This is a genomic window from Natrarchaeobius oligotrophus (assembly GCF_003841465.1).
In the GTDB taxonomy this organism is placed as follows: domain Archaea; phylum Halobacteriota; class Halobacteria; order Halobacteriales; family Natrialbaceae; genus Natrarchaeobius; species Natrarchaeobius oligotrophus.
The window spans coordinates 1-53,075 of record NZ_REFZ01000069.1 but is presented as its reverse complement, the minus strand read 5'-3'; the positions used below and the strand labels follow the sequence as shown (position 1 = coordinate 53,075).

General features: G+C 62.9%; 76 protein-coding genes and 2 tRNA genes (1 of these 78 running past the window's edge). 59 read left to right on the top strand and 19 right to left on the bottom strand.

Going from position 1 to position 53,075, the window contains the following annotated elements:
- The 41 genes from EA472_RS22245 to EA472_RS22055 form a co-directional block, all read left to right on the top strand.
- Positions 1-293: the 3' portion of a hypothetical protein gene (locus EA472_RS22245; protein WP_124193621.1), read on the top strand. The gene continues 55 nt to the left of window position 1, outside the view; the window shows 293 of its 348 coding nt (coding positions 56-348); its start codon lies beyond the left edge, outside the window; it ends in the stop codon at positions 291-293.
- Positions 293-694, top strand: coding sequence for a hypothetical protein (locus EA472_RS22240; RefSeq protein WP_124193620.1), 402 nt, complete (start codon positions 293-295; stop codon positions 692-694). Before EA472_RS22245 ends, EA472_RS22240 begins: the two co-directional genes overlap by 1 nt.
- Positions 691-1,575 (top strand): hypothetical protein, encoded by an 885-nt coding sequence (locus EA472_RS23200; RefSeq protein ID WP_243637939.1) that lies wholly within the window; start codon positions 691-693, stop codon positions 1,573-1,575. The genes EA472_RS22240 and EA472_RS23200 overlap by 4 nt, the downstream gene beginning before the upstream one ends.
- Positions 1,572-2,897: a hypothetical protein gene (locus EA472_RS22840; protein ID WP_207891212.1), complete on the top strand. Its 1,326-nt coding sequence runs from the start codon at positions 1,572-1,574 to the stop codon at positions 2,895-2,897. Before EA472_RS23200 ends, EA472_RS22840 begins: the two co-directional genes overlap by 4 nt.
- On the top strand, positions 2,897-3,595 hold the full coding sequence (locus EA472_RS22225) for a hypothetical protein (RefSeq protein WP_124193619.1): 699 nt from the start codon (positions 2,897-2,899) through the stop codon (positions 3,593-3,595). The genes EA472_RS22840 and EA472_RS22225 overlap by 1 nt, the downstream gene beginning before the upstream one ends.
- Positions 3,592-4,935: a DNA-methyltransferase gene (locus EA472_RS22220; protein ID WP_124193618.1), complete on the top strand. Its 1,344-nt coding sequence runs from the start codon at positions 3,592-3,594 to the stop codon at positions 4,933-4,935. Before EA472_RS22225 ends, EA472_RS22220 begins: the two co-directional genes overlap by 4 nt.
- Positions 4,928-5,068 carry a hypothetical protein gene (locus tag EA472_RS22735; protein WP_165874972.1) on the top strand — a complete coding sequence of 47 codons (141 nt, stop codon included), beginning with the start codon at positions 4,928-4,930 and terminating at the stop codon, positions 5,066-5,068. The genes EA472_RS22220 and EA472_RS22735 overlap by 8 nt, the downstream gene beginning before the upstream one ends.
- 1 nt (position 5,069) lies before the next feature.
- The gene (locus tag EA472_RS22215; protein ID WP_124193617.1) at positions 5,070-5,588 is read left to right on the top strand and encodes a hypothetical protein; all 519 of its coding nucleotides are present in this window, start codon (positions 5,070-5,072) and stop codon (positions 5,586-5,588) included.
- A 423-nt stretch (positions 5,589-6,011) separates the two neighbouring features.
- Complete coding sequence (locus EA472_RS22210; protein ID WP_124193616.1) at positions 6,012-8,549, top strand: helix-turn-helix domain-containing protein; 2,538 nt, start codon at positions 6,012-6,014, stop codon at positions 8,547-8,549.
- Positions 8,550-8,750: a hypothetical protein gene (locus EA472_RS22205; RefSeq protein WP_124193615.1), complete on the top strand. Its 201-nt coding sequence runs from the start codon at positions 8,550-8,552 to the stop codon at positions 8,748-8,750.
- Complete coding sequence (locus EA472_RS22200) at positions 8,750-8,977, top strand: hypothetical protein (protein WP_124193614.1); 228 nt, start codon at positions 8,750-8,752, stop codon at positions 8,975-8,977. Before EA472_RS22205 ends, EA472_RS22200 begins: the two co-directional genes overlap by 1 nt.
- Positions 8,978-9,204: 227 nt before the next feature.
- On the top strand, positions 9,205-9,432 hold the full coding sequence (locus EA472_RS22195; protein WP_124193613.1) for a hypothetical protein: 228 nt from the start codon (positions 9,205-9,207) through the stop codon (positions 9,430-9,432).
- On the top strand, positions 9,429-9,710 hold the full coding sequence (locus tag EA472_RS22190; RefSeq protein ID WP_124193612.1) for a hypothetical protein: 282 nt from the start codon (positions 9,429-9,431) through the stop codon (positions 9,708-9,710). Before EA472_RS22195 ends, EA472_RS22190 begins: the two co-directional genes overlap by 4 nt.
- Positions 9,703-9,939: an ArsR family transcriptional regulator gene (locus tag EA472_RS22185; protein WP_124193611.1), complete on the top strand. Its 237-nt coding sequence runs from the start codon at positions 9,703-9,705 to the stop codon at positions 9,937-9,939. Before EA472_RS22190 ends, EA472_RS22185 begins: the two co-directional genes overlap by 8 nt.
- Before the next feature lie 145 nt (positions 9,940-10,084).
- Entirely contained in the window at positions 10,085-10,657 is a 573-nt protein-coding gene (locus EA472_RS22180) for a hypothetical protein (protein WP_243637938.1), read from the top strand.
- A 4-nt stretch (positions 10,658-10,661) separates the two neighbouring features.
- Positions 10,662-11,024, top strand: a complete 363-nt coding sequence (locus tag EA472_RS22175) for a hypothetical protein (protein ID WP_124193610.1) — start codon at positions 10,662-10,664, stop codon at positions 11,022-11,024.
- A 538-nt stretch (positions 11,025-11,562) separates the two neighbouring features.
- Positions 11,563-11,635 (top strand) — tRNA-Phe (locus EA472_RS22170).
- Between the two features lie 124 nt (positions 11,636-11,759).
- Positions 11,760-11,832: transfer RNA gene (locus tag EA472_RS22165), tRNA-Tyr, on the top strand.
- Positions 11,833-11,852: 20 nt separating this feature from the next.
- Positions 11,853-12,446: a hypothetical protein gene (locus EA472_RS22160; protein ID WP_124193609.1), complete on the top strand. Its 594-nt coding sequence runs from the start codon at positions 11,853-11,855 to the stop codon at positions 12,444-12,446.
- Between the two features lie 59 nt (positions 12,447-12,505).
- Positions 12,506-12,748, top strand: coding sequence for a hypothetical protein (locus EA472_RS22155; protein WP_124193608.1), 243 nt, complete (start codon positions 12,506-12,508; stop codon positions 12,746-12,748).
- Between the two features lie 4 nt (positions 12,749-12,752).
- On the top strand, positions 12,753-12,926 hold the full coding sequence (locus EA472_RS22730) for a hypothetical protein (protein ID WP_165874971.1): 174 nt from the start codon (positions 12,753-12,755) through the stop codon (positions 12,924-12,926).
- Positions 12,927-13,178: 252 nt separating this feature from the next.
- Positions 13,179-13,409 carry a hypothetical protein gene (locus EA472_RS22150; protein ID WP_124193607.1) on the top strand — a complete coding sequence of 77 codons (231 nt, stop codon included), beginning with the start codon at positions 13,179-13,181 and terminating at the stop codon, positions 13,407-13,409.
- A 12-nt stretch (positions 13,410-13,421) separates the two neighbouring features.
- The gene (locus EA472_RS22145; RefSeq protein ID WP_124193606.1) at positions 13,422-13,844 is read left to right on the top strand and encodes a hypothetical protein; all 423 of its coding nucleotides are present in this window, start codon (positions 13,422-13,424) and stop codon (positions 13,842-13,844) included.
- A 25-nt stretch (positions 13,845-13,869) separates the two neighbouring features.
- Positions 13,870-14,592 (top strand): hypothetical protein, encoded by a 723-nt coding sequence (locus EA472_RS22140; RefSeq protein ID WP_124193605.1) that lies wholly within the window; start codon positions 13,870-13,872, stop codon positions 14,590-14,592.
- Positions 14,589-15,200, top strand: a complete 612-nt coding sequence (locus EA472_RS22135) for a hypothetical protein (protein ID WP_207891211.1) — start codon at positions 14,589-14,591, stop codon at positions 15,198-15,200. The genes EA472_RS22140 and EA472_RS22135 overlap by 4 nt, the downstream gene beginning before the upstream one ends.
- A 4-nt stretch (positions 15,201-15,204) precedes the next feature.
- Positions 15,205-16,830 carry a hypothetical protein gene (locus tag EA472_RS22130; protein ID WP_124193604.1) on the top strand — a complete coding sequence of 542 codons (1,626 nt, stop codon included), beginning with the start codon at positions 15,205-15,207 and terminating at the stop codon, positions 16,828-16,830.
- Between the two features lie 3 nt (positions 16,831-16,833).
- Positions 16,834-18,486: a zinc ribbon domain-containing protein gene (locus EA472_RS22125; RefSeq protein ID WP_124193603.1), complete on the top strand. Its 1,653-nt coding sequence runs from the start codon at positions 16,834-16,836 to the stop codon at positions 18,484-18,486.
- Positions 18,483-18,869, top strand: coding sequence for a hypothetical protein (locus EA472_RS22120; protein ID WP_124193602.1), 387 nt, complete (start codon positions 18,483-18,485; stop codon positions 18,867-18,869). Before EA472_RS22125 ends, EA472_RS22120 begins: the two co-directional genes overlap by 4 nt.
- A 2-nt stretch (positions 18,870-18,871) precedes the next feature.
- Positions 18,872-19,735: a hypothetical protein gene (locus tag EA472_RS22115; protein WP_207891210.1), complete on the top strand. Its 864-nt coding sequence runs from the start codon at positions 18,872-18,874 to the stop codon at positions 19,733-19,735.
- A 68-nt stretch (positions 19,736-19,803) separates the two neighbouring features.
- Complete coding sequence (locus tag EA472_RS22110) at positions 19,804-20,856, top strand: hypothetical protein (protein WP_124193601.1); 1,053 nt, start codon at positions 19,804-19,806, stop codon at positions 20,854-20,856.
- The gene (locus tag EA472_RS22105) at positions 20,853-22,076 is read left to right on the top strand and encodes a hypothetical protein (RefSeq protein WP_124193600.1); all 1,224 of its coding nucleotides are present in this window, start codon (positions 20,853-20,855) and stop codon (positions 22,074-22,076) included. The genes EA472_RS22110 and EA472_RS22105 overlap by 4 nt, the downstream gene beginning before the upstream one ends.
- Before the next feature lie 6 nt (positions 22,077-22,082).
- Complete coding sequence (locus EA472_RS22100; protein ID WP_124193599.1) at positions 22,083-22,295, top strand: hypothetical protein; 213 nt, start codon at positions 22,083-22,085, stop codon at positions 22,293-22,295.
- A 2-nt stretch (positions 22,296-22,297) separates the two neighbouring features.
- Positions 22,298-23,179, top strand: a complete 882-nt coding sequence (locus EA472_RS22095) for a hypothetical protein (RefSeq protein ID WP_124193598.1) — start codon at positions 22,298-22,300, stop codon at positions 23,177-23,179.
- Positions 23,172-23,873 (top strand): hypothetical protein, encoded by a 702-nt coding sequence (locus EA472_RS22090; RefSeq protein ID WP_124193597.1) that lies wholly within the window; start codon positions 23,172-23,174, stop codon positions 23,871-23,873. Before EA472_RS22095 ends, EA472_RS22090 begins: the two co-directional genes overlap by 8 nt.
- A 2-nt stretch (positions 23,874-23,875) precedes the next feature.
- Positions 23,876-24,325 carry a hypothetical protein gene (locus EA472_RS22085; protein WP_124193596.1) on the top strand — a complete coding sequence of 150 codons (450 nt, stop codon included), beginning with the start codon at positions 23,876-23,878 and terminating at the stop codon, positions 24,323-24,325.
- Complete coding sequence (locus EA472_RS22080; protein ID WP_124193595.1) at positions 24,325-24,831, top strand: hypothetical protein; 507 nt, start codon at positions 24,325-24,327, stop codon at positions 24,829-24,831. Before EA472_RS22085 ends, EA472_RS22080 begins: the two co-directional genes overlap by 1 nt.
- Positions 24,828-25,019, top strand: coding sequence for a hypothetical protein (locus EA472_RS22075; protein ID WP_124193594.1), 192 nt, complete (start codon positions 24,828-24,830; stop codon positions 25,017-25,019). The genes EA472_RS22080 and EA472_RS22075 overlap by 4 nt, the downstream gene beginning before the upstream one ends.
- Positions 24,962-25,366, top strand: a complete 405-nt coding sequence (locus EA472_RS22070) for a hypothetical protein (RefSeq protein ID WP_165874970.1) — start codon at positions 24,962-24,964, stop codon at positions 25,364-25,366. The genes EA472_RS22075 and EA472_RS22070 overlap by 58 nt, the downstream gene beginning before the upstream one ends.
- On the top strand, positions 25,363-26,268 hold the full coding sequence (locus tag EA472_RS22065; protein WP_124193592.1) for a phage tail tube protein: 906 nt from the start codon (positions 25,363-25,365) through the stop codon (positions 26,266-26,268). Before EA472_RS22070 ends, EA472_RS22065 begins: the two co-directional genes overlap by 4 nt.
- Before the next feature lies 1 nt (position 26,269).
- Complete coding sequence (locus EA472_RS22060) at positions 26,270-26,770, top strand: hypothetical protein (RefSeq protein WP_124193591.1); 501 nt, start codon at positions 26,270-26,272, stop codon at positions 26,768-26,770.
- A gap of 76 nt (positions 26,771-26,846) precedes the next feature.
- Complete coding sequence (locus tag EA472_RS22055) at positions 26,847-28,004, top strand: hypothetical protein (protein ID WP_124193590.1); 1,158 nt, start codon at positions 26,847-26,849, stop codon at positions 28,002-28,004.
- A gap of 2 nt (positions 28,005-28,006) precedes the next feature.
- Here the strand turns inward: EA472_RS22055 and EA472_RS22050 are convergent, their stop codons facing one another.
- Positions 28,007-28,642, bottom strand: coding sequence for a rhomboid family intramembrane serine protease (locus EA472_RS22050; protein ID WP_124193589.1), 636 nt, complete (start codon positions 28,640-28,642; stop codon positions 28,007-28,009).
- A gap of 71 nt (positions 28,643-28,713) precedes the next feature.
- Here EA472_RS22050 and EA472_RS22045 point away from each other — a divergent pair, with 71 nt between their 5' ends.
- The 4 genes from EA472_RS22045 to EA472_RS22025 all read left to right on the top strand — a co-directional run bounded on the left by EA472_RS22045 (position 28,714) and on the right by EA472_RS22025 (position 32,934).
- Entirely contained in the window at positions 28,714-29,382 is a 669-nt protein-coding gene (locus EA472_RS22045; RefSeq protein WP_124193588.1) for a hypothetical protein, read from the top strand.
- A 6-nt stretch (positions 29,383-29,388) separates the two neighbouring features.
- Positions 29,389-30,621 (top strand): hypothetical protein, encoded by a 1,233-nt coding sequence (locus EA472_RS22040; RefSeq protein ID WP_124193587.1) that lies wholly within the window; start codon positions 29,389-29,391, stop codon positions 30,619-30,621.
- Between the two features lie 65 nt (positions 30,622-30,686).
- Positions 30,687-31,505 carry a CARDB domain-containing protein gene (locus EA472_RS22030; protein WP_165874965.1) on the top strand — a complete coding sequence of 273 codons (819 nt, stop codon included), beginning with the start codon at positions 30,687-30,689 and terminating at the stop codon, positions 31,503-31,505.
- On the top strand, positions 31,498-32,934 hold the full coding sequence (locus EA472_RS22025) for a hypothetical protein (protein WP_124193585.1): 1,437 nt from the start codon (positions 31,498-31,500) through the stop codon (positions 32,932-32,934). Before EA472_RS22030 ends, EA472_RS22025 begins: the two co-directional genes overlap by 8 nt.
- 44 nt (positions 32,935-32,978) lie before the next feature.
- Here EA472_RS22025 and EA472_RS22020 read toward each other — a convergent pair whose 3' ends face one another.
- Entirely contained in the window at positions 32,979-33,509 is a 531-nt protein-coding gene (locus EA472_RS22020; protein ID WP_124193584.1) for a GNAT family N-acetyltransferase, read from the bottom strand.
- Positions 33,510-33,652: 143 nt separating this feature from the next.
- Here EA472_RS22020 and EA472_RS22015 point away from each other — a divergent pair, with 143 nt between their 5' ends.
- Positions 33,653-37,300, top strand: a complete 3,648-nt coding sequence (locus tag EA472_RS22015; protein WP_124193583.1) for a fibronectin type III domain-containing protein — start codon at positions 33,653-33,655, stop codon at positions 37,298-37,300.
- Between the two features lie 58 nt (positions 37,301-37,358).
- On the opposite strand, the gene EA472_RS22725 is transcribed toward EA472_RS22015, so the two are convergent.
- The 5 genes from EA472_RS22725 to EA472_RS21995 all read right to left on the bottom strand — a co-directional run bounded on the left by EA472_RS22725 (position 37,359) and on the right by EA472_RS21995 (position 40,135).
- A complete protein-coding gene (locus EA472_RS22725) occupies positions 37,359-37,535 on the bottom strand; it encodes a hypothetical protein (protein ID WP_165874969.1) in 177 nt (58 codons plus the stop codon).
- A 349-nt stretch (positions 37,536-37,884) separates the two neighbouring features.
- Positions 37,885-38,472 carry a hypothetical protein gene (locus EA472_RS22010; protein WP_124193582.1) on the bottom strand — a complete coding sequence of 196 codons (588 nt, stop codon included), beginning with the start codon at positions 38,470-38,472 and terminating at the stop codon, positions 37,885-37,887.
- Between the two features lie 2 nt (positions 38,473-38,474).
- Complete coding sequence (locus EA472_RS22005) at positions 38,475-38,696, bottom strand: hypothetical protein (protein ID WP_124193581.1); 222 nt, start codon at positions 38,694-38,696, stop codon at positions 38,475-38,477.
- A 129-nt stretch (positions 38,697-38,825) separates the two neighbouring features.
- Positions 38,826-39,263 carry a hypothetical protein gene (locus EA472_RS22000; protein WP_124193580.1) on the bottom strand — a complete coding sequence of 146 codons (438 nt, stop codon included), beginning with the start codon at positions 39,261-39,263 and terminating at the stop codon, positions 38,826-38,828.
- The gene (locus tag EA472_RS21995) at positions 39,260-40,135 is read right to left on the bottom strand and encodes a ParA family protein (protein WP_124193579.1); all 876 of its coding nucleotides are present in this window, start codon (positions 40,133-40,135) and stop codon (positions 39,260-39,262) included. Before EA472_RS21995 ends, EA472_RS22000 begins: the two co-directional genes overlap by 4 nt.
- Positions 40,136-40,317: 182 nt before the next feature.
- Between EA472_RS21995 and EA472_RS21990 the strand changes: the two genes are divergently transcribed.
- A complete protein-coding gene (locus EA472_RS21990; protein WP_124193578.1) occupies positions 40,318-40,656 on the top strand; it encodes a hypothetical protein in 339 nt (112 codons plus the stop codon).
- 19 nt (positions 40,657-40,675) lie between these two features.
- On the opposite strand, the gene EA472_RS21985 is transcribed toward EA472_RS21990, so the two are convergent.
- On the bottom strand, positions 40,676-40,963 hold the full coding sequence (locus EA472_RS21985) for a hypothetical protein (protein ID WP_124193577.1): 288 nt from the start codon (positions 40,961-40,963) through the stop codon (positions 40,676-40,678).
- 2 nt (positions 40,964-40,965) lie between these two features.
- Complete coding sequence (locus EA472_RS21980; RefSeq protein WP_124193576.1) at positions 40,966-41,280, bottom strand: hypothetical protein; 315 nt, start codon at positions 41,278-41,280, stop codon at positions 40,966-40,968.
- Between the two features lie 132 nt (positions 41,281-41,412).
- Here EA472_RS21980 and EA472_RS22720 point away from each other — a divergent pair, with 132 nt between their 5' ends.
- Positions 41,413-41,589, top strand: coding sequence for a hypothetical protein (locus EA472_RS22720; protein ID WP_165874968.1), 177 nt, complete (start codon positions 41,413-41,415; stop codon positions 41,587-41,589).
- A 60-nt stretch (positions 41,590-41,649) separates the two neighbouring features.
- On the opposite strand, the gene EA472_RS21975 is transcribed toward EA472_RS22720, so the two are convergent.
- The 9 genes from EA472_RS21975 to EA472_RS22835 all read right to left on the bottom strand — a co-directional run bounded on the left by EA472_RS21975 (position 41,650) and on the right by EA472_RS22835 (position 47,733).
- Positions 41,650-42,219: a hypothetical protein gene (locus EA472_RS21975; RefSeq protein WP_124193575.1), complete on the bottom strand. Its 570-nt coding sequence runs from the start codon at positions 42,217-42,219 to the stop codon at positions 41,650-41,652.
- Positions 42,212-42,409 carry a hypothetical protein gene (locus tag EA472_RS21970; RefSeq protein ID WP_124193574.1) on the bottom strand — a complete coding sequence of 66 codons (198 nt, stop codon included), beginning with the start codon at positions 42,407-42,409 and terminating at the stop codon, positions 42,212-42,214. The genes EA472_RS21975 and EA472_RS21970 overlap by 8 nt, the downstream gene beginning before the upstream one ends.
- A 27-nt stretch (positions 42,410-42,436) precedes the next feature.
- A complete protein-coding gene (locus tag EA472_RS21965) occupies positions 42,437-43,021 on the bottom strand; it encodes a hypothetical protein (protein ID WP_124193573.1) in 585 nt (194 codons plus the stop codon).
- Positions 43,014-44,597 carry a DNA cytosine methyltransferase gene (locus EA472_RS21960; protein WP_124193572.1) on the bottom strand — a complete coding sequence of 528 codons (1,584 nt, stop codon included), beginning with the start codon at positions 44,595-44,597 and terminating at the stop codon, positions 43,014-43,016. Before EA472_RS21960 ends, EA472_RS21965 begins: the two co-directional genes overlap by 8 nt.
- A complete protein-coding gene (locus tag EA472_RS21955; RefSeq protein ID WP_124193571.1) occupies positions 44,594-44,905 on the bottom strand; it encodes a hypothetical protein in 312 nt (103 codons plus the stop codon). Before EA472_RS21955 ends, EA472_RS21960 begins: the two co-directional genes overlap by 4 nt.
- A gap of 230 nt (positions 44,906-45,135) precedes the next feature.
- Positions 45,136-45,954 carry a hypothetical protein gene (locus EA472_RS21950; protein WP_124193570.1) on the bottom strand — a complete coding sequence of 273 codons (819 nt, stop codon included), beginning with the start codon at positions 45,952-45,954 and terminating at the stop codon, positions 45,136-45,138.
- On the bottom strand, positions 45,947-47,098 hold the full coding sequence (locus EA472_RS21945) for a DHH family phosphoesterase (protein WP_124193569.1): 1,152 nt from the start codon (positions 47,096-47,098) through the stop codon (positions 45,947-45,949). The genes EA472_RS21950 and EA472_RS21945 overlap by 8 nt, the downstream gene beginning before the upstream one ends.
- Positions 47,091-47,387, bottom strand: coding sequence for a hypothetical protein (locus EA472_RS21940; RefSeq protein WP_124193568.1), 297 nt, complete (start codon positions 47,385-47,387; stop codon positions 47,091-47,093). The genes EA472_RS21945 and EA472_RS21940 overlap by 8 nt, the downstream gene beginning before the upstream one ends.
- Positions 47,365-47,733, bottom strand: coding sequence for a MarR family transcriptional regulator (locus EA472_RS22835; protein WP_207891209.1), 369 nt, complete (start codon positions 47,731-47,733; stop codon positions 47,365-47,367). The genes EA472_RS21940 and EA472_RS22835 overlap by 23 nt, the downstream gene beginning before the upstream one ends.
- Before the next feature lie 267 nt (positions 47,734-48,000).
- Between EA472_RS22835 and EA472_RS21930 the strand changes: the two genes are divergently transcribed.
- From EA472_RS21930 to EA472_RS21890, 10 genes are all read left to right on the top strand, one after another.
- Positions 48,001-48,300: a hypothetical protein gene (locus EA472_RS21930; protein WP_124193567.1), complete on the top strand. Its 300-nt coding sequence runs from the start codon at positions 48,001-48,003 to the stop codon at positions 48,298-48,300.
- On the top strand, positions 48,297-48,773 hold the full coding sequence (locus tag EA472_RS21925; RefSeq protein ID WP_124193566.1) for a hypothetical protein: 477 nt from the start codon (positions 48,297-48,299) through the stop codon (positions 48,771-48,773). Before EA472_RS21930 ends, EA472_RS21925 begins: the two co-directional genes overlap by 4 nt.
- The gene (locus EA472_RS21920; RefSeq protein WP_124193565.1) at positions 48,774-49,379 is read left to right on the top strand and encodes a hypothetical protein; all 606 of its coding nucleotides are present in this window, start codon (positions 48,774-48,776) and stop codon (positions 49,377-49,379) included.
- Positions 49,379-49,750 (top strand): hypothetical protein, encoded by a 372-nt coding sequence (locus EA472_RS21915; RefSeq protein WP_124193564.1) that lies wholly within the window; start codon positions 49,379-49,381, stop codon positions 49,748-49,750. The genes EA472_RS21920 and EA472_RS21915 overlap by 1 nt, the downstream gene beginning before the upstream one ends.
- Positions 49,747-49,893, top strand: coding sequence for a hypothetical protein (locus EA472_RS22715; protein ID WP_165874967.1), 147 nt, complete (start codon positions 49,747-49,749; stop codon positions 49,891-49,893). Before EA472_RS21915 ends, EA472_RS22715 begins: the two co-directional genes overlap by 4 nt.
- Positions 49,890-50,126 carry a hypothetical protein gene (locus EA472_RS21910; RefSeq protein WP_124193563.1) on the top strand — a complete coding sequence of 79 codons (237 nt, stop codon included), beginning with the start codon at positions 49,890-49,892 and terminating at the stop codon, positions 50,124-50,126. Before EA472_RS22715 ends, EA472_RS21910 begins: the two co-directional genes overlap by 4 nt.
- On the top strand, positions 50,127-50,324 hold the full coding sequence (locus tag EA472_RS21905; RefSeq protein ID WP_124193562.1) for a hypothetical protein: 198 nt from the start codon (positions 50,127-50,129) through the stop codon (positions 50,322-50,324).
- Positions 50,324-50,557, top strand: a complete 234-nt coding sequence (locus tag EA472_RS21900; protein WP_207891208.1) for a hypothetical protein — start codon at positions 50,324-50,326, stop codon at positions 50,555-50,557. The genes EA472_RS21905 and EA472_RS21900 overlap by 1 nt, the downstream gene beginning before the upstream one ends.
- Positions 50,558-50,641: 84 nt before the next feature.
- Entirely contained in the window at positions 50,642-51,685 is a 1,044-nt protein-coding gene (locus EA472_RS21895; protein ID WP_124193561.1) for a Cdc6/Cdc18 family protein, read from the top strand.
- An 82-nt stretch (positions 51,686-51,767) separates the two neighbouring features.
- On the top strand, positions 51,768-52,031 hold the full coding sequence (locus tag EA472_RS21890; protein ID WP_124193560.1) for a hypothetical protein: 264 nt from the start codon (positions 51,768-51,770) through the stop codon (positions 52,029-52,031).
- A 3-nt stretch (positions 52,032-52,034) separates the two neighbouring features.
- On the opposite strand, the gene EA472_RS21885 is transcribed toward EA472_RS21890, so the two are convergent.
- Complete coding sequence (locus tag EA472_RS21885; RefSeq protein WP_165874966.1) at positions 52,035-52,331, bottom strand: hypothetical protein; 297 nt, start codon at positions 52,329-52,331, stop codon at positions 52,035-52,037.
- A 494-nt stretch (positions 52,332-52,825) separates the two neighbouring features.
- Here EA472_RS21885 and EA472_RS23195 point away from each other — a divergent pair.
- The coding region (locus EA472_RS23195) for a helix-turn-helix transcriptional regulator (protein WP_243637937.1) at positions 52,826-53,075 on the top strand (250 nt) is incomplete at its 3' end.

Sequence of the window (53,075 nt, the reverse complement as noted above, 5' to 3'; positions counted from 1 at the left end):
CCCCCGAACCGGATGGTGTCCAGGACGCCAGCGGCGAACTGTTCACCGGGACGAAGCGCCTGAAACAGGAGGCGAGCAAGGACAACATCGACTGCTCGAAAGCCGAGCTCGAAGATGCCGTCGACGCCCTCGTCGAAGAGGGGTCGTTGATTACGTGGCACGGGCTTCTGGCACCCGCGAACGCCGACCATCTCCAGGCGATCATCGAGAACGAGAAGCAGTCGGAGATCACGCGGGACCTCCTCATCCGGAAATGTGAGGGCTTCCTCGAGGCAACGGAGGTGGCTGCCTGATGTCCTCGCTCGAGCCCGAGGAACTCGACGCGCTCGTTCGACGGACGCTAGCTGCCCAGGAGCAGAACAGCCGGTACATCTCGTCCAAGAAGCTTCGGCGGCTCGTCCAAGAGCGCGCCACCGAAGACCTCTCTCCGCAGGCGATCAGCCACTCAGCAAAGCGAGTTCGGGAAGACGGTTACCTCAGACCGTGGGGTGGCAAGATCCGGTCAGCGAACACGACGTACGTGATCACCAGCGCCGGCTGTCACAGGTGCGGCGAGTTGCACAAGTCGATGGCCGGTGCGATCTACTGTTGCGACGAGACGTTCGACGACATCGGCCCGGTCGCAGGTACACAGAGTATCCGCGGGCCCACACCCACGATCGCCGAGGCGAACGGGCGAGGTGAGCCGCAATGACTATTTGCCCCGTTTGCGACGAAGAGAGTAGTGTCTGTTACCGGTGTGAACACTGTGGGGCCGATCTGGTCGGTCGCGGTGAAGACGATCGCGACGTCGCGACCGACGGCGGGACCGACCTCGAGGTAGTCGAGAACCGCTGGCAGGAGCGACTCTCGGAGGCACGCGTCAGCGTCAGTCACGGCCTCGAGCCCGAGCGACTCGCTCGCCGGTACGCCGTCGAGACGAGCGACGAGATCGAGGAGCTGACCACGCGGGCGACGCTCGAGATGCTCAACGACGACTGGGCGACGCTGACGATCGACGACCTGGACGCAGCCGCCGAGCGGATGGACATCGACGTTCGCGATCGCGAGGTCGCGACCGACGGCGGCCAGTGCACGACCGGAACTGAACGGAGAAAGGAGCGGTTCTTCGAGGACATGGGCGTCTCGAGTCGCCCTGCAAAAAAGCTGGCAGAGAAGTTCGAGACGGAAGACCACCTCATAGATTATCTCGTCAACGACGGGAAATTGACCGACTTCAACGGAGTCGGTAGTCGATCGGCAGAACACGTCAGAGCGTGGCTCAAGGCCGAGTATCCTGAGAAGGAACGCGAGCGTAAGGAGCGTTCTGAGTCCTACTGTACGGAGTACACGACCGATCACGGAATCCCAGAAGACGAGAAAAAGGAGCCGTCTGAGCCGTATTGGGCATGGATCTGTCCGCGATGTTCGGACAAAAACCCAATGTACGGGCACCCGGACGGGTTCAAGAACCGCCCATACGCTTGCACAACGTGTCGATGGGTCCCGCTACTCGACGCGGAATCCATCGACGAGTGGCTTGAAGACTGCACACTACAGGCGGACGCCGACCCCGACGGGGGTGAGTCGGCGTGAGCCGCCGTCGTCACTACCAGAGCGTCGACGCCGTTCGAAACGAGGCGGGCGTCGGGGACCAGAGCAACGAGTGCGTCAACGGCACCGAGGGGTGCCCTGGCCCGGATACCAATGTTCCAGAGTTGCCGTGTTTTGAGTGCCTGCTCGAGGCCGACGGCGATCGCGAGGTCGCGACTGACGGGGGAACCGATCGCACAAAAGAGGGGGTAAACCCACACGCGCCGCACTGGTTCGATTTCAACCGGCTCAACGAAACGCCGAGCGACTGGACGTTCGAGGTCCTCGAGTGGGACGACGATCCGGATGCTGATGGCGTCGTTGACCGTGGCGAGGCCGAAGTCGTTCGCGGCGACCACCGATTCACCGTTACGACGTGGCTGCAGCCGCGAGCGCGGACACACGACCGGTACTGGAGCGTCGCTTACGAAACCATCAACCAGGACGGCGAGCCGGAACTACTGTCGTTCCACATCAGCCGCGACCAGGCGATCGCCCGGAACAACCTCGGACACGCTCGAGACTCGATCGACGAGGATGCGACCCCGCACGTTCTCGTCCGGGATCACAACGACGGACCCCGGGAGACGTTCGAGTTCCCTACGGCCTCCATGGCCGAAAAGGCGGCCGATCTCCAGACGCGGCTCAAGTTGGAGAACGACGATCGCGACTATCTCGTCACCGTTCACTCGAAAGAAGAGTGGGAAGATCGCCTAGAGCTCGAGCGGGAGGTCGTCACCGACGGCGGCGTGGTCTCGGTACCCCGCGTCACCTGGCCCCGCCGCGTGGAGAACGGCCAGCCGATCGTCGGCTACTACTGCGACAACTGCGGCCACGAGATCGAGCGGCCCTACCAGCCGGCACTTCTGTGTGAGTGTCCGAACTGCGGGGGCAACCCGCAGGGCGTTCGCCGGTTCGACGTCGAGCCGTTCGTCGACGAACGCCGCGAGCGTCTTCGCGAGCAGCTCGCCGAGCGGTACGGCCACCCGATGGGGTCCGACCGCGAGTGTGCTGTCTGCGGGGCGACCGAAGACGTCCATTTGGATCCCGGCGAGAACCTCGAGGACTTCGAGTACCGCTGTGGGGAGCATCATCTGTTCGGCTACTCCTACTGGTGGCAGCCGGGCGATCACCCCAGCCTGCTCACCCGCGAGTGGATCGAGACCTGCGACAACTGTCACGCCGAGTTCACCAGCGTTTTCGGCGTCAGCTATCTCGATCACCGGGCGGGCTACCAGCGCGATCTCTGCCTCCAGTGCACCGACGTCGACTGGCTGCGGCGAGCGATCGACGACACGTTCGCCCTCGAGGGAGGTGACGACTGATGAGGCTTTATTACACCGGTGGGTCGCCGGACAACCTCCGAAAGGCTCGAAAGCACGCGCCCTCGCACACGCACGGATTCGGATGGACACCGCAGAAGATGACGCCACACGACGGGCCGTATTTCGTCGACAACGGCGCGTACACGGACTCGTTCGACGCCGATGCGTACTACGAGACGCTCGACCGTGCACTGACCGAGATGCCCACGTCGCCGGACTTCTTCGTCCTCCCGGATGTCTACGGCGACGCCGAAGCGACGATAGAGAAGCACCTCGACTGGCTGTACAACTGCAAATTGCCGGTCGGAAGCGGCGAGGTAATGCGGTACTGGGTTCTCCAGCCCGGACTCCCGATCGAAGAGCAGTTCGATGCGATAAGGGGCTGCCAGGGCGTGTTCGTCGGCGGCCCAAAGCGCTGGAAGCGAGCGTACGGCGACCGGATCGTTGAGCTCGCCAACGACTACGACGACGATCCAACGCTAAGCAACGGGCTTCGGACGCACGTCGGGAATCCGGGCGGAGAGGATGGCCTCGTGTGGGCCTACCGAACTGGGTTCGACAGTTGCGATACGACGTCAATCTTCCAGAACGGCTACTGGCACTACCTCGAGCAGCTCGAAGAAGTCACCGACGAAACGCAGTCACCGGGCGGGCCAGACTCGGCCCAGGTCTCGTTGAGCGAGGTGGTTTCGACATGAGCGAGATCGACCGATGGGAGAACGATATCCATCGGGGGGACGCCGCAGAAACGCTCACACAGCTTCCAGAGTCGTCGGTCCACTGCGTGGTCACGTCACCGCCTTACTTCGGCCTCCGCGACTACGGCGTCGACGGACAGATCGGTCTGGAGGAATCGCTCGGGGAGTACATCGATGCGCTGGTCGACATCGGCGCCGAGATCCGGCGGGTGCTTCGCGAGGACGGCTCGTGGTGGCTCAACCTCGGCGATACGTTCGCGAGCAGCCCCGGATGGGGATCGCAGTCGGACGCCGTCGGGGGCCACGACGCGGACGTCGACCACTCGAGGCGAGGGTTCCGTCGGAAGTCCAAGATGCTCGTTCCACATCGCGTGGCGATCGCGCTCGAGAACACGGGGTGGGTCGTTCGAGCGGACGCCGTGTGGCACAAGCCGAGCGGGATGCCCAGCTCGGCGCACGACCGACTGAACGAGACCAAAGAGTTCCTGTTCCACCTGACTCCGAATCCCGACTACTGGTTCAACCTCGATGCTATCCGCGAACCTCACGCCACCGTCTCGATAGAACGCAGCACCAGGGCCGACAACCGCCACGAACACTCGCAGCGCCAGAGCGTCGCAAACGAGGAGACCCTGAACCCGGGTCAGTTCGTCCATCCGAACGGGAAGAACCCGGGAGATCTCCTCGAGATTAACCCTGCGCAGTATCCGGATACACACTTCGCGGTGTTCCCAGAGGAACTCTGCGAGACACCGATCAAATCATCTTGCCCGGACCGAGTCTGCGCCGACTGCGGCACTCCGTACGTGCGTGAGGTAGAAGAGATCGATCCGTGGGACGTTGAGGATCCCGACCGTGAGCAACTCCGGCGGGCGATCGAGGTGTACGAGTCCTCGGACCTGACCGAGGAGCACCTTGAGGCCGTTCGAGCGTACGGGTTTGCCGACGCGGCAGCCGGGAAGCAACAAGATCGGTCCGGACTCAACTCCGATGGGGTGCAGGAGCTCGCCCTCGAGGCGAAGGCCGCCCTCGGCGGCTACTTCCGAGAGTTCACGACGACGTTCAAGCGCACTCTCGGTTGGGTGCCCGACTGCGACTGCGAAACCGAGGTGACACAGCCCGGTATCGTACTCGATCCGTTTGCAGGGACCGGAACTGCCTGCCTCGTGGCGAAGCGTTTCGGCCTTCGGTTCGTTGGGATTGAGCTCAACCCGGACTACGTCGCGATGGCGCAACGTCGTGTCGGAATCAACGTCGACGAGCCGGAACGCCTCCTCGAGGACGAAGAAACGCCCCTAACTGCATACACGGACGCCACGGGGGTCGATCGAGATGTCTGAGGACGTCGAGTTCCGCGAGGAGATTCGCCGCGTCGTCCGCCGGAACGATCCCGAGCCGGACGAGCTTCGCGATCTCGCCGCCGACCTCGAGAAGCTGGCTGACCGCTACGAGGCGACGTCGGAGGTGTTGTAGCGTGGCGTCGGAGATCGAGAGCCGGCCACCGGCCGAGCGTCGCTACGAGTCGGTCCGAGAGAAGTACGACATCGACGAGCGCAACGACCTCGAGACGTTTCTGGACGCCGTCGAAGGGGCCCGGACCGTCTACGAGGTCCAGCGCGAGCTGCGCGAGCAGCGGACCAAGGTCAAAACCGCACTGAACAAACTCGGCCTCGCGAAGTCACATCACGACTTCCCGCCGGTCGACGTCGACGATCGCCTCGAGTGTCTTCGCGATGGTCGGCTCCCGGAGGACGTCCTGGTCGATCCCCGGCCGACTCTCGGACCGACGCAACGGCAGGTCTACGAGATCCTGTTCGAGGCCGACGAAGAGCTTCGACTCGGCGAGATCGCGGAGCGAACTGACGAGTTGAACGAAAAGCAAGCCAGCCGGGCGCTGAATGCGCTCACCGACCGCAACCACGTCAGCGCTCGAGACTACGGCGACCCGCGCGGCTGGTACCGCTACTCGATCAACACGGGTGATCGGGAGTGAAGCCGTGGCAGCACGGGTTGGTCCCACTGTTCGCTGGCGTGCTGATCTGCCTCGCGATCGCCGTCGCCGTCAGCTGCTCGGGGTGGTCGCTGTGACCGCTCCGTCTGACGGTCCTTCTAGATTTAAGTACGGGCCGAGACAAACAGGCAGCAACCAAGATAGGAGCAGATACCATCCGCTGTTCGATGGTTACCGCAGCGGGGCGTTGGCGCGCCCCGAAGAACCCGCCTCGTTGGTTCGTTCTGCGGCGGCTATCGAGTTAAAGTTTGCGCTCACAGAGAGCGGCGGCGCTGTCCAACGGCGTCGGTCCAAATACGCGATTCCACCCAGAGAGATGCATCTATCCACCGCGATAAGCCGGTCGCTCGCACACGATCCGACCAGCAACGGCTTTGATCAAACGCCCGCCGGCGGTGGTCGAGCATGACGGACGCCGGACTCTCGCCGACGCGACAGGTTCCGGCGGCAGCGGCCGTCATCGAGATCTCCGACCAGCCGGTGACCGACCTCTGGAGTGAGTTGTTCGATCACGCCGACGTCGTCGACGCGTTCGTTCGCGCCGTTCGCGAGCTCGCCCACGGCCAGACCGTTCCCGAGCTCTACGACGACCTCGAGGAGCGAGGCGTACCGTACTGGATTCGGTCACGCATCCGCGACGTCGCGCTCGGTGATCGGCGAGAAGCGTGGCGACTCGGCGCCGAGATCGTGCCGACGCTCGGCCAGGGACACTCGACCGTCGAGGACGTCGTCGCGACCGCCAAGCTGTTCGACGCCCTCGAGGGCGAGCCGCCAACGATCGCCTTCGTTGTCGACCGGGAGTTCGAGCAGCTCGAGCGGCGCAAGCGCGTGAAGATCTGTCGGTTGATCGCCGCGCTCTCGCAGGGCCTCGACGTTCGGTTCGTCGCGACGGGCGTCACGCAAGCGTTCGTCCAATGCGAGCATCGTGATCAGCTGCCCGGCGTTAGCGACTGGCGTCACACGGACCGTACTGACGGGCCACTGGCTGACGTCGTCGACGCCGCGGTAACCGACCTGGATCCGGACGGCCGAGACGTCGCGACGCTTCGACGGCTCGCTGACGAGGATAGCGAAGCGCTGTCCTACAGCCAGCTATACGGCGAGTTCCCCGAAGTTGATGGTTCACGAGTTCGCCAGACGATCCTCTCACTCGAGCGAGCCGATCTGGTTTCGACGTTCGACCCGAAAAACAACCGGAAGGTCGAACTGCTCGAAGCCGGCCGGCGCGTACTGGACGTTCTCGACGCCGAAATCGGCAGGCAGAGCGAGCTTTCGGACTGCGTTAGCGACTCCGGAAAATCCTCTCCCCAGTGCCGTGTAACCCCGCGTACGGGAGGGGGTGGAGAGGACGGGGCCCGGCCGTTCGACGTCGGTTGGATGAGCCGCCACAACCACGCTGCAGCGGCGGCCTGTGCGACCGCGGGCAGCGTGGCCGTCACAGACGGCCAGCTACCGGCCGGAGACGGCCGAACACACGAGGTGAGCTACGACCGCAACGCCGACGAGGCCGTGGTAGCTGTACAGGCGAGCGAGCCCCTACCCTACACGGTGAGTACCGCAGTGGCGTTAGCGACCCCGTGGTTTTTGGACGACATCCTCCCGCCGTCCCGAGTCCTCGCGATCGACGAACCACCGGCGATCCTCCGGGCCGGTCGCTGTATCGGAGCACTCTCCGACGAGGCCCTTGCGGATCCGCAGATCCTCCGTGACGAGCTCGTCGACTGGGGCCAACGCATCCAGGACCTCACGGTTGATCTTCGCAACGGCAACTACGACGATCGCGATGCCTTCCGCTCGGCGATCATGCGTCTGGCTCACGGTCTGACCGGCTCAATCGTCCACCTCCTGGATGCCGCAGGGATAGATCTCGTCCGAGAGATTCGCGTTCCATCCGGCGCCGATCGTGACGACCTCGAGGAGCTGGCGATCACCGTCGCGATCTCGGCGGCGATCCAGTCTCGCTACACTGACGCCAAAGACGACGCGTACAACGTCTATCGCCAGCTGTTCGAATCACGATCCGAGAAACGATCCGCAGCGTTCACGCCGACGGTTGATGCCCACAATCCAATGGGGCGGCTGATCGGCTCGATCGTTGTTCGCGGACCGGACGCACATCGCCTTCGCGAGCCCCTCGAGGCAGCACTCGGCTCTCCCGACGATCTCCACGAGGACGCGCCGGAGGTTGCAGTTCGCGTTCCGGTCACCGAGCCGGACCGCTCGGCGATCGCAGCCGTCGCGAACCGCATCCTCCTCCCAAAGCGCATCCGACCGACGGATGTCGGCGTCACGCTCTGTCACGCGTTCGTCCCGGATCCGTTCGCAGCGGCACGAGCACTCGAGCAACTCGCCAGCGAAGACGAGCCTCGAGATCTTCGCGTCGACGAGCTCCGGTACGCTTTCGCCACCCTGCCGACGACGTCGATCCTTCCCGAACTCCCGCCGTCAGCCGGGGCGATCGTGAAGGCACTTCTCGAGGCTGACCGGCCACTGTCACAGAGCGAACTGGCGGATCGAGCGGACGTCTCGACGCGAACGGTCCGCAATCACGAGACCATGCTCGTGTCGCTGGGCGTTCTCGACGGAGAGGACGGCTATCGTCTCACACTCTCGTTCCAGACGCCCGAGGAACGCCGGGAGGCACTCGTCCCACCGCTCGTCGAGAGCGGCGACCTCCTGGACGCTGCCGACGGCCTGCTGCTCGAGTACTTGCCACCGAAGCGGTACGGCGATCCGGACGACCCGCTCGGAAGGGTTCTGTTCTGGCCGCCGGATCCCTGGCTGCTCGAGGATCACGACGAACTGGGCCCGTGGTTCGACCTTGGGGTCCGGCTCGTCGACGTCGATCGACCGTCGCCCACGGAGGAGACGGTCGTGACGATGGGCCCGACAGTCGAGCAACAACCGCTCTCGCTCGGCGGTTCAACGGAGGTGGCTGGGTAGATGTCTGACGACAACACCTCGAGCGGAATGGAACAGGTTCGCTATCGCTATCAGGGCGCTCTGTTCCGAATCGTCACAAAAGAAGTCTCGGGGTTAGAAGCCGTATACCTTGAGAAGAAGCGGAGTTGCGACGACGAATGGAAGCAGGAGAAGAAACTCGGCTGGAGAGAGCATCGGCAAGTACGCACGGGTGGTGCCTAATGGTGGATCGAAAACTCGTTGAGCAAAAGGTTAGACAGGTCCTCTACGGCGGCGATGCCTACGACGCGTCTGAGGTGTTCGACAGAGCCGAATTTAGGGTTGCGAAGCGGATGTTCTCGGACCACATTCGGCCGGACGGAGACGAGTTAGTTCAAGAGCGAGCACAGAACGCGATCGACCAAATCGAGCGTTCACTACAGACGGAGGCTGATCGCAATGTCGAGTGACGACAACGCCTCGAGCGATACTGAACGGAGCAGTGGCGCGTTCCTGTGGTCTGGACTGCGGCCCGAGTCAGACCTTCCACTCTGGCAAAGAGTGGCGTTACTACCGTTCTACCTCGCGTCTCACGCTTACCACTGTCTGCGAGGGACGCCCGTTTATATCCAGTATGGGAACCACGAACTCCGACAACAAGACACGGGAACCGAGCAGTCTGAGGGGGCCGATCGCGATGAGTAACCAGCAACCCGTGGGCGTCATTCGCGCCGAGTGCAAGTCCTGCGGGTGGACGCTCGAGCGCTCGCTCGACGCCGCCGACCTCGAACCCGAGCAGAACCAGGGCATCGCGACCCGCGTCGTCTACTCACACTCCTATAAGTGCCAGTCCGACGGCGAAGACGGCTGGGGCGAGCAGACCGACGTCGATATGCAACTCGACATGACGGGTGAGCCATCGTGACGGGTGGTTCTTACACCAACCACTGCCCGCACTGCGAGACGCGGATCACCGCGGCCTCGAGGTACTGCCGCAGCTGCGGCCAACCACAGGACTGGTTCGACGATCGCGACGACGTCCACCCGGATCTCCGCGAGGCCTACCGGACGATGCTCTCTCGAGCGCGCGCCGTCGACGCCGATCCCGCCAACGAGCCTCCGCGATCGTTCGAACACGCGTTTCGGCTGCTCGTCCCGACCGCCAACATCGACGTCCTCCAGGAGCTGGTCGACGATGAGTGACTCACCGTTCCCGACGGCGATCTCGGATCACTCGTCGACGGCCAAACTCGTGTACGTCGTCCTCGAGTCAGCCGAAACAAGCCTCACACAGGCCGAAATCGCCGACCGGGCCGCTATCGACCCACGGACAGCAAGGGAAGCACTCTACGCGCTCGAGGATACGGGCGTCATCACACGTGACAGAGGGCTTACTGACGCGAGAGAGAAATTCTACTCGGCCAATAAGTGACACCATACCCCGGTAACTATCGTCTATTTATGACACTCTCACGAATTGATAGTAAGACCACAGTCGAGGGCTCGCCGAACAGGCCGCCGGCATCCGCCGGCCGTCTTTGTCCCACAGCCCGTGGTCCGACCCTTTCCTCGCAGCCATGAGACAGTTCACAAACCTTCCGTTCGAGACGCGTCCGTCCGATGAACGAGGGTATAAGACCTTCAAGCGGCTGATCTGGCACTCGAGTGAGGTCTGTAATTCCTGTTTCTCACAGATCAGGACAGTCGGGCCCAAACACCGGAAGAAACTCGAGCAACCGTCGGAGAAGCTGCTCGAGGACTACCGCGAGAGCCCGCCACAGTACCTCGAGATCAACGAGTGGTACGATCGAACGGAGAACGGCTCGCAGGAACACACGCCGTGGGATCACAACCGGCGGTTCGGCACCTGTTACTGCCTTCACTGCGGGACCGACTGCAACGGCAACCACCGGAACAAATCCCTCGAGGAGCTCAAGCCACTCGTCAAGAACATCTTCCGCTACGTGTCCTACGAGACCGATCACGAGCTCGACGGCAAGCGCTTCGGCGCGACCGTCCGCGAGCTGAAACAGCGCCGAGCTGCCCAGGGCCACGAGACGGAAGTGATGGCGATCGCGTTCGCTCGCGCACTCAAGCGCCCACCCCACGCAACGTCGACGTCGTCGACGCCGGTCGCGGTCAGCGACTAACGCCATGTCCACGGAGCCGACGGATGCATCGCCCCCGCTCCCCCGGGAACCGTCGGCCTGGCGGCCGGAGACGCACTTCGGCCAGAAGATCAAAGGGCTGAACGGCGACCGAAAGCGGCACCTGGACGGCGATATCGTCCGGGGCTGTATCGAGCGCGGGACGGCGACGAAGGTCAACCGCGACATCTACCATCTTCGCGAGGAGTTCGGCGGCGTCTCCTACACTCTGGTCGTCGACGCCGCGACCCGCGAGGTGATTACGGGCTATCCGGACGCGATCGACGCCGATGCAGCTCGCGAGTCGGGTCGATGGTCGTCCCAACAGATCGCGGACATTCAGCATTTCATCGCGACCGATCCCCGATGACCGACCCCCGATGATGGTCGACGGACGAAGTCCAAGACCGGAGGGCTCCAGACGCGGCTCGATGGCCGCACGCAAACCTGGTCAACTCGCGACATCCTCTCTCCCCGGCGGCGGTAGGCCGCAGACGGGGTTCGACTCCCCACGCCGGGGTCCCGATGACGTCCCGACCCCTGCTCGCCTGGTGACCGAGCACATCGGACTGAGGGCTCCCCCTCTATCCTCTTCGAACAGACCCGTTTCTCGTCGCGACCCAGGGCTGGTGACGCATATCGATCGGAACGCCTACCCGGCACGATCCATCGCTTCACGCGGCGACTGTCACGATTACGACACGGAGTTCGTTGGTAGTTCGGTTCATCTCGATACTGTCACCAGGTTCGCGACGAGCACGCGGTGCGGGTTTGCCGTCGGCCACCCCGGGGACAACTCGGACGTCGGCGGCTCGACGATCGACCGCCCGCGAAAGCGCGCGATCTCGACGTCGACCCACGGCCGCGAATCACGTTCCACCAGCCCGCTTTCAGACCTCTCTACACACGAGTCGGTAGCGCAACTGGGAGCGCACCGCTTTGAAGAAGCGGCGTGTCTCGGTTCGAATCCGAGTCGACTCATCCGACAGTGTCACGGTCGCCCCGTGCGCTGCCACCGGTCTGCCGCGACCGGAGTACCGCCACGAGTGGGAATACCATCGCGGAAGTCGCCGTCAAGGGGGCGACACAGAAATCCCTGCGACCACGGATCGTAGCGCAGTGGCCGACGCGCTCGGCTGTAGACCGAGAACACGTAGGTTCGACTCCTACCGATCCGATTCCCTCTCGTTTGTACAACATGCTCGAACCAATACTCGATCACATCTACGAGCTCGCCGCCGTTGGCATTGCGGGTCTCGGCGCCGCCCGCTTTTACTACGGGCCGCAGTTCTATGAGATTCCATGGCAACCGCTCCGGCGCGTCTTCATCCCGATGGCCCACGCCGTCGCGAAACACAAACTCGGCGACGAGTTCTACGCAGCCTACGAGACCTCGAGGCGAGAGCACGTCGCGACGCTGGACGTCCCGCACGAGGACGTCGTCGCCGATCTCGAGGAGGCCGGCTATCTCGTCGAGCCACTCGCCGCGCTGAAAACCGACTGGAACGGCAACACCGAGGTGGCCTCGTACGCTCGGCACTATGGCTCGAAACCGTTCCCCGGCGCCCCGGAGTGGCTTTGCAAACGCCAGGTTCACGTGACGCTGTTCGAGGCTCCAGGCGGCGGCACGATCGTGACGGCGCATGCTGAGGCGAACAGCTGGCGCTGGGATCTCGTCGAGGAACACTACCGCGGTGTCGGGATGGACATCGATTACGGGCGTCAGGAAGCAGCCCAGGATCTCGGAATCGACCCCCAGCCCTCTGCTATCAGCGATATCGATGAATCATGAGTTTCGAACCAAACCCGTACCAGAACTGCATCGAGAACCAACGGAGAGTCAATGAATACATGTCGTCCGATCGATGGAAGGTGATCAAAAGCATCCTCTATGCATCGATGGCGACCGGGTTTCTCGTCTTCACGGTCCTCTGGGACGTCCACCCGCATCACGCACTGGCGATGGGCGTCCTGCTATTCCTCTTTTATCATGCTGCGGAAGTGAAAGAAGTCGAAATCACCCGGTACATCTCGGTCACGTTCAAAAACGGACACTCGAAAAACACGAGCGACGACTCCGATCGCGAGGACTAACCCCATGTGGATCTGCACGCTCGAGCTCGTCGCTGAGTGCCCCGAGGGCGGCATGTTCGACGCGCCGGCAACCTACCGCGGCGACGGTGTCTGTCGACACTGCCTCAACGCTGTCCGTCCGGGCCCGTCGCCGAACGCCGACGTGCCGGCGACGACGTCCTTTCCGATCACCGATTGACTCCCCGGAGTTCCGCTGTAACGTGCCTCATAGAAAGCCATGACTCCCCGCGAGCCAACGATTTACGACCGCACCAAGATCGAGACCGACGAGCAATGCCCGATGTATCGCGGCGACGGGCCGGATCCGTGTACGAATACTGCCGAGTACCTCTTCGTCTACGAGGCCAGCATCGACCCGGACGATGACCGTCGACGGAACTGCCTCGCTTGTGCGGACTGCGTTCCCGAACCGACCATCTCATAGAATCCTATGACCGATAGCAGCATTCCGGTTTCGACGGAGTTCCGCGAGGATCTCCAGGAGCGCAAACGCGACGGCGAGTCCTACGAGGAGTTTCTGAAGCGACGTCTCGAGGACGGCCCGGACTCGACAGACGACGTCCCGGACGAGCTTCTCGAGGAGATCGACACGATCGTCGACCGCCGGCTCGGAGAGCAGCTTCGGAATTTCCGCGACGATCTGTTCAGCCAACTGCGGTAGCCATGACTTTCTATGACTGAGGTTCTCGTCGAGCCGAACGACACTGCTCGGAAGCTCCGAGAGTACGTTCGGCACAACCCTGACGTCCGCCACGACGACTACGAGAGTGACGGCGTCGACCCGATCCAGGAGGCTTGCTACGTTCTGAGCGAGGCCTACTTCCACGCTCGAGGTGGCAAAGACGCCGGCCTCGAGGTGTATCGCATCGGCTGGGCCGATGTGTACGACGACGCTGATGGCGCTCACTGGTTCCTTCGCGATTCCGACGACCGCGTCATCGACCTCTCACTCCCGTCGCCGGCGGACGGTCATGGAATCCCATGGGACCGGGCCCGACACCGGGCATTCATCACTGGCTACACACCCTCGAACCGAACGCAGGACGTCCTGAACGCCCTCGAAATCACCCCTCCCGCCGCCTCGAGTGGCGACTGACCGACTTCCGAAAACAACTTACCTCATGGCAGAATCCGATCGAAACTACGAGAACGAGTGTGGCGACCACGGCGGTCGCAACTCGAGCGGGGATCCCTGCGGACGCCCTGCCGGCTGGGGGACGGACTTCGAGGACGGCAAGTGCCGCCATCACCGCGGAACCAACGCCGACGGCTCGAGCCACGAGGGCAACACGAACGCCGTCGGCAACGACGGTGGCGCACCAGAGGATAACACGAACGCCGTTACGCACGCACTGTTCGTCGAGAGCAACCGCTTTTACCAGCAGGTGATCGACGATCCGCTCCGCGAACTGTGCGACCAGATATACGAGAGCTACGTCGAGAAGTTCCGGCGAGTGAACGGCGACCCGATCGTCGGGGAGAAGGCACGCCTCTCGGAGATTGCGGTCAACCACATCAAGATCATCCACTCGGATAACTGGGCGACTGATAAACCAGCCGACCTCGAATCCGGGAACGCGTTCGTCGATCGCGAGACGCGAATCAAGACGACGGAACACGACATGCGCGAGGAGCACCGCTACACCGAGTCCGTTGTCACGAAGACACAACAGCGCCTCCGAAAGGAGGATCGAAAGTGGCTCAAGGAGTACAATATGCTCGGTGCCGACGAGATCGCCGTCGACGTCTCGGGCGAGGTCGACCACAGCCACGATCACGAACACGGCCTGGACGAGTCGACGCAGGACCTGATCGACGACCTCGCAGAGGACCTCCGGGCATGAGCATGAACTCACTGGGCTACCACATCCTCGCTCACCTCGAGCGACACGACGACGTCGACCAGAAGGCCGAGTACGGCCGCCACATCAACAAGCAGCCGGAGTTCTCCCGGTCGCAGAACATGCCGGACCTGGTCCTCGAGAACATCGTCGACGTCGTCCAGTACGAGTTCGCCCTCGAGCCACCGGCCACCCCGGAGGACGTCCAGCCGATCACGCACGACGAGTACCGCGACTTCTGGCGTGGCGAGCTCTCGAGCGAGCCGTGGGACATCTACTCGATCGCCGACGAGATGGCCGACCGCTTCCCGATCAACCGCGGCTGGGCGTTCAAGAACGCCCGCCAGCATCTGAACCAACTCATCCTCCAGGCACGGATGCGCGGCTACCGGCAGGATCGACTCGCCGGCCGTCGCTTTCGGTGGGGTGGCCCCGACCCCGAACACCCGGCCTGTGAGTGGATCATGGAGCAGGTCCCGGAAGAGGGCCTCCCGTATCACGAGATCGTCGACCTGATGGGCGAGGCAAAGAGCCGGTTCGTCGAGGATCCACCCTCGAGCAACCACGTCGTTCACGACTGGTGTCGCCACGAGATACGCGAAGTCCGGTGATACGATGTCCGCAGAAGCCGACGCGCCGAGCGACAAGTTCGCGAAGGTACTCTCGAACCCAGCGGCAACCAAACGCTGGCTGCCGGCCTTCTCGATCGAGCACCTCGGAACCGAGGGGATCCTGTTCCCGCCGGAGCACCTCCGCGACTGGTACCAGCTCATCGACGACTCCGTCTTCAAGCCGCACACCCCGAAGAACATCGCACTCCTGGGCCCGCGCAACTACGGGAAGACCGTCTCGACGATCGAGGTCGTCCCGGCGTGGCTGGCGGTCAACTTTCCGTCGATCCGGATGGCGATCGTCTCGCACAAGAAGAAACACGCGGACAAGCGAGCGAAGACGGCCGTCGCCTCGATCGAGGAAGCCTGCGAGCGCTACGGCGTTCCGATCTACGACTCGAGCAAGACGACGATCCAGCTCGACGCTGGGCGGACGAACATCGAGCCGACGCTCGAGCCGCTCTCGATCCGGACGTCGGACACGGGGTCGCACTACGACGTCATCATCTACGACGACATCGCCACGCTGACGAACCAGACGACGGCCCTTCGATCCCAGATCTCCGAGAACTTCGAGGAGTACTACGACAACGTCGCCGCCAAGCGCGGGGCGACCTGCCTCCCGCACAAGTCGCTGAACATCGTCATCGGGACGCGCAAAACGCCCGACGACGTCTACCGCGAGCACGTCCTCTCGACGAACACGCCCGAGTGGGACGACTTCATCGCTCGCGGCGTTTCCCAACCCGGGTGGGCGGCTCGCGTCTGGCGGGCGACGTCGGACTTCCACGTCATCGAGAACGAGGAGTACGAGGTCCACGCGACCGACGGCGAGGTCTACGACTCACTACGCGATCTGCCGACGGACGTCGACGTGATCGACGACGGCATCCGACCGGCCAACGGGTTTCGGACGCTCTGGCCGGAGTTCGAGCGCCCGGAGACGCTCCTGACGAAGGTCGTCTCGAAGGCCGGCGACACGGGCCTCTGGCAGGCAGAGAACCAGCAGAACCCCGAGGCTGCGGTCGGGCGCGTCCTCAGCCTCGACTGGCTCCGATTCGTCGATCCGATCCCTCGAGACGACTGGGACGCCCTCGAGTGGTACGCCGGCCTGGACTTCGCGAACCCGAACAACCTGGCCGCTGCACAGCGCGGCGAGTCGGACTACTGGGCGCTCGCTGTGTATGCGTACGACCGCGACCTCGACCAGGAGTACGCGATCGACCTCTGGCGCGATCGCGGCTACATGTGGGAAGAGGCCGCAGAGGAGTTCGTCGGCGTCCACCTGTCGGACTACCCAGTCGGCGAGCTGCTCGTCGAGTCCAACTTCGAGGGTGACGAGATCGCGGACGTCATGGCCAATGTCCTCGACGTCACCGTCACGAAGTCGCCGTCGGAGGGCGAGAAGGAACAGCGCCTTCACCGACTGGCCAACCGCTTCCAGCAGGGCAAGGTGAAGGTGGCGAGCGAGGAGAACGAGCGCTGGGAGTCGTTCATCCGCGACGAGTGGCTGCCGTTCCCGGACGCCGCTCACGACGACCGCTTCGACGCGCTCGAGATCGCCTCGAGAGGGCCGAATCAGTCGGTCGAGCACGTCAGCAGCGACGATTTCGAACACTTAGACTGGTAACTTATGGCAGTGAACACGACGAAACTCGGCGAGGACGACAACGGCGAGTTGCATCTCGTCTGGCCGGACGGCAACGTCGAACAGTCGTTGCAGGCACAGATCGCCTCAACGCCACAGACGAAAGACAAAACCCGGGATCGCCACGTCGGCGCGATCGGCCCGGTCCCTCGCGTCTCGAGTCAATCGGGTGTCTGGAGCAAGATCGACCTGCGGTCGTTCTCGCTCAACTCGACGGAGCTCGCGACGACGCTCAAACGCTTCCGCGACGAGATGTACCGGAACCAGTTTCCGGTGCCGGTCCCGTCGTTCACCGACTGCTGTACGAACTGCGGGACGGAGTACGACGAAGAGCGCGAGACGTGCGAAGTGTGCGGCCACACGGAGTTCGAGGGCCCGTCGAAGGCACAGAAACACTGGCTCTCGAAGTTCGTCGAGGCGGTCAACGACGACGGCCAGTCACTCGCCTCGCTGTGGAAATACGAAGAAGACTACCAGTCCTTTCACGGCGTCTCGACCGTTCTCGTTCGGCTCACGTACCAACACGTCGAGCGCGACGTCCAGGTCGCCGGCCGCTCGGTCCGATCGACCTCGAGGTGGGAACCAACGGAGATCAAAGAGCTCGTCCATGCCGATCCGACGCGGCTCTATCCGGTCCTCGACGAGAAGAATCGCCACGGCGGCTGGTGGACGTGCCCACAACATCGCGGGGAGTACTGGGAAGAGGGCGACCTCACCTTCGAGGACGACGCCGATCACCCGACCGAGGTCTGCCCGCAGTGTCACGCTCAGCTCGAGGAGGTCGGCTACGCGGAGATGAGCAGCGGGCGGAAAGACGATGTCGAGCGACTATTCCTGAAACACGAAGTGATCGACTGGGCCCGGCACTTCCCAATCCGGAACGGACTCGACGGCCGATCGCCGATCCTGCCGCTGATCAAACTCCAGGCCATCCTCCAGTGGTCGCGCAACTACGAGCTCCAGTATCTCAACCCGCAGAACGATCAACAGCTCCCGGACAAGTTTCTGGTCGCCTACGGCAAGAGCGTCCGCGAGAGTCTGAGCGCCTCGCTGAACGAAGAGGAGTCGAAGAATCCGTGGGAAGAGGGCCGCCTCATGTACGAAGGCAACCCCGACGACGTCGAGATCGAGATCTTGGACCTGTCGACGTCGTCCGGCATCAACGGCCGCGAGCCGATGGTCGAGCGCCTCATGTCGCAGGTCCGTGCCATGTTCGGGATCACCGACGCCTTCGAGAACGAACTCTCGGAGACGGGCGGGCTGAACGCAGAGGGGACGCAGGTCGAGATCACGAACTCGGCGATCGCGTCGGCCCACCAGGACACGAAAGACAAGGCGCTCGACAAGCTGTGCCGGATCATCGAGATGGTCCAGGGCCACTGCGACTGGGAACTCGCGTACGTCGATCCCGAGACCGAAGACGCGTCCCTGTCGCCACTCGAGGTGCTGCGGGGGATCGAGATCGCTCGCGAGACCGGAACGAAGGTCGCAGTCGAGGATGGCCAGCTACAGATCCCGGACCAGGAGATCGACGTCGAGGCCCTCGAGCCGTCGACCGACGAACCGCCAGACGAATCTGGGGATGACAGCCCGGCGGATACTGTCCCGGACGCCGACGACACACTACCAGGCGCATGAGACCAAGCATCGAACAGCTTCTCGAAACCGTCGCACAGCTCACCAACCTCAACGACCGCGTGATGGTCGATACAGCGGTCACGGAGTCGTCGGTCACCGTCACCGATGGCGAGGTGACCGATCCCGAGAACGCAGCCGTTCTCGAGAAGAACTCCGGCAGTACCGAACTCACCGTCATGGGTCGCTCTGACGGCGGCGGGATGGATATCACGATCGAGTGCTCGCACGACGGTGAAAACTGGTTCGAACGCGTCGACCTCGAGATCGACAATATCAGCACCGGCGACACCGAGGCGACCGGGTTTCAATCCGGGAGCGAGTTCATCCGTGCCTGGTCGGATGCAAATGTCGGCATGATCGTCCTCAGCGGCAAGGGAATCTGACCATGAGCATCCGAGTTGTCAATCAGAACGTTGGCCAGAAGGCCGAGCCCGTGGGCCCGATTCGCGACCGCCGCCTCACCCGCGAGGCCGTCCCTGACGAGTGGGAGTACCCCATCTTCGACGCGGAGAACTTCATCATCGAAGGGCCCGCCAGCGTGGAGATCGTCGATCGGACGGGCCAGCAAATCCAGATGGACGCCGTCGCGACCGCCCTCGAGCGCTTCCTCGAGAGCGATCGCGAGCCGGGGATCATCTCGGTCAAACACGACGATGTCCCGGTCGGCATCCCGATCTGGGAGTGGGAGAGCGACGACGGCCGACACTACGAGACGACCGTCGACGATCAGGAGTTCACGCTCGTCGCGAACATCGGCAACGAGACGACCAAGAGCAAGCTGGCCCGGCTGCGCTGTCTGAACGACGATTACGGCGGCTACTCTGTGACGGTCTACTCGAATCAGGAGCACCAGGCGCCGGACGGGACGCGCGTGACCGTCGACTGCGACCTCCACGCCGTCACACTCGGCAGCGCAGAGAAGGTCATGAACCCGGCAGCGGACTTCGACGTCGTCGACTTCAAGCACGGCGGGCTGCTCGAGGCGACGATCCGGCGCCGACTCCAGCGGCGTAACAGCTTGGCCGGCCAGATCGAACAGAAGCTGGATCTCGACGGGGACTGGGCGTACGCCAGCGGAGAGGCGTGGGGGGCGTACTTCGAAGCCGAAGATCGAGACCAGGACCCGGTCGACGTCCAGATCGATGCACTCCACGAGAACGTCCATGAGCTGATGGGCGAGCGGTTGCTTGACCGCGAAGGCGGGCTCGCGGAACTCGAGATGGCGATCGTCGAGCAGCTCACCAAGTAGCACAGACTCCCGATGACGGGGCGTGCGGCCGGCGCCCCACGCAAGGGAAACATGGCCATGTTCTCCACATGAATATTTTCGGCAGTAGAGACACGGTCGACGGCAAAGCCCGCTCTGCGCTGGGCGACCTCCCGGAAGATCCCTCGCCGTACGAAATCTTCCAGACGGTCGACCAGAAAGCGGGCGATACCGTCGATCCCGACGAGGTAGTACAGCGACTCCGCGACCTGGATGACGGGGTCGACGCGAAGCTGGCCGCGGTCGAAGGCCAGGACGTCGACCAGAAGGACATGCGCGAGGCCGCCGGCACGATCGCCGAGCGGACCGACATGTCTCAGGCAGGTGCGATGCGACTCCTTTCGGCAGTAGTCGATAGCATCGAGCAGATGGACCCGTCGGAGTTCACGCAGGACTTCGGCGACGTCGTCGACGAGTACTATCGCGGCGACGGCGACGGCGGCGATGTCGACCAGGCCGCGGACACCGACCAACCAGACGACTCAGACATGGGAACCGAATCAGATTCCACCCCGAACCCGAACAGTGGTACCGACACCGACACCGACACCGACACCGCCAACGCTGGCGCCGACGCCGGCGCTGGTGCTGGTGGCGACGTCGATCAGAAACAGGACGACGGAGACGGCGGCGATGGCGACGATGGCGGCCCGCTCGAGATGCTCAACGACGCAGCTCGAGAGACTGTCGAAGAGTTCGCCGAGCTCTCCGGCAAAGACCCCGAGGAGTGCGTGCAGGAGGTTCTCGGGGGCGGCGGCACCGCCGAGCAGACTGCCGTCGACACGGCGGCCGGCGACCACGATCGCGACGCTGGCCAGCCTGGTGACACCGATCAGATGAAAGGCTACGATCAGAAGCTCGACGAGCAGGAGCTCAACGAGCGCGTCGCGGCGGCCGTCACGAGCGACGAGGTGCTCGACGAGATGGCCGGCGCAGTGGCACAGAAGATGGCCGACGACGACGAGTTCGCGGATAACCTCGTCGAGACGGTCGACAAGAAGGGCGACTTCGTGACGACCGACGACACGGTCGTGACGGCGCCGAGCAACGACTCCGAGACCGTCGGTGACGCCGGCGCGATCACTGGAGGTGACGGCGAATGAGGCCGAACGAACTGCTCTCGTACGGCGGGAACAGCCCGGAAGCGTTCGTCGAATCCCACCTCGTGGGTAACGTCCCGCTCGACTGGGACGACGGCCTGCTCCAGCGGGCACAGTACGACACGAGCGTCGACGGCCACGTCAACAGCATCTTCACGGCGACGCTGTACGCCCAGTACAACTCCGAACACGAGTGGTACTCGGCACTCCAGCAGGTCGACCGCTTCAACGCCTCTCTCGAGGGCCCGGTCACGGCGAAGGCCTACCGCGCGGCGACCGACGCGGTCGACCTCCAGACGCACCCCGAGGGCGGCGACGTCCCCGAGGGCGAGACGTTCGGCGTCGAGCCGGTCGAGTTCGACCCCAAGCGCTCCGAGACGGTCATCGAGGTCAGCGACCTCCAGGAGATCCGGTCGACGATCGAGGACGCCGTCGGCTTCGAGGAGTTCTGGGAGCTCCAGCAGGAGCAGCTCGACCTCGCGATCGATCGCGACGGGATCTCGGAGGCGGTCTTCCAGGGCGACGATCAATACGACGACGAGGACAAGATTACGACGCTCGACCGCGTCATCGCCTCGAGCGACGAGGAGGATGAGGCGACCGACCCGAACGGCGACCCGTACGATGCTGGCGACCTCGACTACGGCAGCATCACGCGCGCCGAAGACGACTGGGCCGACTCGTTCGTCGAGTACCACGTCACCGAGGACGAGCAGCTGACGGAGGACCTGGTCAACCGCTTCCTGAACAACTTCAACGAGTTCGCCGACGTCGACGTCTACAGCGACACGGCGATCCTCACCGGTCACGACACGGCTCGCGTCCTCTCCGATCTGGCCGCCGACCGGAACAACGTCCGCAACCAGGCGGCGATGGCCGAGTACGTTCGCGAGAACGTTGGCGACGGCCAGACGATCCGCGGCCTCTCGGGAACCGCTCGCTACCGCGACTACGACGGCATCCCGATCGTCGCGAACCAGCACGCGATCAAACACGGCGACCTCAGCTCGATCTTCGTCGTCCCGACGGACACGATCCGCGGGCAGCCGCGACTTGCGATCGAGCAGTTCGCCGAGCCGTACGTCGAGACCGCTGGCCGCGGCCAGACCCAGGGCTACCTGGCGACCGGTCGCTACCGCGAAGAGGCGCTCATGATGATGCACCACGAGGCAGTCAACCGGGACTTCTCGAGCGGTGCGCTGCTCCGGGACATCACCGAGTAACGCCACATGAGCGACGAACCCACTACCATCACCGTTACCGTCAAGATCGACGACACCGAGTACGTCCGCCAGGTCCAGGGAACGCACTGGGCCCGAGACGACGAGGGCCGGGTCTACGTCTACAACGGCGAGACCACGATCCTCGAGGTCGAGGCACCGTACTTCGTTGAGGCATTCCGAGAGAACGACGTCGAAACAACCGCCACTATCACTTCGTAATCATGCCAGTAAGTACACTTCCAAGCGCAGAGAAATACGAGGAGAACGGCTGGGCAGAGATCGAGTTCGTCGGTTTTCGATACACCGGCCCGCAAAGCACCAAAACGGACCGAAACGTGCCCCGTCGTGCCGGGTACGCCGGCCCGCCGAAGTTCCAGCGTGGGCGCACCTATTTCGGCCTCTTGCCGACGTGGCTCGACGACGACCACATCGCCAACTCGAACATCGGCGTTCACGCCCTCGAGGCCCGCAGCGACTTCGAGGTGATCTACGACGCCGGTCGCCTTGCCGAGGCACTGCTCGAGCGCAACTACCTGCCCCCCGACGTCTTTTACGAGGGGTTCGATCGCTGGAAGCGCCAGAAAGTCCTCGAGAAACTCGATCTCGACGACGCCGGCCGTGTGTTCGATAAAGACGACGAAGAGCCCTACCGAGACCAGCTGCGCGAGATCGCGGGCATCGAGCGCGATGACGAAGCGGGCGTCTCGCAACAGCGGGCCGACGAGTACACAAGCCGCTTCTCGCGCTCGGAGCTGTCGGCGATCGTCGGAACCATCCGCAAACCAGAACTCGACAATCTCGAGGCGCCGTTCGATCCGGGCGAGTGCACGATCGACGAACTCGAGGACCGCCTCGAACTCGAAGACGATCAGCTGTGGGACATCGAATCCCTGTACGCACTCCGGGAGGCCGAACGAGACGGCAAGGATCGAACGGGAGCGATCGACGCTATCGAGGACGCCATCGGCGACGGAACACTCGAGATCGGCCCCGAGATCGATCTGGAGACGGCTGGCCAGACCGAGATGGCCGAGTACCTGACCCGCTTCGAGCCCGCGGAGGTCGAAGCCGCGATCGACGAGGCGCTCAGCGACGATGGCTAACTCCAGCGACGTCCGCTATGCGAGCGCAGACGACGTCCTGCTGGCGCTCGACAAGAATCCGGACAGCGCCACCGACCAGCTCGTCGAGCGCGCCGAGAAGCGTGCCGCGGCGGCCACACGCACGTGGATCAACCGGACGGGCCGGCCGTTCCACCCCGAGCGCGTGGGCGATCCGGACGAGCCGCGATCGTGGGAAGTCCACGACGTCCAGGACGCCGAGAGCGTCCAACCCGTCACGGTCCAACTCAACAACCGCCGAATCCTACCGCTCGATCCGGAGGAAGGCGACGAACTCGAGGTGCGGACGCGTCGCGATACGTGGCGACCGATCACCGAGGACGAGGGGCGAAAGTGGACGCTCAACTACCGCGGCCGGCGGCTAACGATCTACCGGCGACGCGTGAAACTGACGCCGTTCGACGACCCGAACAAGCGCTTCATGCGGATCACGTACCGGTACGGGCCGCTGGGCGAAGACGTCGAGATCGACGAGGACGGTCTCGTGACGAGCGTCCCGGCGGACGTCGCCGACGCGGTCGCGGCGAAGGCCGCGTCGAGACTGGCACTCGACGACGAGCTCAAACGGTCGCGCTCGAACGACGGCAACCTCACCGACCGGTCGACGAAGCGGTCGGCACTCACAGACGAGTTCGAGGACACGGCGGCCGAGTACACCGGCTTTTCAACCATCTGATCATGGACCTCGACGACAGCTTCGAAGACGACCTCCGAGAGGCGTTACTCGACGACGTCGAGCGGAAGCTGGAAGAAGAGATCGGGCCACAACTCGAGCGGATCGCTCGTGAGAACTGGCAGGAGTACGCCGCCCGGAACGGCTACGACATCGAGCACGTCTGGGAGGAGGTCGAGGGCCCGTTCGTCGAACGTGACGCCGGCTCCGTGGGCGTTCGCCTCGAGTGGCCGGGACTGACAGCACTGTTCGAACATGGCGTCAGCCCGCACACCATCCAGGGCAACCCCATACTGTCGTTCCACTGGGAGAGCCCGCCGGAAGGGACGCGGCCGCCAGGGGCCCCCGAACACGTCGTCGCAGAAGAAGTCAACTGGGGCTCTGTCACCGGCGGCATCCCGGCGGCTCGAGCGATCCGGAACGCGCTGGCTGATGTCCGGCGGGTGATGAGCTGATGGCCGACGTCCAGGACGAAGTGCGCTGGGTGCTCGAGACGATCGCCGACCAGTGGCCGGATGGTGACTTCGCAGACGAGACCGTCGTCCGCCAGGACTTCGAGAGCAGCGAGGTCCTCGAGACCGGCCGTCGCGAAGGCGTCGAACTCTCGCAGACGGCGGCGATCTCGGCCGACGAAGGCGACCGGGCCCGCACACCGATCGGGACGGAGTTTCACTACGACGTCGAGACGGTCGTCGCCGTTCGCGTCGAGGGCGTCCACGAAGAGGCGGGCGGCACGATCGCGTCGAAGGGCGAGTTCCGACGACTCGTTCGATACGCGCAGGCGGCGATCGATGCCGAGCGTACGTATCCGTCGGTCGACGCCGACGACGAGGTCGGCTTCGTCCACTACGAAGACGCGCGCATCGAGAACGAGCAAAACGTCTCGAGCGACTACGCGGACGACTTTCGAGTCGATTTCGACGTCCGGCTGACGGGCAAACAGGATCCAGATAGACGATGACAGAACTCACGATCAGCGCGACACTCACACTCGAGGACATCGATCTCGAGTACGGCGAAGCCGTCTGCCGAGTCGACGTTCCCGGTTCGTCGCCGTCGACTGTCCGATCCCCGATCGAAGACCTTCTCGGGTGGACGGCTCGTCGCGAAGAGCGGCGGCTCGAGGAGTACTACAACGACAACTCATGACAGACTTCACCGACACGATCGAAGCGGTAGGTGAACAGACCGAGGCCCTGTCGCAGGACCTCGAAGCACACCTCGACGACCTCCTCGGGCTCGACGTCACGGTCGACGACGCCGAGATTCGGGTCGACGACCGGCAGGGAGGACGGCTCCTGGTCGACGTCGAACTCGATGCACTCGAGTGCGAGCTGGAACGCCGGCTTGACGCCGACGACGTCTGGATCAAAGGCCTCTCCATCGACGTGCGGCCTACCGACCCGGACGAACCGAGCGAAATCGAGGAGGGTGTTCGGTCGATAGCGAGGGAAGAAGCTCAGGATATCGCCGGGCTGGCGAGTGGGTCTGAATGACTGGGGCCGGATCTGCCGAAGTGGCGTTCACGCTCGAGGACGAGTTCGGCGAGGGGCCCGGGACAGACCCGACGTGGCATCAGCCGTTCATCGACGTCACCGTCGGCAGCCTCTCGGTCGAGCAAGCACTCGAGCGGTCGAGACAGCCCGACGACCCGACGCCGGCCGGCTCGCGACCGGGTGACTGGGAGGGCGCGCTCAACGTGTCCGGAACTCTCGCCGGCGCGGAGTGGCACGACCTCGTCTTTGCCGACGACGGAACCGCACTCCCGACCGAGCCAATGGAGGCGCCATCGGCGACATGGTATCTTGCCGTCACGCTGCCAGATGGGTCGACCGAGCCGCGGACGCCGACCGGCGCGATCGTGCCCGAGGCGACGGTCAACTACGAACAGGGTCAAGATGTCACGGTCGACCTGACGGTCCTCTACGGGTTCGAGCCGGACGACGTCACCGAACCCGGAGAGATCGAACAGCCAGCTGACGAGGACGCCTACCAGTGGCACGGTGCGAACTTCGATGTCGATGGAATGGGGCAGTCGCTCATGCAGTCGGCGTCACTGTCGCTTGCCGGTCTGGCACGCTTCCGGCGCGGACAGAGCCGCCATCCACACAGCGCCGTTGTCGACGCGATCGAACCGTCGTTCTCGACTGACGCGACGTTCACCGAGCGCGACCAGCTCGCACTCGCCGCTGACGATACGCAGGACAGCGACGTCGTCGACAAGACTTCTGCAACGTTCTCGCTGGAGAACGGACAGGGTGAAACCATCGAGTACGATCTCGACGACTGCCAGCCCAACTCGTACGACTGGAGCAATCTGGTCGCTCCGGAAGAGGATCTAAGCGAGCCGATCGACTACCACGTCGGGGGCGTTTCGGCGACGGTCACGGAGGCCTAACATGCTCACGACTGAAACCTACGTTCTCGAGGACGCGATCGACGAGCTGAAAGACCACATCGCCACCCTCGATGAGGCACTGGACGAACTCGATTCGTCGACGTCCGAGTATGAGCGTACCGAGTCTCAAAAAGACCGGCTGGCCTACTTCAAGAATGGGCTCCAGTGGCAACGTGACGAGGAAGGCTGGAGCCCCGGGGCAGAGATCGAACTCGGGGCGATGACTGCCTCGGAGGAAGCGATGATGCACCGTGAACGGCCCAGCACTGCCGAGAAAGACGAACGCCGGCTCTGGTGGGTCGCCGCCAGCACGGTCGACGCACCGTACGTCGGCGACGATCTCGCAGAGACGTTCCGAAATCTCGGCCAGTGCCACCCAGGATTCCCGAAGTGGGCCGAAGCCAAGGCGAATGCACTGGGCGTTCCAGGGGCGCCGGGAAACTCGAGCGAGGGCGAGACGAACTCGACGACCTCATCGTCATCGGACTCGCCCACGGAATGAGCTACGAGGCTGTCCTCGAGACGCCCGCCGACTACCTCGAACTGCTTGCTGATCGCGCCGATTCGAGAGGATTTCCATGAGTGACTTTTCTGCAACGGCTGCTCTCGATATCGAGATCGACGATCGGTCACTCCGCAACGCCCGGCAACAGATCGAGTCGGAGATCGGGGCGACACCGGTCGGAATGACCGATGGCGGGACGATGTCGGCACAAGCTGCTGGCGGTGGCCGCGGCGGACGTGCACAGCGTCGCGCCCGCCGGGAACATCGCTGGAACCGTGACAACCACGCCAACCTGGAGGACATCCTCGAGATTCTCGAGAGTTGGGACGGCGATATCGGGGGTGACGGCGGCAGTCTCGTCGGCGACATTCTCGGCGGTGTCGGCGGCGCCGGCGGCGGCCTCGCGGGCGGGGCAGCTAGCGGGATCGGTGCGGGGCTCGGATCGCTCATCGGATCGGCGGTCGGTAACGCAATCGCAGGCGGGAGCATCAGTGTCGAAGAACCCGACTGGACGCCGATCGCCGTCGACCACCCGGACGAACCCTACGCAGTCGACGATCCCAGCCCCCTCTACATCGACGAGGACGCACTCCCACTCGAGGTTGAAGACGTCGAATCTCTGCCCGTCGACCATCCAGAGGACCCGTACGACGTCGACCACCCGGACAGCCCTTACGCAGTCGATGACCCCAGCCCGTTCGCGATCGACGAGGGCCCGTTGCCGCTCGAAGTCGAAGACGTCGATCCGATCGGCGTCAACGTCTCGGTGAGTGTCGGCGAGGGCACTGGCGACGTCGCCGTTGACGAGGACGGTGATGGACCGGGCGTTTTCGAACCAATCCGGGAGGTCGGCGAAGGCCTCGACGTCTTTGGAGTTGGTGAGGGACTTCGAGAGTTCGACCGAGGCGTCGAGGACCGACTTCGGGACACGGTTCCGTTCATGGACCCAGTCGACAGAGGGCAGACTGGGCAGGAACGATCGGAACCCGATCAGAGCGGCTCGACTGACGTCGGCGTCACGGCCGAACAGACGACGCCACAGGCCCCGACGATCGAACAGATCAACGTCGACCAGTCGTTCGATACCGAGGTGATCGTTGACGAGATACGCGACGTGAGCAGCGCCCTCGACGCGATCGAGAGCGAACTCGATAGTGCGTACGACGAGCTCGAGGACGAACTCGACGACGTCAACGACCGCATCGACGATCTCGAGGACCAAATCACATGATCTCACTTCACGCGCAGCAGATGGAGCCGGCCGGCGACCAGTCCGAGGAGGATGCCGATAAAGTGGGATCCGAACGCTGTTCCCTGCGGCGAGAACCAGATCGTCGCGCCGCCCGCGATCAGCAACAGTACGATCGTGAGCGGGCCGACTGCGGCCGTTCGCGTCGACTCGGAGCCGGTCGAAACGGACCCGATTACGTAGCCGGCCAGGGCGAACGCACTGCCGCTCGTGCCGATCACGGCGACGCTCGTCCCGAAGACGTCAGCAAGATAGACCTGGCCGATGGCTGCCAGCACGCCGGTCGCGATGAAGAACACGTGGAAACGAATCGCGGACGTCGACAACGCGATCAGGCCGCCGGCGATCACGATCACGGTCGCGTTCGAGAGAAAGTGCGCCGTGTCCAGGTGTCCGTAGGTCGCGGTGATCAGCGACCACCAGGGCTCGTCGATCGGCATCGACAGCGCAAACCCATCCGGAACGCCCTGCCCGCCGGTCGCAGCCCATCCCACGATGCTGACGCCCATCATGATGACGAGCGTCTGGACCACTGGGTTCCTGCCCAGCGCTTCGCCCCACGTTTCGTCCGCGGGACTTTTCGTAATCGCGGCCGGTTCAGACTTCGACCGAAGGCCCATACTCAGATATTCGAGGACAGGCCGACAAAACTGTTTGGTCACTTTGACTTTCTCCCTCGAGGTGAGGTTCCGTGACGGGGCTTTCCGATCGAGTCGTCCTCGAGATCGATGCACTCCCGGATGCTGAGGACGACGCCGAGTTCCATCTCCAGACTGATCTCGAGACGACAGACGCATTGTCAAGAAATTATGTGATGGCTGAGCGCGGCCAATACGTCACGACGATCGCGGAGATCGCGGGCGACCTCGTCCCCGAGGACGCGCTCGATCACGACTTCAATCGCCGCGAAGGCTACCATATCGATGGCGGCGCTGGCACTGACCAAATCACGGTTTCGGCAACCCGGGGCGCAGAGGAGACTACACAGTGGGGTGACGGATCAGCCAGCGGCTACGAGTCGAACCAGTACGACGCTGCTCGAGGGGATCTCGACGCCCAGGTCGACGTTCTCCGGCACTGGCTGAACGAAACGAGAAGCGACTCTCAGGGGCAGACCCGACTCCACATCCGCGAGCATACCGACGGCTCCTATTCGGACGAGCCCGGCGTCTTCGGCGACCCGATCCCGGTCGCAATCCTGGAGCACACGATCTCGAAGGAAAGTCACGCGGAGATCGAGGTCACGCTCGAGATGGTGCGGACGGCGACGGTCCCGAACATGGAGGACGCACTCGACGGCGTTCAGGACGCGATCGACGACGTGATCGAGGCCGTCGCAGACTACACACCGGACTGGTGATTTGTGATGAAGCTCTTATACAAACTCCCACTGCGAGAAGCGTCACAGACTGACGAGAGCGACACGCTCGGTTCGCAACTCGCAGAGGCCAGCGTCCTCGAGGGCAGCGGCGTCGTCGAGCAACTCTCGAGCGAAGTGCCGGACCTGCAACTCGAGGGCCAGTTCCAGGGCATCCCACAGTGGCAGGCCCAGCTACACGCCGAAGAACTCGAGGAGCTCGCGGATTCGTCGCTCGAATCGCTCCCACTGTTCCGTCGCAACGGCAGATACGCAGAATCAGCCTACTACGAGATAGAGAGCGCCACAATCGAGCCGGCACAAGGAAATTCCCGCGGCGTCTACGTCTGGAGCCTCGGTCTCAAGAAGAAGGGCACCCGCCACGACTTCTTCCGAGCGCTCAAGCCGTCCTATCCGCCGCTCGATCTCGAGCACGAGTTCGGCAACGAGTACGGCCAGGCGCTGATGGGGATCCCCGGCAGTGCCCGGAAGACGCAGTGGTTCGACATCGAGACTGGCGATCGCGACAGCGCCGAGCCGGTCGAGACCGTCGAGAGCGAGTTCGGCGAGATCGCGCTGTTCGACCTCGAGGAGGGAGCCGACGCCGTCGACGGCGAGGACCCGGTCCTCCTGTACGACGTCGACTACGCGGACGACGCCGGGCCGTACGACTGCAAGGTCTACGACACGCTCGGCGTCGCCGACAAATACCTCGAGAACGAGGAGGGGCGCGTCCGCGTCTGGGAGAGCGTTTTCGCGACCGGTCACGACCCGGAGGGCGAGATCGTCCTGGACAACGGCCTGATTCGGCTGCGACTCGACGAAGACGACGGCACGCTCGAGGCCGAACGCTGGGATCCAGACGCCGCAGCCCCACAACCGGGAAGCGGCCTCTGGGGCGACGGCCTCTGGGGAGACGAACTCTGGGGCGGTACCCAGGGTGCGTGGACCGACGTCTCCCTCTCGCAACCCGGGGATGTCGACCTCTACGACGTCGACGTCACCCGCATCGGGATGGTCCGCGACGAGGTTCAGCTCACGTTCGACGTTGACGGCGACCTCTTTGCACTGAACGCGATCCTCGCTGCGGGCCACGACGAGATCCTGTTCGATCTGCCGGACGGCCAGCAGGGACCGATCCCCGAGGATCTCGAGGAGTGGCTCGAGCCGATCGCGTCAGAGTCGGTCGTCGACGCCGGCGCTCGGAAGACGCTCGTCTCGAGAAATGACGTCCAGCGATGACCGCCGGCCGGATCGACCGCCACCAGTGGCCCAACTGTTATATTATATCCAACTAATCGGCTGATATGCGACTGACACGACGGTCGATGCTGGCCTCAACGGGTGCGCTTGCGCTCTCAGTGCAGCCGGCCCACGCATCGACCGTAGCGCCGGAGACACCTGGTCTGTGGGGCGACGGCCTCTGGGGCGAGGGCGTGTGGTACGATCCAGCCCTCACGAACGGCGAGAACGGTGAGAACGGCGATAATGGCGGTAATGGCGGCAACGGAAACGGCGGCAACGGCGGAGGCGGAGGCGGTGGTGGCGGCGGTGGGGGCGGAGGCAGCGCTGTGCCGAACCTCCAGATGCCGTTTCTCGGCACCAGCGTCGAGCCGTCCGACGCCGAGACTGGCGACGAAGTCGAGATTTCATTCACGCTCGAGAACGGCGGCTCGGCACGTGCCGACGAATCGGTCGACATCCGCGCCAACGGCGACGTCATCGAGACGATCGACGTCACGGCCCCGCGGGGCGCAACCCGCGAGATCGAGCTTACGCACGTCTTCGCCGAGCCGGACGAGTACGAGATCACCGTTGACAGCGAAACGCTCTCGTCCTCGAGCGTCGGCTCGGTCACGATCAGCGGCGAGCCGATCGACCCGGACGACGGCGAGGCCGATGGAGACGAAGACGACGATCGCGACGACGACCAGGAAGAGGAGCTCGAGGACGCGACCGACGACGTCGAGACGGACGACGCGACTACCGACGAGCCGGCCGACGACACTCCCGGCTTCGGGCCGGTTGCGACGGTCGCTGCCGGCGGCGCTGGCCTGTACGCGTACTCACGACTGACCAATACCGACAACGACAGCGAATCCAACACAGACGACAACCATGAGTGAAAACTACCCAGACCCACCGACGACCGACGAAGTAGAGTTCCCTCTCCTGAGCGAAGCAGAAGACCCCGAAGAGTTCCGAGACGTGTGGGGACAGGTCATCGACGACCATGTCAACCGGAAACTCGAGGCGATCCTCACCGGAGACGAGGAGATTCCCGGCCTCGACGTCGACGAACTTCTCGCGAACTCGATAGATAGCGACGCGGTAAGTACAGAAGAAGTACAGAACAAATCGAGACAAAACCAGTACTACGTATTTGATGACGGAGACGAATACGTCGCTCTTGGGTACGACACGGAACAACGACGCTATTCGAGCGATGACGTGGCAGAAGTACTTAATCAGATAAATGATAGCTGTACGCAAGCTGGCGGCGTTATTGAGTTTGGCGTCGGTTCGTTCGTCTTTGAGTCGAAGGCCACCCTCACAAAGCCTATTTCTTTGGTCGGCCAGCAGCACAGTTGGGACGCTGGTGTCGGAACCACTCTGACGGCACACGAGGATCTTCCTGGAACGTTCTTCGAGCATCTCCAGGATGGCGATGGCCACGACGACAGTCGGTTTATTTCGGTGCGGCACTTGGCGTTTGACGGAGACGACGGGCGGACTTCTGATCCCGTAGAATATCGGTCTGGCACAGAACCTGCCGTTATCTTCGATCAAAACGGGGACATTCTATTCTTCAACATGGGGTTCAACCAGTTACATCACGACACTTGCGTCTATGTCGCCTCACACGGTAGTTGGTTCGCTCAGTGCTGGTGGGAGGACAACATTGGAGCGACGAACCTACATCTCGATGACAATCGGCACTGGATCACCGACTGTTACATGAGAGAGGGCGATCAGGCGATCTACAACGAGACCAACGACTATCTCTGGATCTCCAAATTCCGATTCCGACACACTGGCTCGGAAGCATCGGTTGGGTCGAGGGCCATCGAATCAAATAGCGGTAAGCTGTGGCTTGTGAATTCATCGGTTGAGCCGGTTGGAGATTATGAATCTATCCTTTATTGTAATGATGTCGACGTGCATATCCGTGGAACAGACTTCAGCGGCGGTGACATATCTAACGCTGTTCACGTTTCGTCTGGGTCGACAGGCGGTCTATCTGTATCAGGCTGCACGTTCTCGGGTTTCGACGATGTTGATGACATAATCTTCGCAGACACGTGGTTCAACCGCATCCACGGATGTATGTTCCAAGGCATCCCAGAAGATGCTACCGGCGTGACAATTGAACGGGGAATGGCCACGATGGTCGGCAACCAGGGCTACAACGCAGGATCCACACCGACAAATTCGACGATGTTCGACGTGACCGACGCAAGTGATGTGGCTGTTGCTGGCCTGAACACGACGAAACGCGTCGAATCGATGTTCGATGGGACTCCAGACGAAGACGTTGGTAACGCTGAAACGTAGTTAGAAATAACATTTCGCCAATGTTAACGGATCTTAAAACTATACTACCTCTCTGATCCAAATCTCAGGAGTAACAACTGACCGGACACATCGAATCCAAATTTTTGGTAATTCTTTTTCGAGGGGGTGTTATCACTGGCGATGTTCGATTCGACAATAATATTATTCCCGCGAGTAGAAAGTTCAAATGCTCGGTGTCTAATCAGATACTTGTGCATTCCTTCACCGCGAAATCTTGGAACTGTCCAATCGGCGTGAAACCATGCATGGTTGGGTTTCAAAGAAAAGTATCCTGTACGCTTCACACTATCTGATTCATTATAGTACATCCAGGCCAAAGCAGCAATTTGACCGTCATTCCAAATGCAAAATCCCTCATGACCAGTCGATAAATAGTGCTTCGCAGTATCCGAATACCCGGGCCTCACATTGTCTATTTTATCAAAGTGGTCCGGTGTTAATGATGATATTTCCACAGAATCGGGTATAGAAAGCCCAGGACTGGACTCAACAATATTGGAAATAGATGATTCATACAATTCGTATCTTTTCAACGGTGATCTTTTTGCCAGCATACAAGGTAGCAGAAATCCAAGCTACATAAAATACGGTAACGACTGACGAGTAGTGTACGCGGCCAGCGATCGATGGTCTGATTTCTGAGAGGTTCAGCGCGACTCGAGCGGCGGTAGAAGGACACCCGATTTTCAGTGAACCAATGCCAATAACACAGACGTACGAGTACACCGGCGCATCACAAACGGTCGACGTCAGTGCCTACGACACCGCCTGGGCGGAGCTCCGCGGTGCCGCCGGCGAAGACGGCGAGGACGGTGACGACGGCGGCGACGGTGGTCCTGGTGGCCCGGGTGGTTTGCTCGCCCTCGAAATCGACGTATCCGATCTCGACACGCTCGAGTTGTACCCCGCCGGCCGGCCGTGGGGCTACTACGACGGCGGTCTCGGTGGCGAAGGAGCGAGTTTCGCCGGTGACGGTGGTGACGGTGCGGGCGCAACCGCGATCGTCGGGGACGGGACACTGCTCGCGATCGTCGACGGCGGCGGGGCGGGAGGTGGTGGCGGCCACATCGCAGCAAACTGGGTTTACGGCGGCGGTGGTGGTGGCGGCGGCCGCGGTGGCGACGGTGGCTCCGGTGGTGACGAGGACGACGAGTACACGACAGGCGACGACGGCGAAGACGCCGACGGGACCGGCTTCGGCGGCGACGGTGGAGATAGTGGTCTGGGTGGCGATAACGGCGATCCCGGCGACGCCGGCGGCGTGGAAGTCCTGGATAGTAGAGTCACCGTACACGACAGCGAGGACGGCGGCAGCCCCGTTGACGAGGGCGAAATCGAGATCACAGAGGCGATCGCCCCGCGAGCGTCGTGGGTGCCGACGATCGACGACCTCTCAGTCGTGGACGCGACCACGGTCGACCTCGAGTGGACGTACGACGACAGCGATCTCGACGGGAACGAAGACGTCGAGATCTGGATCCGGTATCCGACGACCGACGGCGACGAGTTTCGCGACGATTACGAGCTCGTCAAGACGTTGTCGGCCAACACGACCAGCCACACGCTCGAGGGCGTCAACAACGGACGCGAGTTCGAGATCGTCGTTGCGGTCAACGCCGACGGATCGATCGCGCCGTCCGATCCGGAGAGCGGGACGACGCCGCTCCCGGACGTCGAGGGGTTCGTCCTGGATGGATCGGAGCCCGAGGAGCTGGCTGTCGAAGAGATCACGCCGACGCTGAACCACGGTGAGTGGCGACTCGAGTGGCGCCGATCGATCGAGACCGAGTGGGACGACGAGACGACCGTCCCGTACGACGCGGACCCACTGGAGCACGTGATCGAGTCCGTTCTCGACGGCGAGCAGTACGACGTCCGTGTGCGCTCCGAGACAGTGGACGCAACGGGCGCGTGGCACACTGCCGACGAGATTACGGCACTGTTCAGCGCCTCGGATCTCGAGGCGATCGACGTCGACGAAACGAGCGCGACGTTTTCGTGGATCGACGAATCAGTTTTTGACGGGTCGTATCAGGTATGGCTCGGCCGAACGGACTACGACTACGGTGACGACGTCGGTCGGATCGTCACGACTGTCGCAGACGACGCCGAAGAGGCAGCGAACGCGGATCTGCATCCGGAGCGGGAGTACGCCGTGATGGTCCGTGCCGTCACGCAGTACGTTCACGCCGATAGCGAAGTCGTCACGTTTGAAACCGACAGCATCGGCCTCGAGCAGCGCTCTGTCCCGTCGATCGGGTGGCACGTCGAGATCGACCATCCGTCCGGCCGGACGCTCAAGCCACAGATCCTCGACGAGGTTGAGTGGATCCCGGTCGTCAACGGCCTGCCGCGCGTCGAGATCCCCGTCCCGCGAGACGAAAAGTGGCGCTCGGAGGCACTCGAGGACGCCCCGATGCGCGTCTGGAAGGACGGCGTCGAGTTGCCGATCGACGAACTGCGCGGCGTCTCCCGAGAACCCGGCCACTCCGTCCTCGAGGGCGTCGGCGGTACTGCGCTTGACGACTACTACCGCGACGTCGAGTACGTCGAGGAAGACGCTCACGTCGCCGCCGAAGAGTTCATCGAGAACGTCGTGGGCTACACAGCGAACGTCGACGAGCCGGACTCCGATACTCGCGGCGACGTGTTGATGCAGGACGCCGAGACCGAGTCGGAGATGGAGGACGCGCTCGCCGAGTGGCCGTTCGGCGACACGGATCCGCTCGAACTCTCGGTTCTCGGCGAGGTCGAGATGCTGCAATCGGCGTGGTTTACCGAAGCCGAAGACGCCGATGGCGACGGCTCGATCAACATCGACGAAGAGGGACGGTGGTCCGGCGGCGAGGCGGTCCAACTGGGCGGCAACGACGAGCGGACGTTTTCGTTTTCGCCCGAATACGAGATCCCCAGCGTGACGTGCGAGTTCGTGTTCGCGATCCCTGGCGATTCGCCGGGCATCGAGATCGAGTACGAAGGGACGACGCTCGAGGACATCGACCCCGGAATCTTGTCGGGGACCGACGATCAGTACGACCTGCGGACGTTCCAGGTCTCCGTCGACGACGTCGGCCCGGATAACAACCTGCAGTTCCAGATCACGAACACCGGCGGCGGGGACGATATCTATCTCGACTGGGCGCACATCCGAGATGACCGGTTTAGCTACTCGACGAGTGATACCGAACCCGAGGACGGCGTCGTCGAAGGCTGGGAGCAGTATCCCGAGAGTTACGACGTCCTCTTTGACCCGGTCTCCTCGATCGAGCAGGTCGTCGGCGCTCGCGCGGAGATCGACATCGACGACACGTCGGGCGACCAGGCCCTTGCGGTCCGCAACAGCTCGCAACACGACTGGGTCGAAGCGACGAACACGGACGTCCTCGAGGTCGCGGAGTTCGCCGAGGCCGGGCAGTCGATCCAGTTACGCGTGACGCTCTCGCGCTACGATAGCGACGGCACGGAGTCCGGGACGTTCGGCGACGTCTCGCAGGTCCTCGATGCGATCGAGGTGCTTGCGACGCTCCAGGACATCCCCGTGTTGCTGGACTTCTCGGCTGACGAGGACGGCGTCTCGATCCTCAACCGGAAGGCCGACGCCGGCGACTTCGTCTGGGAGGTTCGGCCGGACGGCGAGGGCGGGACGGTCGTCGAGTGGACCCAGCCCGGCCAGCGCGAAAGCGACCGTCAGCCGGATCTGATCGACTGGGAGGCCGAGCGCACAACCGAAAGCGCCTACCAGCACATCATCGTCGAGGGCGACTCTCGAAACGTCGAGGGCGAACTGTTCAGCGTCACCGGCTACGGCTTCCTGACCGGACTCGACGAGACCTACATCCGGCGCAACTCCGAGCGCGTCTACGACCCGGACGACCCCGACGAGGTCTTCGAGCGCAACGTCGACTACGAGATGGTCTGGCAGGAGGGGGCGATCCGGCTGCTCGAGGGCGGCTCGATGGACGACGACGCCGAGTACGCGATCGACTACCGCTACAAGATCCGCGGCGAGTACGAGATTCCCGGCGTCGACGATCCGGCGACGCGCAAGGTCAACATCGCGGACGCGACGACAGAGCGCGAGGCCGAGTTGCTCGCGTTCGGGCTGGCACTCGAGCTCCAGGAGCCCCTCGAGGAGGCGACCGCCGTGATCGACGACGCCGATCCCCGCTGGTCGCTCGTCGAGGCGCTCTCTGACGAGGAGTTGCCGTTCGACGTCCCCGTCCGCGTCCGCGAGATCGACCAGGAAGCCGGCCAGGCCAGTCTTCGGTTGGGAAGTCGGCGGTCGGTTCGCGAGGCCGTCGACGAGCTGCGGACGCGCATCGACGCGGTCGCCGGTCAGCTGTAGTCTCTCCTTTTCGCGGTCTGTCCTTCTTGCAAACTGTGGTTGCGATTAGACAGAGGCATCACTCTCCGAGTTCGAGCTCGTCGACGAGATCTCGAGCGTCGACGTCATACTCTACGAGTTGATCAGCGGCCAACTGCCATGCCCGACTCGAGAGGCCGCGGTCTGCGTCGTCGTAGTGGACGGAGAACTCGGTCAGTGCCAGTGCGACCAACAGGTCGTCGTCGTGTTCGGACATCGCTGGCGTTGGTGCCGCCTTTTGATTTAAACGGACGCACTATCACTCTGTTAAATAAAACTTTGACCAAGTGGACGAAGCCGCCGCTGTCTGGCGGTTTCAGTCGGCACAAAAGGGTGGCTGGTGGTTATGGAAAGCAGGGTGTGGGGGTGACCGTGCCTGCAGATGACTTCTCCGCACCCGTTCGTAGCCCGCTCGAGCGGGTAACGGCGTCACCAAAACACGTTGGCGTTACATGCGCGAGCAAGGTCCGTTGAGAATCATGATGAACCGCAGACCGCTATATAAATCCTCTGCTAAACCCCACACCCGGACCGATCGCTTCCCGTGTGGAGTGGGCAGAATTACCTCAGTCGTTGAGGGATGCAGTAGCTTCTGACAGTGCCCCCTCTTCGATGAGTTCGTCGAGCCGTGCTGCTGAGAGTGCTCGCCGATCCAACTCCCCAGTTGAGAGGTTCACTCGATTGATGAGATAGCCCGCAATTCCGTCTGAGTCCTCGACGAGTGACTGCCTGACCGTGACGAGTTGATCACTGCCGTCGGCGTATTGCTCGCCAGTCAGATCCTTGTCCGGCCCGTGACGTGTATCGGAGTCGAATCTGTCGCGAGCCGGGTCGAACTCGCTCATACTGACGTCGGAGACCGTTTTCGGCGGATTCAGCGCCGGATGGTCCTCGAGCATGGTGGCGATGTGCTCGGCGTGGGCGACGTTGTCCTCGGCGTCGTAATAGGTCTGGTAGCTGTTCGACTCGCTCATATCCAGCCGTTCGCAAATCTCGTCGCGGGCGATGCCGACCTCGATCGCGGCGTAAACCTTGGCCTGTCGATCGCCAATGTGCTTCGAACGGGAGAGGTCCTCGGCCAGCGCCATCGCACGCTCCCAATCGGTTGCGTCCTCGGACGGCCGTCTTTTGGCCGTGATGGTAATATCCGACATGATCACCAGTCCTTCGTGAACGGCTCGTCGATTGCTTCGTCAGGGTTGAAGCCGAGTTTGTTGATGTAGCTGCCCGTCGCACCGCAGTCAGGGCACTCGAGGCTGTACGCACGCACATCGCCATTATCCTTGACGAGTTCGGCCTCGATTTCGCCGCCGACCATACTTTGCAGGCAGTTCGAGCAGTGAATGTCGCCGTCTCGTGTCTTGGCTGGGGCAACCATTGTTCTTCTACACTTGCAACTATACGGTTGCAACCACTTAAGTCTTTGCAAGCATCTGGTTGCAAGACGCCATGCGATGAACGTTCAGTCCCGCCCGTTACGTGATCGGTTTGATTCCCAAGTCTACCACTAACTGAAGTCGTAACCCCACTCGCGGAGCTGGTCGGCGACGTCGTCGGAGTGCTCGAGGCCAACGAGAAGCGCGGCCTCGCGAAGGTCCGCCTTCTTGACTGACTCGCCGAACTCTGCTTCGATATCGCTTCGAACGGATCGCTCGCGGTCGAGCGACGTCTGTTGCAGGTGCAACTGGACCGTCTTCGCGCGGCCGTCGGTGATTCCGTCGCGGTCGTAGATCCACGGGAGACCGCCGGCAGCCGTCGACTCGCTACTCTGTTCCGACGGAGAACTCGAGCCACTCCCACCGTCGTCGGTGTCGACGTCATCCTCGAGCGCTGGTGTCGTCCCGATCGGATCGGGGTCGTCGCCGCGATCGCGATCGTCGTTCTGGTCGTCACCGCCGGTACCGAACGGATCGTCGCCGCTCGCACCGCTCTTGAAGCCGGTCATGCATCCACCTCCCGCTCGAGTGCGCCCGGTTCCGGTGGTTCCGGGGCGTCGATCCCGGCTTCGGCCTCGAGATGGCGTGCGAGGCGGTCGAACTGGGCCAGCGTCTCGAGTTCGTGATCCCGCGTCCGGGACCGGTGCTCGCGCACGTACGTGAACGCCGAGCACTGCTGTTTCCAACAGCCTTCGAGCATCGACGCCCGCTCGCCGATGATCTCCGGTGTCGGGAAGCCGATCCGGTCGACCGTTTCGCGCTGATCACGCGTATCGCTGTATCGGTTCGGGACCGCGACCAGGACGCCGACCTCGATGTTCAGCTGGTCGGCGAAGTTCGTCGCGAGCTCCTCGAGACCTTCGACCGATGCCTCTCCTTTTGCGGACGGCTCGACCGGGATAACGAGATTTCGCGTCGCGTAGATCGCGTTATACAGGTGGTTCCCCTCGGTCGCCGGCGGGTCGCAGATCAGGACGTCGTAGTCGCCGGCGACGTCGGCCGCCTGGAGAACGCGCTGGAGTTGGGCGTGGATGTTGTAGGCGTCGCCCAGATCCTGTGCCTTCTGTTGTTCCCGACGGAGGTGCGTGGCAAGATCGGCCAGCATGTTGTGCTCCGGGACGACGTCGACGCCTTCGGCAGTTCGGATGAGGTCGTCGAACTGGCCTCGAGGCGAGTTGACCATGTGCCGGACCAGGTTGTCGGCGCTGCCGTCGGCGCGATCGTCGTCGACGCCGAGCAGTCGACTCAGACTCCCGTCCTGTGGGTCGAGTGGGACGACCAGTACGTCCAGCCCGGCTCGAGCGTGCGCCACTGCCAGATTCGCGGATAGCGACGTCTTCCCGACGCCGCCGGCTTCGCTGTAGACCGTGTACGAGAGCATGGTTACGTTGATACATCACTCCGCTAAGTAACTTTGTCAGACACGTTATCTGCGTATGATAGCTTAGTGACTTACCTGCGACAATTATCTTAGAATCTTAGATCAGAATCTTAGATTTCCTACTTTCACTTTCAGTGTACTCGTGGCTGACTATTTAGTGCCGATACTACCACGCCACGGATATGTCACACACAACGACCGTCAAGAAAGAGTTGCAGTTTACCGACACGGATGGCGTCCGGATCCGCGGCCAGCATTCCATTCGGCAGGATGGGCCGGACGACGAGATGAGGTACCCGCATCCAGGACTCTGGGTCGGCTACCTCGAGGGCAAGGTGGGCCCGGTGGAGATCTCCGAGTTCGGCGACGATCCGATGTACCCGCGATCGGTCCTCGTCGGCCGTGAAGAGATTCCGAAGCTCGTGGAGGCGTTGCTCGAGCGCGCCGATCCCGACGACGTCGAGTACCTCCGCGAGCGCGTAGAGCTTGCGCTCGCGAATTTGGATGCCGCAAAGGAATAGTCGATCGTGATCTGACTGGCTACCAGGTTCCAGTCCTACGTGGCCGATCGTCACGGCCGACGTCATCGTCGCGATCGGCCTGAAACCGGATCGTCTCGACTGCGGTAACCGTCGCCCGGGCCTTCTTCACCTTCTCGACTGCATCGCTCCGATAGTCGTCGAGCGTCGATGCCGTAATCCCCATCTCTTCAGCAGCAGCCTCTCGAGGGACGGCTTCGACTTCGCGATACACGAACGCCTCCGCCTGGCGCTCGGTCAACAGTCCGGCTTCGGTGAGCATCTCGATTTCTTCTTCGACCGAGAGCATGATCAGCTGTCCTCGAATTTGTCGAAGACGACGGGGTCAGAGTAGCTAAACGCCTCGTGAGCATCCTTCTCGCCCATCTTCTGGTCGGCAAGCGCCCGAAACGTACTACGGAGTTCTTCGCGATCGGCGTCGAAGCGACTCGCCCACTCGTTGATCTCGTGACCGGAGTGGTCTGCGATGATAACGCACTCGTCATCCTCGTAGACGATCGTGAACCCATCCGCGTCCTCGTATTCGGCGCGTTCCTCTGAGAACCACTTCGCCATCTTGATTTTCTGGTTGTCGGTTCGGTCGTCGGTGGCGTTGTTCTGTGCCATCACAGTAGTACAATAGTACGCAACTGTAATAAGTGTTTGGGTATAGAAGTACGCAACACTTATTACAAATGCGTGTGTACACGGTAGTGTAGGAGGAAGCCAACGAGGTGGAATCCTACGGAGAACAGAACAATGTCAGGAAACGACGAATCGGAAACGACGTGCGGGTACTGTGGCAAGGTCTACAACCCGTACATTCGTGACCGATTCTGGTCCGGCACGTTCGTTGTGCCCGACGACGATGGCGGGACGAAGACGGTGGATACGCTTTGCAACGAGCACCACCGCCAGTTCGTCCGTGAAGCCTAATCGTCGGTGAACCACCGAAATTTTTTCGGTGGCGAGCCGGCGCTGGTTGCCTGCCTCGAGTCATTTGTTCTGCCTCTCGTCTTCGCGGATATACGCCGACGCGATCTCGTCGGGCGGGTCGTCACGTTCGATGACCTCGAGGATCTGTTCGTGGCGGACGCGGACCTTATCGTGGTAGGGTTCGCCGTCGGCTCCGATGAACAGCCGCTCTCGAATGCGGACGTCCGGTTCGTCGGACGGCTCGACGTGGTAGGCGTGCTCGGTCGTCGTACCGTCTGCCCAGTGACGTTGCTCGATCGCCCATTCGTCGCCCCAGCGCTCGCGAGCCAGCTGTTTGAGGCGCTCGAGGTCGGAGAGTGGATCGTGTTCGCCTCGAGCGGCGATAGTGAGCGATAACGGGACGACATCGGAGCTGGTGAACGCAACCGTGTGCTCGCCGGCGTCGAGTTCACCGATCGGGACATAGCGCCAGTGTTGACCACGTCGTAATGCGTCCTCGGCGACGTCCTCAACGACGCGCGAGTCGACGATGATCTCGAACGCCGGATGGTGGCCCTCCGGAAGGTCTAAACGATATACGAGCTCGGCGTCCTCAAGGTCCTCTGTCGTTGTGAGCGTGAACTTATGCATCGGGATCGTCCTCTGGTTCGTCGGACTCTGGTTCGGCCGGCGATCGCGCCGCTCGGCCCGCCGGCGTGTCTGGCCAGTCCTCGCGAGCGAACTCTCCACCGTGCTCCGAGTTGATGTGTTCGGTGAGTTCGGTAATCTCGTCGGTCGTGAACGGGCACGGATCTGGTGAGGGGCAAGTGTATTCAGACATCGTTTTCAGTAACTGGTTCGCGTGCCTTTAGCTCTCGTCCCCTTCGCCGCCGAGATCGCCGTGGACGTCCCGGACGTCGTCGATCAACTCCTCGATCCGGTCGCCGGTCTCGGTGCCAGTCTCGGCCAGCTGCTCGGCCGCGGACTCGAGCGACCGAACCGCATCCCGAAGCGAGCTACCGGCCCACATCTCCTCGCCGCTCGTCGCTTCCATCCGTGGCTTGTGGTACTTTTCCCACCGGCACTCGCCGCCTTCGCCGATCACGCGGACGCCATCGTCCAGATCGTCGGGCGAGTCGACCGGGAGGACGGCGGCGATCTGCCGGCGGACGGGCTCGGGAACGTCGCGCCAGTCCCAATCGGTGACGTCACGCCAGTAGTTTCCCTTCCAGCGGTGTTCGACGGCGAAGAGGACGTACGGCTCGCCAGTCTCGTCGTCGTAGCGAATCGTCGCCGTGTACTTCTCGCGACCGTAGCCCATGTCCGCACCCGGATCCGTGACGAAGATGACGTCGATCTCGTGATCGCTGACGCGGGTGCGCTCGAGCTCCGGCTCCGGTTCGGGATCGTCGTCCCAATGGCCGTCGGGAACGGAGTACTTCGTATCAGTCATCGGTCGCAGCCACCTCCTCGTAGGCCGGGACGTCAACGTCGGTGGGTTGGATGCCGGCACCGTAGGTCGTAAGGCTCGGCATCTCGGTGGTCAGTACGTGCCGACACAGCGCCGCCGCGAGGTTGACCGGGACGGCGTTGCCGATTTGCTTGCGCCTGGATTTCTTCGTCTCGGCGACGATTTCGTAGTCGGCCGAGAAGCCCTGTGCCTGCTTGGTCTCCGGCGGCTCGAGGAGCCGGTAGCGCAGGTCGAGCCCCCACGGGTAGCACTCCGGAACGATCAACGCGTGGCGTGCCTTCGTCGTCACCGTCGGCAGTGGCTCGTCGATCGATGCCGATGTCGAGTTGCCGTAGTACTCGACGAGGAACGGTGAGATGAGGTGCCCGTCGTGGTTCTTCGCCGTGACAGTGTGGAACGGCCGGTCATCCGGATCGTACGTCGGGTTGCTGTAGATGTCGCGCTGGGGCATGTTTCGCGGCAGGACGAACGCGTCGGCATTGATATGATGGATCACCCCCCGTTTGGTGAGCGTCGGCACCGGCGCCGAGTCAGCTCGCTTTGCCTTCGCGTGGGTGTGTTGGCCCATCACCATCGGGACCGACAGTGCCGTCTCGATCTCGCCGGTGACGAGGAACGGCTCGTCGCGCTCCTCGAGTGCGGTCTCGAGGTTGGCGACGTCGACGACATCGTCCTGGAGCTCGGCCGTGAGCCTGACGTCTTTGCCGTGCTCTTCGATGTCCCGACGGGTTCCGAACTCCGCGATCGCGTCGGCGAAGGGGTCGAGCCGTGGGTCGCAGTGCTGGCGGATGCCCTCTGCGATCCGTTTCATCGTGTTGTTCGACAGCGGCCGCGACCGCGTCCAAATGGACGTCCCGGGGTCACTCCAGTCGATCACGTCCGCCGCTGGTCGCCAGTCCGCGAGCTCATCCGTCGGGTCGTCCGAGTGCGTGGGCTCGGGAATAGTTGGACGGCGCGTCCGACTTCCCATCACGAACAACCGCTCTCGAGTCGTCGGATCACCGTAGTCCGCTGCTCGGAGGATCACACCGAACTCGCCGCCGTCGTCCTGGTTGATCGTATAGCCGAGCGCCTGGAGCGTGGCGACCCACTGCTCGAAGATTGATCCGTCCTTCGTCGGCTCTCCATCCTCGTCGAGCGGCCCCCACGAGCGGAGTTCGCGGACGTTCTCGATGATGATGTTCGTCGGCTGGAGCAACTGAATCCAGTGGAGGACGTGCCACGGCGAGGCGCGCATCTGTTCGTCAACAGGCTGGCCGCCTCGAGCGTTGCTGAAGTGTGTGCACATCGGCCCAGCGATCAACAGGTCGACCGATCCCGGCTCGACGACATCCGGTGGGTGGAGTTCCTCGACCTTCGCGTGGTAGTGGTCGGCCCACGAGTGGTTCGCTTCGTGCGTCGCGATCGCGTCCTCGTCGTGGTTGACCGCGATCAGGCGGACGTCAACATCTGGATCCTCCCGGAGATCGCCGACGGCATCCGCGGCGCCGGTCGAGAAGCCACCAGCTCCGGCAAAGAGGTCGACGACCGTTACGGTCTCTGCCGCGGCCGCGCTCATCGCGAACCCCCTCCGTTTCCGCTCGAGTTCTCAGAATCTGATTCGAGTTCGACGCTACACTCGAGGCAGACACGAACGTACTCAGCGTCCCACATCGCCCGTAGCTTCTCCCACTTCGACGTCGCGTCTGGATCCTCGATCTCGTCGTCCTCGAGCGGGAAATCCAGCTTGTGGGCCGCGTATCTCCCGCAGTGATCGCCACAACGATCGCAGTGGTTGTCGTGGCGACGTTTGCCGAGTCGGAGTTTCGGCTCGCAGATCGCGTAGGCGACCAGCCTGGCGAGGTGGTAGCGGGTTCGCCAGAACATCACCACTCACCCCCGTCGTCGCGCACACTACCCGACACTATATAGCTCTCACCCGTCACTGGACAAATGTGCGCTACTTTCATCGTAACTCCTCCGCTCGTTTTTCGAGGATGTCCGCTTTGGTCTGATCTGTGAGCCTATCGCTCTCTGTTATTACGACGAGAGATTGGTAGAGATTTACTGCTGCTTCGGCAGTTTCGCGCTCAGTACCGCTCGCACAGTTACCGCTGTCACTCATCGTCATCACCTGTGATCCGCGGCGCGATCACGACCTCCACGCCGGACTCCGACTCAACATAAAGCGGCTGGTCGTGCCCGAACCGAATCTCGATTCTCGAGTCCCCAGAGACCGGAACCGCATCGGCCACCGTTCGGGCGTAGTCCTCGGATACGACACACGTTGCGTCGTCTGCATCCGCACACGCGGTTTCGACGTCGGCATCGAACCGGTCGAAGTACGGCCAGATCTGGGCCATTTCTCCGGCCTCGTCGTCGAACTCTCGACCGTCGCCTTCAACGCGAACCCCGAAGTCCTCCGCGCTGACCCGGACAGCTACTGATGCTGGCTCAGCGACCGTTCGAACTGCGCCGGCGAACTGCCACGCATCACACGTGGCACGGACGTTCCACTCGACCCACTCGAGGAGATCGTCGAACTCCGGCCGGTCGCGAACGCCGTCCGTAGGTTCGCGCTCGACCTCCTGGAACGTGCGGCGGTTCTCGTCGCCATCGAAGATCCAGAGATCGTCGTCGAGCTCGAGTCGGACGTCGTCATCGGCCCAGCGGATCGCATCGACGGCTTCGATCAGTTCGGTACTCTTGACCGTGGCGACCGTTGCGTGGGGCGCGTCGATCGGCTTGCGGACGCGCGTCGCGTAGACGTTCACGAAATCCCGAGCCCGAACCTCGAGATGGTCGTGATCGAAGTCGAGATAGACGACGCTCTCGATCGGCCTGATCGCGTCGACCAGCTCCTCGAGATCGTCAACTGCCATCGTCGCGACGTAGGACTCGCCCTCGACGATCGTCTGTTGCTCGGTCTCACTCATCGCTGCTCACCCCTGCGAGCCGCTCGCTCGATGCGACGTGATGGACGGCGTCGATCACCTCCTCGCGAACGCTCGCACCCCGTGTTTTCCAGTAATCTGCGAGCTCGCGGAACGTCTGCACCGGCGCCGAACATCCCGCTGCGGTCGGGTGGCCACCGCCGCCGAGCCACTCCGCGACTTCGTGACAGCGCACGAAGCCCGTCCGGTCGGAGTGGCTGTAGATGCCGATTCCGCCGTGAGTTTTCATCACGATCGCGACGTCGTAATCCGACGGATGCTCTTCGACGAGTTCGTTCCCGATCGTGCTCGAGCGGCCGCCGCGGGAGTACGTACAGACGACGTCGTACCCCTCGATCGTTCGCGTCGGCGACCGGTTCTCGACTGCGATCTGTTCGAGCTCGCGATCGCGCTCGAGACGCTCGTCGATTTCGGCCTGGATGCCGTCGGGCAGGTCGGGGCCGTGCTCGAGGACGACGCTGATGTACTGCCACGGCGTCTCGACCATGGACGCATACACGTTCAGAAACTCCGAGCGCGGGTCGTCGCGAATCCACAGGTCGATATCCTTCGTACACTCCGCAAGCTCTCGGATACGGTCGTCGAACGGGCCGAGTTCGCGAGCGATCAGCGACGTCGCACACTCGTCGTCGTCGATCTCGATGACGACGCCCGCGTCCTCGAGCGCGTCGAGATGGTCGTCGCTCCACTGGTGGTGATCGAACCAGGTGATCGGGCAGCCCTGGTCGGCGGCGAGCGTCTCGAGGCCGGCGAGCGTGTCGAGTTCGTCCAGGTTGAAGTCGCTGATGTAGATCGGTGTCTCGATCACGCCGGCGTCCTGGAGGTCCTCGACGACGTGTTCGAATCGATACGCGCCGTCGTAGTCGATCGGTTGGACGACGATCTCCTCGCGGGCCGCGTCGAACGCCCGCTGGAGGTGATCGACAAGGAGTGCCGCACTCCCGAGGCCGTCCGCGTCCGTGTGCGTGACGATCACGCCGACCGGCTCGTCGGCGAGCTGGCTCCGGAACTGGGTGCGATCGCGCTCACGGGCGATCGAGTCCGGCACCAGGTGCTCGGGTTTGGGCGTGACTGCCCACTCGCCGGTTCCGAGTTGCTCGCGTGAGAGGAGTTCGTCGTCAATCATCCGTATCAGCCCCCTCGAGTAGCCCGCGGTCGTCAGCTAGCTCTCGCGTCTCCTGGACGACCGACTGTTCGACGCTCGCGGCCGGCACGTCGATCGCGGCCTCGATCGTCGGGACCGTCACTTCGGGGACGTTGACGTCGATCGAGACAGGGATCGCCAGCTGTGTCGGTGCGAGGTCGTCCGGCTCAGTCTTTCGATGGCGGACGCTGTCGTTCTTCCAGTCGATCACGAGAAACAGATCGAACGTTTTCGTGGTCGTTTCGTCGTCAGGATTGGTCTGTGTCGTCATTTGGATCACCGTCTGAAATCGCTTCTTGCGCCCGCTCGAGTGCGTCGCGGGCTGCGTCGGGATCGCCGCGCTCGAAGGCGGCTTCGATATTTTCGAGCTCCTCAACCACACGCTGTAGAACCTCATCAGCATCGCCGACATGCTCTCGAGGGTCATCTTTGAGTTCGTAGAGCCCAGTCGTGACTTTCCGAACCCAGCCAGCTGCGATCAGCTGGTTTAGCGCGTAGTTGATCTGTTGGTCATTCAGATCGGTCCGTTCTTTCAACAGCTTCGGCGTCACGCGACCTTCGTGCAGTGCCTCGATTACATCGTCTTCGTTCGGCGTCGGATCGTAATCTTCGTTCATCGGTTGGTGAGCGATACTCATTACATCACCATGGGTGTTATTACAACTACTTCTACAATAGTCTATCGGATAGTTGTTAGTAGAGACTTTTCTAAAGCTATTGGAAACATTTAATAGGATAGAGAATAGACTATGGAGTAGAGATCGAGGGTGGTCGGGAAAATCCCGGCCGGGTGCCATCAACACCCGACCTCGGTCTGATCACAGACCAATGATAGCTCAAACGCGAACCGACGAAACCGTTTCGGAAATCCGAGTGACTGACAAATGACGCGCCGATGCCGCAAGTGCAGCCGTCCCACGGGTCCAAACCGACGGATCTGTACCGACTGCTCGCTCGAGAAGCGCCACGGCGTTCCGTCGGATCACTTCGACGACGAAGACGAGAACAGTGAGGACAACGAAAGCGACGACGCCGAGACGCGGCGCGTCGAGTGTACAGCCTGCGAGACGGAGTACGATCACGACGGCCAGTGTGCCTGCCCCAACTGCGGGGCCCGACGCCGGCGGTACATCGGACCGATCGGTAGTGAAGCGGTCGCGACCGACGGAGGGCAGCCACAATGATGTACCGCGACATGGACCACGTCTGCCGACGCGCTGAGCAGCAAGAGCGCGAAGGCGCTCGCGAGATGCGCAGGCTCGCGGAGGCTCGTGCCGTTGCCGGGCCCGAACACGTTGAGGGGACCGACGGCTCGGAGATCCTGGTCGCCGACGGCGGCGAAGACGTCACTGAGGATGGCGAAGATCTCGAGCCACTCGACGTCGGTGACTACGTCGTTCCGGACGGCCGCGACGCGACGACGGTCGTAATGTGTTGTTCCGATCGGACCGCTGGCGAGTACTTCGTCGAGAGGATCGACGAAACGGTCGCAGAGTACAACGAGTGCGATCCCGACGAGCGTGTGTACGAGGTCGTCTTCGCGAATCGAACCGACAAGGACCTCGCCGACTGCAAGCGCTACCCCTACCCGCGGTCGGCGCTGACGCTCGAGGAGCGGTTGCATGGTCGCGGAGACGAGAACGGAGGTGACGAATAGATGTCGGCAGAGATCGAAGCCGACGACAACGACGTCGTGGCTGCGCTCGAGGGCGAGCAGGCAACGCCCCTTCCGCGTGCGTTCATCGCCGAAGCGTCCGGCCCGGCCACGGTCGTTCGTGATCGCGGCGAAGTCACCGAGCGCGCAGAGGTCGATCTCGAGATCACCCACCGAATCGAGACGCTCGAGGAGTTCGGCGAGTTCTGGGCGCTCCGGAACAAACGCTTCCCGGAGAACGAGGCGATTGGAACGCTGCTCGAGGTCGAGCCGGACGGCGCCCGGTACGTGATCGGCGACGATCAGCTCGACGCGTGGGACGTCCAGGTCGACGGCCACGTCCAGGCGTTCTTCGGCGTCGGAGAGGCGATCGTCGAGTTCGACGGCGACCTGGAGTCGTTCGACGCGCCGAACCAACGCTTCTGGAGTCGCGTCGCGAACAACATCGGCCACGACGTCGACGATCTCGTCGCAGACTTCGCGCGCGATCTGAAATCGACGTCGCTGTGGGGGCCCGGTGCCCATCTCGCAGAACTCGCCGTCAAGCACGGCAGTCGTGAGGGCCTCGAGAGCTACACTGAGGCGCTGCTCGAGGAGGTGAGCGAGTAATGTCCGCCGTCGAATCTACCGACGCGGACGCGGACGACGCCGAGGTCGAAGTCGAAGTGATCGACGAGGTCGACGCGCGAGCGCTGACGACGCCGATGACGGTCATGGATTCGGTCGGAATGGTTCGCGACGCCGACGGCCTCTTCGAGGTGACGACCGCGTCGGGCCGCGAGTACATCGTCGACCTCGCGGCGCCGGACGATGCACGCTGCCTTTGCGACGACCATCGCTACCGACAGCGCCCCTGTAAGCATATCCGCCGGTGTCAGTTCGAGATCGGAGCCCGCCCGATCCCGTCGTGGGTCGATCGCGACGACGTCGACGAGCAGCTCGGACAGCACGTTTCCGGTGAACCGAGGTGGTCGGCGTGACCGACGAGACGCTCGAGGAACGGTGCGACGACTGCGACTCGGAGCTGATCCGGACGTCCGCCGACGATCCGGTGAACCCACACAACTGCCCGGTCGTGACGTGTCCTGGCTGTCTCGACGTCGTCCGGAGGGAACGACAATGAGCGTCCAGACTGCGAACGTCGGCGCCGCGACGGAGGCCGTCCGCTCGCACCCGATCGTCCGCGACGCCCGGACGATCAACCGGACCGACGCGACTCACTGCGTCCTCGAGATCGTGCTGTTGCCGTCGGTCGACCGCGTCCCGCCGGAGGTCCTGCGAGCACTCGGCGAGAACGATTGTGGCATCGCAAGCGTTCAGCGACAGGGCGACCACCTGGTCGCGGAGGCGATCTAAATGGGGCTGCTCGGAGGCCTCGTCGCCGCCGTGATCGAGAAGCTGCCGCTCGTCCGGCTCGCGGACGTCACGGGCAACGGCGAACTCGAGCTCGTGATCGGGCCGAAGGCGGACACGACGGGCGGGACCGTTCTCCGGCACCTGGGCGACTACTCGTTCACGATTCGCCGACTCAAAATCGTCCTGGGGGTGCGCTGATGCAGAGCCAGAGCTCGAAAGACGCGCTCGCGCCCGACACGGAGTACCAGGTCGTCCGCAGCGAGACGCCCGTCTGGGACGACGGCTTCAAGATCGGCGAGCCGACCGGGATGATCCAGTGCTGTGGCTGCGAGAAGCGCGCATTGAACATTGACGAAATCCCGCACGATCCGGACTGCGCCCAGCGGTGGGCGAAGACGGACTTCTGGCGCGACCGGTTCAACGCCGACTGACTCTTTTGCGGTGAGAATCCGAACACGGAAATTCCGGAAATCCGCCCGTCGGTTTTATCATTTGATGGGTCACATCGGTTATGTATGATTGTGGACAGCGACGTCCTGAACGACGAGCGTGTTCCGGACCGGGAGCTGGTCGTCCACCGTCGCGACGATCTCGAGTCCATCCTCGAGGAGTACCGGCTCTCGGCGCGCCAAGACCCGACACGGAATCTGTTCATCACCGGCCCGACAGGTGTCGGGAAGACGATGCTGGCTCGCCTCTCGTTGCAGCTCATCCAGGAACAGACTGGCGCACGGACGGCGTACGTCGACTGTTGGACGGACTACACACGCTCCGAGATCATCTACGCGATCGGGAAGGACGTCCTCGAGACGCCAGTCCATCGGGACACGATGTCGGTCGACGACGTCCTCCGGCAGCTACGCCAGTTGCCTGGACAGTATCGTCACGTCGTCCTGGACGAAGCCGATCAGATCGCGGAAACAGACGTCTTGCGTGATCTGCATACCTGTCCCGATATTCAGCTCGTCCTGATCGCCCACACCGAAGAAGACCTCTGGGCAACCGTTCCGGATCACATTCGCAGCCGGATCAGTGCCGGCCCGGTGTTGACGCTGGAGAAATACGATGCAACACAGCTGGCCGACGTCCTCGAGGAGCGCGCAAATCGTGCGTTTGGCCGGCGCGTGATCGGGCAAAAGCTGCTCGAACGAATCGCTTCGGCAGCCGACGGCGATGCACGCGTCGCGATCGCGGCGCTTCGCGAGGCCGGCCAGAACGCAGACGGCGACGATTCTGCGCGCTCGATCGAGCCGCGCCACATTCAGCGTGCGATCCCGAATGCGCGGGAAGCGATCCATGATCGGTCAGTCGATCGACTAAACGACGACCAGACCGTCCTCTACGAGATCATCTGCGAGAAGGGCGTGATCTCTCCGGGGGAACTCTACGACGAGTATCGGGATCGCGTTGACGAACCACGCGTCGAGCGAACGCTGCGCAGCTATATGCGGAAACTTGAGCACTATGACGTCGTCGAGAGTCGCGGCAACGGAAAGGCAAAGCGGTTCCAACCCGGAAACGTGGATTTCGAAGCCGACAGTGCTGTAGGCGGGCACTAACAGCGGTATCAGGGATCAACGCGGAAATTCCGGAAAGCCGGGAGCGTCGCTTTTGGTTACATCCCGTGAAAGTCAGGATGTCATGTCGACAACGGCAGACAGACAGCGACACGAGATCGACCTTGCGACTGACCTCGGGGCTGACGTGCCATCGGAGGCCCCACGCCGCGCTACCATCGAGATCGAGGCCGACGGCGATCGGCGAACAGTGAGTATCGAGTACGGGCCCGACGAGTGGGTCCTCGAGTTCGCCGACGGCGAGTGCGTCGATCGCGACCCGCCGACGCGGCCGCTGCCACAGTGGATCAACGACGCAATGGAGCTCGTGCGCGGGGAGCTACGGTAGATGTCACTCCGAGGAATCGGTGTCGGCATCGAGCGGATCGAGATCGTTTACGTCCAGGCCGCCCTCCAGATAGGCCTCGCCCTTGTCTGTGAGACGGTAGAGGCCACGATCCAGTCGCTCAAGCAGACCGTACCGGGTAAGTTCGCGACACCGATCGCCAGCGTAGTCGCGACTGATGTCGATTCGAGGAACATCCCCTTCGCGCGACAACGCTCGAGGAGTCATGTTGCCCTCGTCTTGCATCAACTCGAGGATACGGTCATCGGCTGGCGAGCGCATCCACTCCGCCGGCTTCCTCATCTCGCGGTTAACTCGGCGTGTACCACTCATATGGACTCCGGTATGATGATACGTTCACGCTACTAACCGATAAACATCCCGTTACAGACGGGTTCTGATCCCGTTAGTGGTGGGAAAAGTATTAGGTGATCGAATTAATCACTACATGTAGGAAGTCAGCCTCGCCAGAACATGCACGTGTTCGGGGTGTGGGCGCACCCCGAGGTTGACTTCCTCACGCCTACCCGGGCGTATCAGAAGTCATGAATAACAAGCACAAGGGGGGTAAAAGAGATTACCCCAAAGAGAGCAGGACAGCCGGCCACCCCAGTGGCCGAGATGACACTCGCGGAGCAGGGTCACAGAACACGCCGCCGCGCGAGGACGCGGCCGACGCGACGAGGATTCGGTCAGGATGCGGGCCTCGTCAGTTGCACAGTACGGACACGAACCCTGAAAGCTCCGTCGCTACCGCCACAGACGCTGAACAGTCCGTTTTACTTACCGATGGCGGAGTGGACGAAGAGATTCGGGCGGTCGCGAGCGACTTGACGAAGTTTCAGCTTCGGTGTTTGGCGACGCTCGCTCGGCAGGACCGCCACGGGATCGGGATCAGAGAGGTCGTCGAGGAGTACTACGGCGAAGAGCAAACGCATGGGCGACTGTATCCGAACCTCGATCAGCTGGTCGAGAAGGGCGTCGTCGAGAAGAGCGAGCGCGACCGCCGGACGAACAACTACGCACTGACCGAGACGGGTCGACGCG

Bases quoted from the DNA above. Each gene is read 5' to 3' on its own strand.
- EA472_RS22185 (WP_124193611.1), top strand. From the start codon at position 9,703: ATGAGTGACTCACCGTTCCCGACGGCGATCTCGGATCACTCGTCGACG.
- EA472_RS21990 (WP_124193578.1), top strand. From the start codon at position 40,318: ATGTCACACACAACGACCGTCAAGAAAGAGTTGCAGTTTACCGACACG.
- EA472_RS22240 (WP_124193620.1), top strand. From the start codon at position 293: ATGTCCTCGCTCGAGCCCGAGGAACTCGACGCGCTCGTTCGACGGACG.
- EA472_RS22105 (WP_124193600.1), top strand. From the start codon at position 20,853: ATGAGGCCGAACGAACTGCTCTCGTACGGCGGGAACAGCCCGGAAGCG.
- EA472_RS21985 (WP_124193577.1), bottom strand. From the start codon at position 40,963: ATGCTCTCGGTCGAAGAAGAAATCGAGATGCTCACCGAAGCCGGACTG.
- EA472_RS23200 (WP_243637939.1), top strand. From the start codon at position 691: ATGACTATTTGCCCCGTTTGCGACGAAGAGAGTAGTGTCTGTTACCGG.
- EA472_RS21975 (WP_124193575.1), bottom strand. From the start codon at position 42,219: ATGCATAAGTTCACGCTCACAACGACAGAGGACCTTGAGGACGCCGAG.
- EA472_RS22110 (WP_124193601.1), top strand. From the start codon at position 19,804: ATGAATATTTTCGGCAGTAGAGACACGGTCGACGGCAAAGCCCGCTCT.
- EA472_RS22075 (WP_124193594.1), top strand. From the start codon at position 24,828: ATGACAGAACTCACGATCAGCGCGACACTCACACTCGAGGACATCGAT.
- EA472_RS22155 (WP_124193608.1), top strand. From the start codon at position 12,506: ATGTCGTCCGATCGATGGAAGGTGATCAAAAGCATCCTCTATGCATCG.
- EA472_RS21930 (WP_124193567.1), top strand. From the start codon at position 48,001: ATGACGCGCCGATGCCGCAAGTGCAGCCGTCCCACGGGTCCAAACCGA.
- EA472_RS21995 (WP_124193579.1), bottom strand. From the start codon at position 40,135: ATGCTCTCGTACACGGTCTACAGCGAAGCCGGCGGCGTCGGGAAGACG.
- EA472_RS21965 (WP_124193573.1), bottom strand. From the start codon at position 43,021: ATGACTGATACGAAGTACTCCGTTCCCGACGGCCATTGGGACGACGAT.
- EA472_RS22145 (WP_124193606.1), top strand. From the start codon at position 13,422: ATGACTGAGGTTCTCGTCGAGCCGAACGACACTGCTCGGAAGCTCCGA.
- EA472_RS22080 (WP_124193595.1), top strand. From the start codon at position 24,325: ATGGCCGACGTCCAGGACGAAGTGCGCTGGGTGCTCGAGACGATCGCC.
- EA472_RS22720 (WP_165874968.1), top strand. From the start codon at position 41,413: ATGTCAGGAAACGACGAATCGGAAACGACGTGCGGGTACTGTGGCAAG.
- EA472_RS22015 (WP_124193583.1), top strand. From the start codon at position 33,653: ATGCCAATAACACAGACGTACGAGTACACCGGCGCATCACAAACGGTC.
- EA472_RS21915 (WP_124193564.1), top strand. From the start codon at position 49,379: ATGTCCGCCGTCGAATCTACCGACGCGGACGCGGACGACGCCGAGGTC.
- EA472_RS22180 (WP_243637938.1), top strand. From the start codon at position 10,085: ATGAGACAGTTCACAAACCTTCCGTTCGAGACGCGTCCGTCCGATGAA.
- EA472_RS22010 (WP_124193582.1), bottom strand. From the start codon at position 38,472: ATGTCGGATATTACCATCACGGCCAAAAGACGGCCGTCCGAGGACGCA.
- EA472_RS22005 (WP_124193581.1), bottom strand. From the start codon at position 38,696: ATGGTTGCCCCAGCCAAGACACGAGACGGCGACATTCACTGCTCGAAC.
- EA472_RS22085 (WP_124193596.1), top strand. From the start codon at position 23,876: ATGGACCTCGACGACAGCTTCGAAGACGACCTCCGAGAGGCGTTACTC.
- EA472_RS21955 (WP_124193571.1), bottom strand. From the start codon at position 44,905: ATGTTCTGGCGAACCCGCTACCACCTCGCCAGGCTGGTCGCCTACGCG.
- EA472_RS22735 (WP_165874972.1), top strand. From the start codon at position 4,928: ATGTCTGAGGACGTCGAGTTCCGCGAGGAGATTCGCCGCGTCGTCCGC.
- EA472_RS21950 (WP_124193570.1), bottom strand. From the start codon at position 45,954: ATGAGTGAGACCGAGCAACAGACGATCGTCGAGGGCGAGTCCTACGTC.
- EA472_RS21910 (WP_124193563.1), top strand. From the start codon at position 49,890: ATGAGCGTCCAGACTGCGAACGTCGGCGCCGCGACGGAGGCCGTCCGC.
- EA472_RS22060 (WP_124193591.1), top strand. From the start codon at position 26,270: ATGCTCACGACTGAAACCTACGTTCTCGAGGACGCGATCGACGAGCTG.
- EA472_RS22140 (WP_124193605.1), top strand. From the start codon at position 13,870: ATGGCAGAATCCGATCGAAACTACGAGAACGAGTGTGGCGACCACGGC.
- EA472_RS22730 (WP_165874971.1), top strand. From the start codon at position 12,753: ATGTGGATCTGCACGCTCGAGCTCGTCGCTGAGTGCCCCGAGGGCGGC.
- EA472_RS22030 (WP_165874965.1), top strand. From the start codon at position 30,687: ATGCGACTGACACGACGGTCGATGCTGGCCTCAACGGGTGCGCTTGCG.
- EA472_RS21945 (WP_124193569.1), bottom strand. From the start codon at position 47,098: ATGATTGACGACGAACTCCTCTCACGCGAGCAACTCGGAACCGGCGAG.
- EA472_RS22210 (WP_124193616.1), top strand. From the start codon at position 6,012: ATGACGGACGCCGGACTCTCGCCGACGCGACAGGTTCCGGCGGCAGCG.
- EA472_RS22100 (WP_124193599.1), top strand. From the start codon at position 22,083: ATGAGCGACGAACCCACTACCATCACCGTTACCGTCAAGATCGACGAC.
- EA472_RS22065 (WP_124193592.1), top strand. From the start codon at position 25,363: ATGACTGGGGCCGGATCTGCCGAAGTGGCGTTCACGCTCGAGGACGAG.
- EA472_RS21895 (WP_124193561.1), top strand. From the start codon at position 50,642: ATGATTGTGGACAGCGACGTCCTGAACGACGAGCGTGTTCCGGACCGG.
- EA472_RS21905 (WP_124193562.1), top strand. From the start codon at position 50,127: ATGGGGCTGCTCGGAGGCCTCGTCGCCGCCGTGATCGAGAAGCTGCCG.
- EA472_RS22040 (WP_124193587.1), top strand. From the start codon at position 29,389: ATGAAGCTCTTATACAAACTCCCACTGCGAGAAGCGTCACAGACTGAC.
- EA472_RS22130 (WP_124193604.1), top strand. From the start codon at position 15,205: ATGTCCGCAGAAGCCGACGCGCCGAGCGACAAGTTCGCGAAGGTACTC.
- EA472_RS21900 (WP_207891208.1), top strand. From the start codon at position 50,324: ATGCAGAGCCAGAGCTCGAAAGACGCGCTCGCGCCCGACACGGAGTAC.
- EA472_RS21960 (WP_124193572.1), bottom strand. From the start codon at position 44,597: ATGAGCGCGGCCGCGGCAGAGACCGTAACGGTCGTCGACCTCTTTGCC.
- EA472_RS21885 (WP_165874966.1), bottom strand. From the start codon at position 52,331: ATGAGGAAGCCGGCGGAGTGGATGCGCTCGCCAGCCGATGACCGTATC.
- EA472_RS22125 (WP_124193603.1), top strand. From the start codon at position 16,834: ATGGCAGTGAACACGACGAAACTCGGCGAGGACGACAACGGCGAGTTG.
- EA472_RS22175 (WP_124193610.1), top strand. From the start codon at position 10,662: ATGTCCACGGAGCCGACGGATGCATCGCCCCCGCTCCCCCGGGAACCG.
- EA472_RS22195 (WP_124193613.1), top strand. From the start codon at position 9,205: ATGAGTAACCAGCAACCCGTGGGCGTCATTCGCGCCGAGTGCAAGTCC.
- EA472_RS22725 (WP_165874969.1), bottom strand. From the start codon at position 37,535: ATGTCCGAACACGACGACGACCTGTTGGTCGCACTGGCACTGACCGAG.
- EA472_RS22120 (WP_124193602.1), top strand. From the start codon at position 18,483: ATGAGACCAAGCATCGAACAGCTTCTCGAAACCGTCGCACAGCTCACC.
- EA472_RS22220 (WP_124193618.1), top strand. From the start codon at position 3,592: ATGAGCGAGATCGACCGATGGGAGAACGATATCCATCGGGGGGACGCC.
- EA472_RS22135 (WP_207891211.1), top strand. From the start codon at position 14,589: ATGAGCATGAACTCACTGGGCTACCACATCCTCGCTCACCTCGAGCGA.
- EA472_RS21925 (WP_124193566.1), top strand. From the start codon at position 48,297: ATGATGTACCGCGACATGGACCACGTCTGCCGACGCGCTGAGCAGCAA.
- EA472_RS22095 (WP_124193598.1), top strand. From the start codon at position 22,298: ATGCCAGTAAGTACACTTCCAAGCGCAGAGAAATACGAGGAGAACGGC.
- EA472_RS21940 (WP_124193568.1), bottom strand. From the start codon at position 47,387: ATGACGACACAGACCAATCCTGACGACGAAACGACCACGAAAACGTTC.
- EA472_RS22055 (WP_124193590.1), top strand. From the start codon at position 26,847: ATGAGTGACTTTTCTGCAACGGCTGCTCTCGATATCGAGATCGACGAT.
- EA472_RS22050 (WP_124193589.1), bottom strand. From the start codon at position 28,642: ATGGGCCTTCGGTCGAAGTCTGAACCGGCCGCGATTACGAAAAGTCCC.
- EA472_RS22150 (WP_124193607.1), top strand. From the start codon at position 13,179: ATGACCGATAGCAGCATTCCGGTTTCGACGGAGTTCCGCGAGGATCTC.
- EA472_RS22115 (WP_207891210.1), top strand. From the start codon at position 18,872: ATGAGCATCCGAGTTGTCAATCAGAACGTTGGCCAGAAGGCCGAGCCC.
- EA472_RS22000 (WP_124193580.1), bottom strand. From the start codon at position 39,263: ATGACCGGCTTCAAGAGCGGTGCGAGCGGCGACGATCCGTTCGGTACC.
- EA472_RS22835 (WP_207891209.1), bottom strand. From the start codon at position 47,733: ATGAACGAAGATTACGATCCGACGCCGAACGAAGACGATGTAATCGAG.
- EA472_RS22020 (WP_124193584.1), bottom strand. From the start codon at position 33,509: ATGCTGGCAAAAAGATCACCGTTGAAAAGATACGAATTGTATGAATCA.
- EA472_RS22205 (WP_124193615.1), top strand. From the start codon at position 8,550: ATGTCTGACGACAACACCTCGAGCGGAATGGAACAGGTTCGCTATCGC.
- EA472_RS21970 (WP_124193574.1), bottom strand. From the start codon at position 42,409: ATGTCTGAATACACTTGCCCCTCACCAGATCCGTGCCCGTTCACGACC.
- EA472_RS21890 (WP_124193560.1), top strand. From the start codon at position 51,768: ATGTCGACAACGGCAGACAGACAGCGACACGAGATCGACCTTGCGACT.
- EA472_RS22025 (WP_124193585.1), top strand. From the start codon at position 31,498: ATGAGTGAAAACTACCCAGACCCACCGACGACCGACGAAGTAGAGTTC.
- EA472_RS21920 (WP_124193565.1), top strand. From the start codon at position 48,774: ATGTCGGCAGAGATCGAAGCCGACGACAACGACGTCGTGGCTGCGCTC.
- EA472_RS22200 (WP_124193614.1), top strand. From the start codon at position 8,750: ATGGTGGATCGAAAACTCGTTGAGCAAAAGGTTAGACAGGTCCTCTAC.
- EA472_RS22225 (WP_124193619.1), top strand. From the start codon at position 2,897: ATGAGGCTTTATTACACCGGTGGGTCGCCGGACAACCTCCGAAAGGCT.
- EA472_RS22090 (WP_124193597.1), top strand. From the start codon at position 23,172: ATGGCTAACTCCAGCGACGTCCGCTATGCGAGCGCAGACGACGTCCTG.
- EA472_RS22160 (WP_124193609.1), top strand. From the start codon at position 11,853: ATGCTCGAACCAATACTCGATCACATCTACGAGCTCGCCGCCGTTGGC.
- EA472_RS21980 (WP_124193576.1), bottom strand. From the start codon at position 41,280: ATGGCACAGAACAACGCCACCGACGACCGAACCGACAACCAGAAAATC.